Source organism: Lederbergia galactosidilytica (assembly GCF_017873565.1).
GTDB lineage: Bacteria > Bacillota > Bacilli > Bacillales > Bacillaceae_C > Lederbergia > Lederbergia galactosidilytica.
On sequence record NZ_JAGGKH010000016.1, the window covers coordinates 57,672 to 115,342 of the forward strand.

At 36.7% G+C, this 57,671-nt stretch carries 57 protein-coding genes and 10 pseudogenes (2 of these 67 cut by a window edge); 16 read left to right on the top strand and 51 right to left on the bottom strand.

What is annotated here, in order from left to right; translation table 11 throughout:
- The 17 genes and pseudogenes from J2Z23_RS16095 to J2Z23_RS16165 form a co-directional block, all read right to left on the bottom strand.
- Nucleotides 1-79 carry the 5' end (the start) of a YfiT family bacillithiol transferase gene (locus J2Z23_RS16095; RefSeq protein WP_057994768.1) on the bottom strand. 431 nt of this gene lie to the left of the window's left edge, so 79 of the gene's 510 nt are visible here — the first part of the coding sequence; its start codon is at nt 77-79; its stop codon lies beyond the left edge, outside the window.
- A gap of 47 nt (nt 80-126) precedes the next feature.
- On the bottom strand, nt 127-363 hold the full coding sequence (locus J2Z23_RS16100) for a hypothetical protein (protein WP_209974604.1): 237 nt from the start codon (nt 361-363) through the stop codon (nt 127-129).
- Nucleotides 284-1,476, bottom strand: a pseudogene (tnpB, locus tag J2Z23_RS16105) (IS200/IS605 family element RNA-guided endonuclease TnpB). The gene J2Z23_RS16100 and the pseudogene tnpB overlap by 80 nt, the downstream one beginning before the upstream one ends.
- A 101-nt stretch (nt 1,477-1,577) precedes the next feature.
- Entirely contained in the window at nt 1,578-2,102 is a 525-nt protein-coding gene (locus J2Z23_RS16110; protein WP_209974542.1) for a DinB family protein, read from the bottom strand.
- Between the two features lie 84 nt (nt 2,103-2,186).
- The gene (locus J2Z23_RS16115) at nt 2,187-3,107 is read right to left on the bottom strand and encodes an aminoglycoside phosphotransferase family protein (protein ID WP_064468187.1); all 921 of its coding nucleotides are present in this window, start codon (nt 3,105-3,107) and stop codon (nt 2,187-2,189) included.
- A gap of 196 nt (nt 3,108-3,303) precedes the next feature.
- The gene (locus tag J2Z23_RS16120) at nt 3,304-3,813 is read right to left on the bottom strand and encodes a hypothetical protein (RefSeq protein ID WP_420795715.1); all 510 of its coding nucleotides are present in this window, start codon (nt 3,811-3,813) and stop codon (nt 3,304-3,306) included.
- A 774-nt stretch (nt 3,814-4,587) separates the two neighbouring features.
- On the bottom strand, nt 4,588-5,280 hold the full coding sequence (locus J2Z23_RS16125) for a hypothetical protein (RefSeq protein WP_064468185.1): 693 nt from the start codon (nt 5,278-5,280) through the stop codon (nt 4,588-4,590).
- Between the two features lie 175 nt (nt 5,281-5,455).
- Complete coding sequence (locus J2Z23_RS16130) at nt 5,456-5,704, bottom strand: copper ion binding protein (RefSeq protein ID WP_057994771.1); 249 nt, start codon at nt 5,702-5,704, stop codon at nt 5,456-5,458.
- Nucleotides 5,705-5,864: 160 nt separating this feature from the next.
- Nucleotides 5,865-6,155, bottom strand: a pseudogene (locus J2Z23_RS22365) (glutaredoxin family protein).
- A 15-nt stretch (nt 6,156-6,170) separates the two neighbouring features.
- Nucleotides 6,171-8,528: a heavy metal translocating P-type ATPase gene (locus tag J2Z23_RS16135; RefSeq protein ID WP_238482816.1), complete on the bottom strand. Its 2,358-nt coding sequence runs from the start codon at nt 8,526-8,528 to the stop codon at nt 6,171-6,173.
- Entirely contained in the window at nt 8,518-8,607 is a 90-nt protein-coding gene (locus J2Z23_RS22815) for a hypothetical protein (RefSeq protein ID WP_238482817.1), read from the bottom strand. The genes J2Z23_RS16135 and J2Z23_RS22815 overlap by 11 nt, the downstream gene beginning before the upstream one ends.
- Before the next feature lie 47 nt (nt 8,608-8,654).
- Nucleotides 8,655-8,870, bottom strand: coding sequence for a copper ion binding protein (locus tag J2Z23_RS16140; RefSeq protein WP_057994772.1), 216 nt, complete (start codon nt 8,868-8,870; stop codon nt 8,655-8,657).
- A gap of 106 nt (nt 8,871-8,976) precedes the next feature.
- Nucleotides 8,977-9,090 (bottom strand): annotated as a pseudogene (locus J2Z23_RS22375) (NUDIX hydrolase); the annotation flags it as partial.
- 76 nt (nt 9,091-9,166) lie between these two features.
- Nucleotides 9,167-9,631: a GNAT family N-acetyltransferase gene (locus tag J2Z23_RS16150; RefSeq protein WP_209974547.1), complete on the bottom strand. Its 465-nt coding sequence runs from the start codon at nt 9,629-9,631 to the stop codon at nt 9,167-9,169.
- 121 nt (nt 9,632-9,752) lie between these two features.
- On the bottom strand, nt 9,753-10,496 hold the full coding sequence (locus J2Z23_RS16155) for an amidohydrolase family protein (protein ID WP_057994776.1): 744 nt from the start codon (nt 10,494-10,496) through the stop codon (nt 9,753-9,755).
- 150 nt (nt 10,497-10,646) lie between these two features.
- Nucleotides 10,647-10,770, bottom strand: a pseudogene (locus tag J2Z23_RS16160) (sugar O-acetyltransferase); the annotation flags it as partial.
- 161 nt (nt 10,771-10,931) lie between these two features.
- Nucleotides 10,932-12,728, bottom strand: coding sequence for a M3 family oligoendopeptidase (locus tag J2Z23_RS16165; RefSeq protein ID WP_209974549.1), 1,797 nt, complete (start codon nt 12,726-12,728; stop codon nt 10,932-10,934).
- Between the two features lie 913 nt (nt 12,729-13,641).
- Between J2Z23_RS16165 and J2Z23_RS16170 the strand changes: the two genes are divergently transcribed.
- A complete protein-coding gene (locus J2Z23_RS16170) occupies nt 13,642-14,430 on the top strand; it encodes a hypothetical protein (protein WP_209974551.1) in 789 nt (262 codons plus the stop codon).
- A 227-nt stretch (nt 14,431-14,657) separates the two neighbouring features.
- On the opposite strand, the gene J2Z23_RS16175 is transcribed toward J2Z23_RS16170, so the two are convergent.
- Complete coding sequence (locus J2Z23_RS16175; RefSeq protein ID WP_205634414.1) at nt 14,658-14,999, bottom strand: avidin-fold protein; 342 nt, start codon at nt 14,997-14,999, stop codon at nt 14,658-14,660.
- A gap of 313 nt (nt 15,000-15,312) precedes the next feature.
- Between J2Z23_RS16175 and J2Z23_RS16180 the strand changes: the two genes are divergently transcribed.
- Together J2Z23_RS16180 and J2Z23_RS16185 are read left to right on the top strand one after the other, a co-directional pair.
- The gene (locus tag J2Z23_RS16180; RefSeq protein ID WP_209974553.1) at nt 15,313-15,972 is read left to right on the top strand and encodes a TetR/AcrR family transcriptional regulator; all 660 of its coding nucleotides are present in this window, start codon (nt 15,313-15,315) and stop codon (nt 15,970-15,972) included.
- 13 nt (nt 15,973-15,985) lie between these two features.
- Nucleotides 15,986-16,758: pseudogene (locus tag J2Z23_RS16185) on the top strand (lysostaphin resistance A-like protein).
- 471 nt (nt 16,759-17,229) lie between these two features.
- On the opposite strand, the gene J2Z23_RS16190 reads toward J2Z23_RS16185, so the two are convergent.
- The 6 genes from J2Z23_RS16190 to J2Z23_RS16215 all read right to left on the bottom strand — a co-directional run bounded on the left by J2Z23_RS16190 (nt 17,230) and on the right by J2Z23_RS16215 (nt 21,145).
- Nucleotides 17,230-17,682 (bottom strand): DinB family protein, encoded by a 453-nt coding sequence (locus J2Z23_RS16190; protein ID WP_064467693.1) that lies wholly within the window; start codon nt 17,680-17,682, stop codon nt 17,230-17,232.
- Nucleotides 17,683-18,220: 538 nt separating this feature from the next.
- Nucleotides 18,221-18,607: a hypothetical protein gene (locus tag J2Z23_RS16195; RefSeq protein WP_064467694.1), complete on the bottom strand. Its 387-nt coding sequence runs from the start codon at nt 18,605-18,607 to the stop codon at nt 18,221-18,223.
- 72 nt (nt 18,608-18,679) lie between these two features.
- Nucleotides 18,680-19,465 (bottom strand): ABC transporter permease, encoded by a 786-nt coding sequence (locus J2Z23_RS16200; RefSeq protein WP_064467695.1) that lies wholly within the window; start codon nt 19,463-19,465, stop codon nt 18,680-18,682.
- Nucleotides 19,462-20,367 carry an ABC transporter ATP-binding protein gene (locus J2Z23_RS16205; protein WP_057986365.1) on the bottom strand — a complete coding sequence of 302 codons (906 nt, stop codon included), beginning with the start codon at nt 20,365-20,367 and terminating at the stop codon, nt 19,462-19,464. The genes J2Z23_RS16200 and J2Z23_RS16205 overlap by 4 nt, the downstream gene beginning before the upstream one ends.
- The gene (locus J2Z23_RS16210; RefSeq protein ID WP_238456071.1) at nt 20,318-20,590 is read right to left on the bottom strand and encodes a PLDc N-terminal domain-containing protein; all 273 of its coding nucleotides are present in this window, start codon (nt 20,588-20,590) and stop codon (nt 20,318-20,320) included. The genes J2Z23_RS16205 and J2Z23_RS16210 overlap by 50 nt, the downstream gene beginning before the upstream one ends.
- Nucleotides 20,591-20,602: 12 nt before the next feature.
- Nucleotides 20,603-21,145, bottom strand: coding sequence for a helix-turn-helix domain-containing protein (locus J2Z23_RS16215; protein WP_064467696.1), 543 nt, complete (start codon nt 21,143-21,145; stop codon nt 20,603-20,605).
- Between the two features lie 381 nt (nt 21,146-21,526).
- On the opposite strand from J2Z23_RS16215, the gene J2Z23_RS16220 reads away from it, so the two are divergent.
- Entirely contained in the window at nt 21,527-22,066 is a 540-nt protein-coding gene (locus tag J2Z23_RS16220; protein WP_128747533.1) for an NmrA family NAD(P)-binding protein, read from the top strand.
- Nucleotides 22,050-22,424: an anthrone oxygenase family protein gene (locus J2Z23_RS16225; RefSeq protein ID WP_238456072.1), complete on the top strand. Its 375-nt coding sequence runs from the start codon at nt 22,050-22,052 to the stop codon at nt 22,422-22,424. The genes J2Z23_RS16220 and J2Z23_RS16225 overlap by 17 nt, the downstream gene beginning before the upstream one ends.
- A 647-nt stretch (nt 22,425-23,071) precedes the next feature.
- Here the strand turns inward: J2Z23_RS16225 and J2Z23_RS16230 are convergent.
- The 3 genes from J2Z23_RS16230 to J2Z23_RS16240 form a co-directional block, all read right to left on the bottom strand.
- A complete protein-coding gene (locus J2Z23_RS16230) occupies nt 23,072-23,611 on the bottom strand; it encodes a GNAT family N-acetyltransferase (RefSeq protein WP_057986358.1) in 540 nt (179 codons plus the stop codon).
- A 5-nt stretch (nt 23,612-23,616) separates the two neighbouring features.
- Complete coding sequence (locus J2Z23_RS16235) at nt 23,617-24,246, bottom strand: TetR/AcrR family transcriptional regulator (RefSeq protein ID WP_057986356.1); 630 nt, start codon at nt 24,244-24,246, stop codon at nt 23,617-23,619.
- A 447-nt stretch (nt 24,247-24,693) separates the two neighbouring features.
- Entirely contained in the window at nt 24,694-25,563 is an 870-nt protein-coding gene (locus J2Z23_RS16240) for a CPBP family intramembrane glutamic endopeptidase (protein WP_209974555.1), read from the bottom strand.
- A gap of 424 nt (nt 25,564-25,987) precedes the next feature.
- Between J2Z23_RS16240 and J2Z23_RS16245 the strand changes: the two genes are divergently transcribed.
- The 6 genes and pseudogenes from J2Z23_RS16245 to J2Z23_RS16265 all read left to right on the top strand — a co-directional run bounded on the left by J2Z23_RS16245 (nt 25,988) and on the right by J2Z23_RS16265 (nt 28,634).
- The gene (locus tag J2Z23_RS16245; RefSeq protein WP_209974557.1) at nt 25,988-26,764 is read left to right on the top strand and encodes a MerR family transcriptional regulator; all 777 of its coding nucleotides are present in this window, start codon (nt 25,988-25,990) and stop codon (nt 26,762-26,764) included.
- Between the two features lie 66 nt (nt 26,765-26,830).
- Complete coding sequence (locus J2Z23_RS16250; RefSeq protein WP_082881217.1) at nt 26,831-27,070, top strand: DMT family transporter; 240 nt, start codon at nt 26,831-26,833, stop codon at nt 27,068-27,070.
- Nucleotides 27,071-27,127: 57 nt separating this feature from the next.
- Nucleotides 27,128-27,443: pseudogene (locus J2Z23_RS16255) on the top strand (DMT family transporter).
- A 226-nt stretch (nt 27,444-27,669) separates the two neighbouring features.
- Nucleotides 27,670-27,939, top strand: a complete 270-nt coding sequence (locus J2Z23_RS22735; RefSeq protein ID WP_338018439.1) for a hypothetical protein — start codon at nt 27,670-27,672, stop codon at nt 27,937-27,939.
- Between the two features lie 41 nt (nt 27,940-27,980).
- Nucleotides 27,981-28,298, top strand: a complete 318-nt coding sequence (locus J2Z23_RS22740) for a GNAT family N-acetyltransferase (RefSeq protein WP_338018440.1) — start codon at nt 27,981-27,983, stop codon at nt 28,296-28,298.
- Between the two features lie 183 nt (nt 28,299-28,481).
- On the top strand, nt 28,482-28,634 hold the full coding sequence (locus tag J2Z23_RS16265; RefSeq protein ID WP_174517085.1) for a hypothetical protein: 153 nt from the start codon (nt 28,482-28,484) through the stop codon (nt 28,632-28,634).
- A gap of 588 nt (nt 28,635-29,222) precedes the next feature.
- Here J2Z23_RS16265 and J2Z23_RS16270 read toward each other — a convergent pair.
- The 8 genes and pseudogenes from J2Z23_RS16270 to J2Z23_RS16305 form a co-directional block, all read right to left on the bottom strand.
- Nucleotides 29,223-29,888, bottom strand: coding sequence for an HAD family hydrolase (locus J2Z23_RS16270; RefSeq protein WP_057986349.1), 666 nt, complete (start codon nt 29,886-29,888; stop codon nt 29,223-29,225).
- 42 nt (nt 29,889-29,930) lie between these two features.
- Nucleotides 29,931-30,568: pseudogene (locus tag J2Z23_RS16275) on the bottom strand (HD domain-containing protein).
- A 147-nt stretch (nt 30,569-30,715) separates the two neighbouring features.
- A complete protein-coding gene (locus J2Z23_RS16280; RefSeq protein ID WP_209974559.1) occupies nt 30,716-31,270 on the bottom strand; it encodes a CPBP family intramembrane glutamic endopeptidase in 555 nt (184 codons plus the stop codon).
- Nucleotides 31,271-31,577: 307 nt separating this feature from the next.
- The gene (locus J2Z23_RS16285; RefSeq protein WP_064467699.1) at nt 31,578-32,336 is read right to left on the bottom strand and encodes an ABC transporter permease; all 759 of its coding nucleotides are present in this window, start codon (nt 32,334-32,336) and stop codon (nt 31,578-31,580) included.
- Entirely contained in the window at nt 32,333-33,082 is a 750-nt protein-coding gene (locus J2Z23_RS16290) for an ABC transporter permease (RefSeq protein ID WP_057986344.1), read from the bottom strand. Before J2Z23_RS16290 ends, J2Z23_RS16285 begins: the two co-directional genes overlap by 4 nt.
- Nucleotides 33,079-33,783: an ABC transporter ATP-binding protein gene (locus J2Z23_RS16295; RefSeq protein WP_476629905.1), complete on the bottom strand. Its 705-nt coding sequence runs from the start codon at nt 33,781-33,783 to the stop codon at nt 33,079-33,081. The genes J2Z23_RS16290 and J2Z23_RS16295 overlap by 4 nt, the downstream gene beginning before the upstream one ends.
- A gap of 101 nt (nt 33,784-33,884) precedes the next feature.
- The gene (locus tag J2Z23_RS16300; RefSeq protein ID WP_057986342.1) at nt 33,885-34,895 is read right to left on the bottom strand and encodes a sensor histidine kinase; all 1,011 of its coding nucleotides are present in this window, start codon (nt 34,893-34,895) and stop codon (nt 33,885-33,887) included.
- On the bottom strand, nt 34,892-35,569 hold the full coding sequence (locus tag J2Z23_RS16305; RefSeq protein WP_057986341.1) for a response regulator transcription factor: 678 nt from the start codon (nt 35,567-35,569) through the stop codon (nt 34,892-34,894). Before J2Z23_RS16305 ends, J2Z23_RS16300 begins: the two co-directional genes overlap by 4 nt.
- 893 nt (nt 35,570-36,462) lie before the next feature.
- Between J2Z23_RS16305 and J2Z23_RS16310 the strand changes: the two are divergent.
- Nucleotides 36,463-36,564: pseudogene (locus J2Z23_RS16310) on the top strand (DMT family transporter); the annotation flags it as partial.
- Nucleotides 36,565-36,575: 11 nt separating this feature from the next.
- Nucleotides 36,576-36,665 (top strand): annotated as a pseudogene (locus J2Z23_RS16315) (DMT family transporter); the annotation flags it as partial.
- 85 nt (nt 36,666-36,750) lie between these two features.
- Here the strand turns inward: J2Z23_RS16315 and J2Z23_RS22820 are convergent.
- Nucleotides 36,751-38,310 (bottom strand): annotated as a pseudogene (locus tag J2Z23_RS22820) (IS3 family transposase).
- Nucleotides 38,311-38,584: 274 nt separating this feature from the next.
- On the bottom strand, nt 38,585-40,387 hold the full coding sequence (gene glmS / locus J2Z23_RS16335; protein WP_057985002.1) for a glutamine--fructose-6-phosphate transaminase (isomerizing): 1,803 nt from the start codon (nt 40,385-40,387) through the stop codon (nt 38,585-38,587).
- A 462-nt stretch (nt 40,388-40,849) separates the two neighbouring features.
- Here glmS and J2Z23_RS16340 point away from each other — a divergent pair, with 462 nt between their 5' ends.
- Nucleotides 40,850-41,224, top strand: coding sequence for a hypothetical protein (locus J2Z23_RS16340; protein ID WP_209974572.1), 375 nt, complete (start codon nt 40,850-40,852; stop codon nt 41,222-41,224).
- Nucleotides 41,225-41,503: 279 nt separating this feature from the next.
- Here J2Z23_RS16340 and J2Z23_RS16345 read toward each other — a convergent pair whose 3' ends face one another.
- From J2Z23_RS16345 to J2Z23_RS16365, 5 genes are all read right to left on the bottom strand, one after another.
- Entirely contained in the window at nt 41,504-42,109 is a 606-nt protein-coding gene (locus J2Z23_RS16345; protein WP_057984998.1) for a class I SAM-dependent methyltransferase, read from the bottom strand.
- A gap of 129 nt (nt 42,110-42,238) precedes the next feature.
- Nucleotides 42,239-42,973 carry a twin-arginine translocase subunit TatC gene (gene tatC / locus J2Z23_RS16350; protein ID WP_057984996.1) on the bottom strand — a complete coding sequence of 245 codons (735 nt, stop codon included), beginning with the start codon at nt 42,971-42,973 and terminating at the stop codon, nt 42,239-42,241.
- 12 nt (nt 42,974-42,985) lie between these two features.
- Nucleotides 42,986-43,207 carry a twin-arginine translocase TatA/TatE family subunit gene (tatA, locus tag J2Z23_RS16355; RefSeq protein ID WP_057984994.1) on the bottom strand — a complete coding sequence of 74 codons (222 nt, stop codon included), beginning with the start codon at nt 43,205-43,207 and terminating at the stop codon, nt 42,986-42,988.
- 170 nt (nt 43,208-43,377) lie between these two features.
- Complete coding sequence (locus J2Z23_RS16360) at nt 43,378-45,093, bottom strand: GMC family oxidoreductase (protein ID WP_209974574.1); 1,716 nt, start codon at nt 45,091-45,093, stop codon at nt 43,378-43,380.
- 15 nt (nt 45,094-45,108) lie between these two features.
- Complete coding sequence (locus tag J2Z23_RS16365) at nt 45,109-45,897, bottom strand: gluconate 2-dehydrogenase subunit 3 family protein (protein ID WP_174517079.1); 789 nt, start codon at nt 45,895-45,897, stop codon at nt 45,109-45,111.
- Between the two features lie 216 nt (nt 45,898-46,113).
- Here J2Z23_RS16365 and J2Z23_RS16370 point away from each other — a divergent pair, with 216 nt between their 5' ends.
- Nucleotides 46,114-46,473, top strand: coding sequence for a DoxX family protein (locus tag J2Z23_RS16370; RefSeq protein WP_057995848.1), 360 nt, complete (start codon nt 46,114-46,116; stop codon nt 46,471-46,473).
- A gap of 68 nt (nt 46,474-46,541) precedes the next feature.
- Complete coding sequence (locus J2Z23_RS16375; protein ID WP_057984988.1) at nt 46,542-46,733, top strand: YbxH family protein; 192 nt, start codon at nt 46,542-46,544, stop codon at nt 46,731-46,733.
- A gap of 178 nt (nt 46,734-46,911) precedes the next feature.
- Here J2Z23_RS16375 and J2Z23_RS16380 read toward each other — a convergent pair whose 3' ends face one another.
- The 9 genes from J2Z23_RS16380 to J2Z23_RS16420 all read right to left on the bottom strand — a co-directional run.
- A complete protein-coding gene (locus J2Z23_RS16380; RefSeq protein ID WP_064468163.1) occupies nt 46,912-48,267 on the bottom strand; it encodes an MATE family efflux transporter in 1,356 nt (451 codons plus the stop codon).
- A gap of 52 nt (nt 48,268-48,319) precedes the next feature.
- The gene (locus J2Z23_RS16385; protein WP_209974576.1) at nt 48,320-49,093 is read right to left on the bottom strand and encodes an alpha/beta fold hydrolase; all 774 of its coding nucleotides are present in this window, start codon (nt 49,091-49,093) and stop codon (nt 48,320-48,322) included.
- A 168-nt stretch (nt 49,094-49,261) separates the two neighbouring features.
- The gene (locus J2Z23_RS16390) at nt 49,262-49,879 is read right to left on the bottom strand and encodes a sugar O-acetyltransferase (RefSeq protein ID WP_209974578.1); all 618 of its coding nucleotides are present in this window, start codon (nt 49,877-49,879) and stop codon (nt 49,262-49,264) included.
- Nucleotides 49,880-49,936: 57 nt separating this feature from the next.
- Nucleotides 49,937-51,346: an MDR family MFS transporter gene (locus J2Z23_RS16395; protein ID WP_209974580.1), complete on the bottom strand. Its 1,410-nt coding sequence runs from the start codon at nt 51,344-51,346 to the stop codon at nt 49,937-49,939.
- Nucleotides 51,347-51,589: 243 nt separating this feature from the next.
- Nucleotides 51,590-52,582 (bottom strand): LLM class flavin-dependent oxidoreductase, encoded by a 993-nt coding sequence (locus J2Z23_RS16400; protein ID WP_057984984.1) that lies wholly within the window; start codon nt 52,580-52,582, stop codon nt 51,590-51,592.
- The gene (locus J2Z23_RS16405) at nt 52,582-52,884 is read right to left on the bottom strand and encodes a DUF3219 family protein (RefSeq protein ID WP_209974582.1); all 303 of its coding nucleotides are present in this window, start codon (nt 52,882-52,884) and stop codon (nt 52,582-52,584) included. The genes J2Z23_RS16400 and J2Z23_RS16405 overlap by 1 nt, the downstream gene beginning before the upstream one ends.
- Nucleotides 52,885-53,130: 246 nt before the next feature.
- Nucleotides 53,131-54,177, bottom strand: coding sequence for a flavin-containing monooxygenase (locus J2Z23_RS16410; RefSeq protein ID WP_209974584.1), 1,047 nt, complete (start codon nt 54,175-54,177; stop codon nt 53,131-53,133).
- A gap of 487 nt (nt 54,178-54,664) precedes the next feature.
- Nucleotides 54,665-56,248: a PTS sugar transporter gene (locus J2Z23_RS16415; RefSeq protein ID WP_209974586.1), complete on the bottom strand. Its 1,584-nt coding sequence runs from the start codon at nt 56,246-56,248 to the stop codon at nt 54,665-54,667.
- A 377-nt stretch (nt 56,249-56,625) separates the two neighbouring features.
- Nucleotides 56,626-57,671 carry the 3' portion of a catalase gene (locus tag J2Z23_RS16420; RefSeq protein ID WP_064468157.1) on the bottom strand. 1,003 nt of this gene lie beyond the right edge of the window, so 1,046 of the gene's 2,049 nt are visible here — the last part of the coding sequence; the start codon falls outside the window, past its right edge; it ends in the stop codon at nt 56,626-56,628.

Consider the following 57,671-nt stretch of genomic DNA (forward strand, 5'->3'; position numbering starts at 1 on the left):
CATTTAGCCATTCTTGAATATTTTCTAAACTTACTTTTTCAGGAACTTGTAGTTTTCCAATTGGGTACTTTACATCCATTTTTAATCCCCTTCCTAAAGATATTGGTCGATCCTATTATAGATGATTCATCGTATTAGTAGTTTTTTGACGCTCACAATAAAGAAGTTAAACATCCATTCATTCATTGTTTGCCTTTCTTGAACCTCTCGCCACTTACCGCCCTTTCGGGCTGGTTGAAGTGGGAGATTCCTAAGAACACCGGCGTAACCGCCAGTTACTTTATTAGGCGATCCCCACAGTTCCTGCGGTTCGTCGTATTGCTTCTTGACAAAGATTCCTACTAGCGTTGAGATCCCGATCATGATGTACGTAACATTTTTTGCAAACCCAGTTACGTACGGCGAGATTCTTCACCTCTTTGTTTTGGTGCCCACAATTGGAACATAGCTGACTAGACGGGAAATTCCTTGCAACAATCACCAATTATTTTCCATACCACTTGGCTTTGTATTCAAGCAGGGAACGAAATTGTGACTAGCTCACTTCACTAATGGCCTTTGCTAATCTTTCATTCTTCAACATATTTGTCACCTGCAAATCTTCTATACCGATGATATCATGGTTTAGGCCAACAGGATGTTGGTCATACAAGCGTTGCCACACGATGTGGCGCTCTTAGCTTGTGTTCCTTTATGTAGGTAGTCATGACGTGCATTGACCATTTTTTCATAGATTCGTGATACCTTTTTTCGTTGCTTTTGGTAGTTTTTAGCCTCAGTTAGTTTGCATTTTCTTTTAACAGCTAGTTCCTTTCGGCGGGAAAGTTTCTTCTGTTCTTTCGCTAATTTCTTTTCCAAGGTCCTGAAAAATTTAGGATTGGGAAATCTTAGTCCGTTGGAAAGAACGGCAAAATCGTGTAGACCGACATCCACCCCAACAGCGGAGTCTGTTTTGCGGAAAGGCTGCACTTCCGTTTCCGCCAGAATGGAAACATAATATTTCCCACTTGGAGTTTTCCTAATTGTAGCGCTTACAATTTGGCCGTGTATTGTACGACTTCTAGCAAACTTGACGAGTCCTAATTTAGGTAATTTTAACTCATTTCCTATAACAGTAATATTATCGTTGGTCTGTTTCGTGATGTATGATTGAATTTGATTCATTTTCGTTTTGAATCGTGGGGCTTTATTTTGCTTTTGGAAGAAACGTGAGTAAGCATCTGCGAGGTTTTTCAAAGATGATTGAAGAGCGATACTATCGACTTCTTTTAGCCAGGTAAGCCCTCTTTTTAATTGGGTTAATTGAGTTGAACAAGAACCGTATGTTAATCCTTTTCCTGTTTCCCTGTAGGCTGTATTCCATTGATCCAAGAAATAATTGAAGACAAAACGGCTGCATCCGATCGTTTTCGCAATCATAATTTTCTGTCCTTTATTTGGATAAAGACGGAATTTATACGCTTTATGAACAAGCATGACATTCACCTCACTCAATTAGGAATATACGCTCGTTCTTTTAGCTACCGCCAACCGCCATTCATCCCCCACCTACTCATTGAGCTGTGCTCTTCACATTCCTAGAGGTGGGGGTTTTCTGTCGGGAGATGATAAAGATAAAAAATATAATCCGTCGGTACGCTAGGATAACCTTGTTGCCGAAGCATTGCGGTAAGATTCCCACGGTGGTAGGTACCGTGATTGACAACATGCTGGATAATTTCTGATAGTTGGGTTTCAAGTCGTCCGTATGCCGGATGTTCCGGAGCTATAGGCTTGTTCATATCTTCTTGACTATTGAAAAAAGCTTTATACTGCTCAGCAAGTTCTGTATACAAGGCTCCCATTTCTTCGGGTCCCTTCCCCTTTATTTTTTCTTGCGCCTGTATAATGGAAGCTTGAATCTCGTCCATATTCTTCTCTCGGATTACACCAAGGTATATGGTATCGGTCGTATACATGTGAACAATTGTCTCTGCCATTGAGGGAAAAACACTTTGGATTTCCTGAGTATAAACACTATAAGGCAACTCTTTTAACCTTTCGAAAAATCGATTGTTAGCCCAAATGTGGTAGTCATACAACTGTATGGCATGGTGGTTCATATAGAACGCCTCCTATTTTTCATCTTTTTGTGGCTTTATCCTTTCACATACACTCGTTCAGGGGTTCACACAAATACTACGTAATTACTGATTTACTCGTTTTGATAAGGATTTTTTTGAAAATTTTTCTTCTTTATAGTCATGTTCGATTGTTTTAATAATTTTATATGATTCTTCTGCTATCATGTTGTTAAAATTTCTATTCCCATTATAAGTAATTAAAGCCTTCCATAATGCCCATCCTCTTGCACGATTCCATGTCCCATCGTCTATATTCAATATGTTCTTAAAGACTTTTCTACTTGTTTCATCAAAAAACGTCCAAGCCATAGCTAGATCACAGGAAGGATCGCCAATACCTAAAATGCCAAAATCGATAATAGCATAAAGCTTCCTAGCTTTTACTAGAATATTACCTGGTGCAATATCACCATGAACCCAAACTGGCTTTTCTGCCCACTTTGAATTTAATCCAAGCTCCCAAATTTCATTGATTAATGAAACGTTCAGGATGTCTTTATTCTGTTCAATTGCCTGTCTAGTCTCTTGATCATATACGGCAATATCGCCACCCCTATAAAAATTATGTTTCCCCGCTAAAGGACCACCATTTGTATCAATCGATTGCAATTCAATTAAAAATAATCCTAAGTCTTTTGCAAATTGGCTGAGATCATTGATATTCTTTAAATTCAATGTCTCTCCCTCTAACCACTTGTTGACGGACCATGGAAACGGATATTCCTTACTAGGATTCCCTCTTGCTAAAGGGATTGGTATTGGTAAAGAAAGTTCCTTTGATAATCTTAATAACCACTTTTGTTCCTTCTCCACCTGCGGAGCATATGCTTCAGCACTTGGTAACCTTACACTCATATTTTCGCCCAAGTGAAATGTCCTATTGTCATTTCCACCATTTTTAACTGGTCTAATGTCTAATTTTGACCATTCAGGAAATTGCTCATTTATCAATCTCTTAACTAAACTTGCATCAATATTAATCAACCGTTACACCCCTGCCAGCTTACTTTAATGGATCCGACTTTTTTGATTGACTGTTTATCTCTTATAAATAGATTCGATTTTATCATTGCTCTCTCCTCCATCTAAACGGAGATTTTTGAATTTTTCCTAAAACTGTTACACTTGCGGCATAATCACTTGAAGTTGGTTATTTCCTTTAATTCTTTTTTTAGAGAGGCTATTTATTTTTAATTCGCTGTTGAAATGATAGAGTCGCCATAAATACAGTTACTCCCCACAAGAACAATCCTCCATACGTTATTCCATATACCCAAATGGCTAACCCTTCGTTGTATCCTTTGGGTAGCACTCCAAAAAATTGTAGTATGGTTAGGAAACTAATTAGAACAGTCAATATTCCAATTGACCATCCTGATATGATTAATAACCATTTTGGTAGCTTTTCTCCCCAAGAAGTTACAAAAGCCAAAGCAAATAAAGACGCCAGTATCGCCATAACAGCTGTTATATCTATTCCGATGGTATGTAATGTATATAAAAAAGCTGGTCCTTCCTTTAAAGCATTACCAAATCCCGCGACATCTTGTACGGCTTGTTTTGTTGTAATTCCTATCGTTAATCCCCATGCCCAAAGCGATTTTAAAAGCGCATACGGCAACAATGCAAGTGCTGCAGTATAGCCCCACTTTTTATTCAAAAAGGTTTTATTAGCTATTTCTGAACTCATATCTTGCTTTTGTTTTAAGCCCAAAAGACATTCTCCCTTCTCAGTTAAGAAGTGCAATAGTCATTTTTAAATACATTAAAGAACTTAAATAAATTCTGCTCTGTTATTCTTATTCAAAATTAGTGCCATTTTATTCTTTATATCTTTTAAGTAAATCAATTTCATAATAAAGATTTTAGCATTCAAATCCGAACAACGTTGATTTACGCTTCAGGTGGACGCTTTCCGGGAGGCGTGCAGTGAGCTTCCTCGTCGCTATGCTCCTGTGGGATCTCACCTGTCACGCTAATCCCCCTGGAGTCGCCACCTTCCGCTCCAATCAACTAAGTTAAAGAAATACATTTACTAACAATTTAATCTTTTTTTAACAATAACGTTCGTGTATTGATCGTTAATATGCAATTATGAAATTGACTCAAGTAATTTGCATAATTGGCATGCACTAGTTAGACTTTATATTTTTGAATAAGCTATAATTTCAAGCTTATCCATATAAATTCCTTCTCGATTCATCCATAAAGCATTTATCTACGGTATCAGAAAATCTGCTCTTTTTGAATAGATTTTAGGGTAACGTTACGATTATGGACCAATCCTTATTAGATAAGGGATTGGGATAAGAGTGAACAAAAAGAAAAGAGACGAAAACCTAGTGGATTCGTCCCGAAATTTTTATTGATATTTGATTATTTATGCAAAACTAGGTGGATTAAAAATATAACTTTTATAGTGTAAAAGGAAAACTTCAAAACATAATTTGTCTTTAAAGACAAATTAACTAACTTGAATTACAAAAGGGAATATTTGAACATTCTCTCCAAACTTGAACTCACTCCATACCTTATATATTCCCGGCTTAGTAAATTGAGTATGAAATATCGTTTTGTCATCTGCTACTGGATGAACATGGATAAATTGTTTTAGATCTTTATCAACGATAATCACATGACCTAATGCACCTAGATAAGGTTCAAGTTTACCTCCAGTAATATTATAAGTGAAGGTAGTCGGTTTATGAATCACTAGAGAGTCAATTTGGAGCTCAACAGTTATATTATCAACTGTCTTTTGAAAATGTGTATCTGGCTGGATAGCGACTTGTTTATCGTGGTGTGCATGTCCAACATGCAAATCTATTGGGCTAATTTGATAATCCAAATTCTTGGGATTAACATCCACAAATACTTTATATAAGTCCTCTTTTAGACTTATTTCTTGTTGAAAAATACCATTTCCTTTATCTACTGGATGTAAATGATAGTATTGCTGTAAGTCAGAGCTTACTATAATTAAGTGAAAGATTTTTTCATGATTAAGTTCAAATTCAGGGGTATTACCACTCTGATCCTTTAAGTCAATTGTAAGTAGATTTCCCTCATAGCTAATAAGAATATTTACTTCATTCTTCATGTTGTGGTGATCGATATGGTGGTTATGATGGGATGATTTATAGTCTTTATGTTCCATTTTACATTCTCCTTTATTTTAGTGATTTAAATTATTGTTTCCTCTTTTTAGCTCGATACCCACTACCCTGGCTGTTTTACAGTATCCAGCGAAATAAATAACAGCACTTTTAGCAATTTTTTTATAAATTTGTTGCATAAAGATCGTGCTAAAAATCAACACGATCTTTTTCTAATTAATGGCAGCATGAGCAACTAGAACTTTCTTCTGTTGGTTTCTCCAGCACCTCATACCCATTATCTTTAATAGCAGTCTTAATTTCTCTCAATTCAATTATATTTTCAATAAATATTACATCGACTTTTCCTTCAGAAAGTCGAACTTTGACTGATTCAACTCCATTTAGTTTCCCTATATTTTCCTCGATTTTATTAACGCAAGATCTACAAGACATTCCTTGGACATTCAGTGTAACTTGTTGCATATAACATTCCTCCTTGAAATTTCCAATTAATAACCTTACCCATGTAGGGTATTATGAACAAGTTTTAAAAAACACTATCTTACGTATAGTATTTTAAAGTGTAACTTCAACCACCTCCTTAAGGGTGGACATTCTCCCTTTGCGGCTAGGTATTTTTCAATTAATATATAAGATTCTTTTCTAACATGCTTATTATTTCATTCTTATTGTTTTCAAAACCAATAAAATATTTGACTAACTTACGTTACCAAATAATCCTTTCTTATAAAAAGCAAACATCGGAACGATTCGAGTACCAGATATCTTCTTCAAATCTTCCTCTAAGCTAAGATTTTTGCTGACATCTTTATCAACATAATGAATTTTTGTTGGAAGTTAGATACTTTTTTGCGTCCTGACAATCAGAACATGTTGGTCTTGTGTATAACTCAAGTTCCAGCTTTCCTTCCATGAAAATCTCTCCTTTTTACTTAATAGCAGATGGTTTAAATCGTTTTAAACGTAAAGCATTTACTAATACTGAAACAGAACTGAGACTCATTGCAGCTCCAGCAAGCATTGGATTTAATAATGGGCCGCCAAGGAGATAGAAAATTCCCATTGCAAACGGAATACCTAGTACATTATAGGCGAAAGCCCAGAATAAGTTTTGTTTAATATTACGAATAGTTGACTTACTTAATTCCACGGCTGTTGGAACATCCATTAAATCACTTCTCATTAAAACAATATCGGCAGATTCCATGGCAACATCTGTACCTGACCCAATAGCTATTCCTATATCTGCTTGTGCAAGGGCTGGTGCATCATTGATACCATCTCCCACCATGGCTACTTTCTTGCCCTCTGCTTGAAGTTTTTTCACTTCATTTGCTTTATCTTCTGGCAATACTTCACTTAGTACACGATCAATTCCAACTTGCTTAGCAATCGCCTCAGCAGTAGCTTTATTGTCCCCTGTAATCATCGCCACTTCGATTCCCATTTTATGAAGTTTTTCAATCGCTTTTAAGCTGTTTTCCTTAACTGTATCGGCAACCGCAATAATACCAGCAATTTGATGGTTAATCGCAATATACATAGGCGTTTTACCTTGACCAGCTAACTGATCCGATCTGCTTGCCAATTTACTTAGGGAAATATGACGATCATCCATTAATTTTCTGTTACCTGCTAGTAGCGTTTTGCCATCTACAATTACTTCAATTCCATGTCCAGGAATGGCATTAAAGTTTTCTAACTTGATTATATCTAGTCCTTTATCTTCTGCATCCTTAACAATGGCTTCACCTAATGGATGCTCAGAACCTTTTTCAGCAGAAGCTGTTAATTGTAATAACTCATCTTCTGTTATTCCCTTTGCAGTTACAATGTCTGTAACTTTTGGTTTACCTTCTGTAATTGTACCTGTTTTATCAAATACAATCGTGTGAACTTTATGAGTTGTTTGTAATGCTCCACCACTTTTAATCAATACCCCATTCTCTGCTCCTTTACCAGTACCAACCATAATTGCAGTTGGAGTCGCTAGACCCAGGGCACACGGGCATGCAATAACTAAAACAGAAATAGTGATGGTTAATGCAAAGATTCCTGTTTCTCCCCCTCCGAAATACCAGGCCAAACCAGAGATAATGGCAATCCCTATAACAATTGGCACAAAATATCCGGAAATAATATCCGCCATTTTAGCAATCGGTGCCTTCGACCCTTGGGCATCTTCTACCAATTTAATGATTTGGGATAAGGCTGTATCTTTTCCTACTTTGGTTGCTTGATAGCGGATTGTACCGTTCTTATTGATACTTGCACCGATAACATGATCACCTGTATTCTTTTCTACTGGAATACTTTCGCCCGTTAACATGGATTCATCAATAGATGTTATCCCTTCTACTATAACACCATCAACCGGTATTTTTTCACCTGGCTTAACGATTACGATATCACCTACAACTACTTCATCAACGGAAATTTCTTCTTCTTTTCCATTTCTTACGACTATAGCTTTTTTAGGAGCTAAGCCCATTAATTTTTCAATCGCCTCTGACGTTTTGCCCATAGAACGAACCTCAAGGTATTTCCCCAATGTAATGAGCGTAAGAATTACCGCTGCAGATTCATAATACAGATTTTGTACGTAACTGGCAGATCCTAACCAAACCGCAATTGTTGCACCTAAACTGTAGACAAATGCAGCACTGGTTCCCATGGCGACTAGAGAATCCATATTGGGATGGCCTCTAAACAACGTCTTATATCCTACCGAGAAGAATTTCCAACCAAAAATCATGACCGGTAACGTTAAGATGAATTGCAATAGTGAAAACCATTCAGGATTTACTGTCGGATCAAATATTTCTGGCAATGGTAAACCTACCATATGTCCCATTGATATATAGAGTAATGGAAGAGTGAAAACGGCTGAACCCCAAAATCGTCTCCACATCGATTTGATTTTCTTTTGTTTTTTATCTCTTTCTTCATTAGTTGAATCTGCTGTTTCCATATCTTCATGTGCCTCATACCCTGCATTTGCTACTGCTTGAGTGATGTCTGATACAGATAGGATTGTTGGATTATACGCGACTGTCATTTTTTCTGTAGCCAGGTTTACATTAGCGTTCATAACGCCGTCTAATTTCCTTGTTGCTTTTTCAATGCTTTGTACACAGGATGCACAAGTCATACCTGTTATAGCAAATGTTTTCTTCTCTGTATCTGCTGTCAAAGCTTTATACCCAGCCTTGTCTACAGCTGCTTGAATATCTTGTACGGATACTACATTTTCGTCAAAACTGATATTTAGTTTTTCAGTATCCAAGTTTACATTTGCTTCTTGTACACCAGCTAATTTTTTTTGTGGCTTTTTCAACAGTCTGCACACAGGATGCACAAGTCATGCCTTCTATATTGAATGTTTTTGTTGTCACTATCCTTCATCCTTTCATTATTTATTAGGCGCTGCCTCATACCCAGCTTCTTTGACAGTTGCGGTTAAATCTTCTAATGTTAGAGCTGATCCATCATATTTAACTTTGGCTATTTCTTTTTTCAAATTGACTTTTGCCACGACGACTCCATTTAAGTCTAGCAAGGCTGTTTCAATTTTTTTCACACAATGAGCACAGCTCATACCTTTAATTTTTAAAGTTGTTTTATTCATGCTCCCACTCCTTTTTTACATGTTAAATTTCTACAATATTTCAATGTCCTGCTGAACAGTTATGATCTTGACATTTACACTGACCAGGTATACAACTGCAAGGAACTTCTTCAACCGCACCACCAGGAAGGGACCAACCAGCACCCGTATTATTCACCATAAGGATTTTTTGCGCATCTTCCTTATAAATAAATGCATATGCTACGTCCACTCTAATCACTACTTAATCCTCCTAACTATTTCGGGGGTAAATTTTATAATAGATTGCTAACCTGTTTGTTCAATAACCACTACTTTTATAGGTGCATTTTTAACCCCTGATGCGATGCATTAAAACCTAACTTTTCATAGAAATGAAGAGCTTCAGGTCTGTTTTTATCTGTTGTTAGTTGAACCATATGACAGCCACGCTCTTTGGCACGTTGAATTGCCCATTGAATTAACATAGATCCTATACCTTTGCCTCGTTCTGAAGAAGCAGTACGAACACCTTCAATTGTTGCTCGCCATCCTCCTTGATAAGTAATGTATGGAGTAAATGTAATCTGTTGAACACCAACTATTTCTTTCCCATAACAGGCCACAATCAATTCATTGTTTGGATCAGAGTTAATAGATTGAAATGCTTTTATGTAACTTTCTAGCAAAGGTTGTTTATAAAGTTCCCTTTTGTTTCCTAATACGTCATCTGCGAGCATATACACAATCCTGTCAAGATCTTGTATTGTTGCTTCTCTAAATGTCACTTGATTTGTATTCATTAATTTCCTCTCCAATCTAACCACAATAAGTGTATTTCTATTAAATAACATCCGAGATATCAAGCAAAAAAAAACACTTTAGTCGATGTGTGCTCATAATCTAAATCTCATAGAAACCAAACTACTTAGAATACCATTTTAAAGCATTTGTATACAAAATTTTATCAGTAGCTTTTTCATCGAATAGATCTTGAATCAATGCAATATCCTCATAATCAAAAGGCCTTTTCGCTCTTGTTGATGGCAAATCTGTGCCAAACATAAGTGCATCTGGATTTGTTTCATATATGGATTTCAAAGTGTCTTCAAGATTTAATTCCACACGTCCAAAACCTGTTGCTTTTACGTGTATACCTTTATCAACTAATTTTAACAAATGCGGTAGTCCTTCTTCAGATATTCCTAAATGGTCAATGGAAATAGCAGGTAAATTTTCAATAGTCGATGCAATTGCAGGTAATTCTTTTGCATCGATATAAAGTTCACTATGCCACCCAACCAAATCATAAACTCTTCTTGCAAAGTAATCGAGCTTCGATAAATCCTCTGACCCGCCTCGTTTAATATTAAATCGTAATGCCCTTACCCCATTGTTATCTAAGCTAACAATTTCATCATCCGGCACCGTAAAGGGTAATTGTGTAACTCCGCAAAATGTTGGCCCCATCTGTTTAAGTGCTTTTAATAAATATTCTTGGTCAAATCCGTGAAAAGACCCAGACACAATCGCTCCACCTAATATATTCAAATCAGCAGTTTCATTTTGATAATCCGTTACAATATAGCTCGAAGGTGTATATCCTTGGTTTTCGAAGATCGGAAAATCAAAGTCAATAATATGAAAATGTGCATCAAAAATTCTCACTATATTCTCCCCATTTCCCCAATATACTAAGCGCAGAATATAAATAAAATTATGGCTACATAAGTTTGTCTTATGAAACTAAACTGCTCATTAGCTTAAATAAAGAAAGAACCTTATTCGATTAACGCATCCCTTGCATCGAAAATACTTCTAAATATTTTTCATTGTCTTTGCTGGATTTACTGCTACAATCATTAGCAGGAACATCTTTGGTAACAACAGAACCCGCAGCAACAACTGAATTATCACCAATAGTTACGCCAGCCAAAATCACATAGCCCCGCCTTTTTTAATTAATATGATAGTTCTAATTTAAGAACCTACTCGTTAACATTTTGATTAATATTCTTCCACTGAATAAATTCACAAGCACAATATCTACTACTCCATTCATAGGAATTAGAATTTTGTGAATCCACTAAAGCGCCCATTAGTTTAAGAAGAAATCAAATTAATAAATTGTTCAACATCTTTAACACATAATTTGATACCCTTTTCCCAAAAGTCTTCACATGTAATGTCCTCTCCTAAATGCTTCAGCACCAGAACTTCCGTAGACATACTGCCTGAATCACGAAGCAATTCTAAATACTCCCTTTCGAACGCTTTCCCTTTTTCTTTTGATTTTGCATAAAGACTTAATGAAAATAAGTATCCAAAGGTATATTGGAAGTTATAGAATGGCGATCTTGTAAGATAGTAATGTGGAGTCCAAACCCACGAGTGCGAAGAGGCATTCTCAAAAGACCCAACATAAGCCTCATCTATGGCGTCTTGCATAAGTTCATTTAAACGCGATGGAGAGACAAATCCTTGTTTTCTTTCCTCGTAAAAATTCTTTTCAAACAGAAACCTTGAATGAATATTCATGAAATTCATGACACTACGTTTTAATTTTTCATCAAGTAAAAATAGTTTTTCTTCAGTAGCATCCGTTTTTTCTATGGCCGCGTCCAATATGATTTGTTCTGAAAAAGTTGAAGCAGTTTCTGCAATACTCAGTGGATATTGTCTATTTATGCCATTAACATGTTTCATAGAATAATTATGAAATGCATGACCTAGTTCGTGTGCTAAGGTTAATACACTTGTCATTCGCTTTCCATATGTCATAAAGACCCTTGATTCCCCAGAAACGGGAAATCCTGCACAAAATGCAACAGTCGATTTGTTTGGGCGGTCTTCAGCCTCTATCCACTCACTATCAAATGCCTGGCGGGCAAAATTTTCTAACTCACTTCCAAAATGACTAAAATGTTCTAAAATAAAGTTTACAGCATCTTCATATTCTATCTTTTGCTTACTTTTTCCGATAGGTGCCCAGAAATTATATGACTGCATCTTTTTATCACCATTCATTTTTGCTTTCTCATTTAAATAATGAATAAATGGTTTTTTATATTTACTTACTACTACCCACATTGCATTTAGTGTTTCCTCTTTTAAACGGTTCTCTATTAAGGGCTCTCTTAAGACATTATCTATCCCTCTATGTTTGTAAACTTCTAAGCGAAAACCAGCAATGTGATTTAATATTTGTGAAAACAATTCTTCATTTTCTTTCCAAATTTCCTCCATTTCATAATGAGCTGTTTTACGAATGTCTTCATTTGGGTGAGAACGTAAATTAATGGTCTGGCCGACAGATAATTCTTTAGATTCTCCATTAATTTTTAATTTTACTTTTATACTGCCTAAAAGTGAATGATATAGCTGCCCCCAAGCATGATAACCATCAACCATTAGATCTGATACTAATCTTTCTTCTTCTTCTGAAAGAAGGATCTCTGCTTTTTTACGCCATTCATCAAGAATAAACTTATAGCGATTTAACTCATCAGTTTCGATTATATCTTCCCATAGTTGATGACTTGTATTTAAAATAATCCTTTGAAATCTTTTTAATGGCGACTCAAAACGAGCATTTGTTGAAAATGTAACTGCTCTTAGATTCATAGCATTTTGATCTTTAGGGTTCTGTGCTAGAAGACAGGTTACATACGAATTGGCTTGAGATAGATTAATTTGAATATCTGCTATTTGTTGAATTATAGATTCTACCTTAGACGATTCATTTATATTCGATATTTTATTAAAGGCTTTTAACTTTTCTTCTAATTTACTAACCTTACCCTCTAATTGTTGAATATGATCATGAAATTGACGTGAATTATGACCAAATGAGAACAACTTATCTAAGTTCCATACTTCTGTATATCCTGTTTTATTCATATTTTTCCCCCATTGTTTTCTTTCCTAATAAACCAAACGTATATTCCCATACTAACATATTATATAATAGTTAGGTGAACTATTTCTTATCTTTTTCGATTCTTAACTATACTCTAAAGATGCATAGGAAGAGGAGTTGAGCAGAAATCGGAGAAAACAAAAATACTGTATCACTAATGGACCCAGCCCTGAATTAATACAGGTTTTTAATAAAAAAACTAAATGAATACAAATCGAACTTCCCGCTTCCTTTACCATTTCGATACTATCTATTTAGCAGTATGTACCGACTTTTGAATACGTTAAAGAAGAGAGAAGTAGCTATACATAATAGTAGTAAAGAATAAACAAATGCCCCCAACTATTCCTTGCTTCAGTAAAGCCCCGTTATTAAGTCCAGGTTGAGACTACAAATCTGAATAAGCGGCAATTTTCTACCACAAAGCTAATGGCTCACTAATAGTTGGTTCTAGATAGACAGTATCTATTTTTACGAGATCCTCTTCTGTAAGCTTGGACTTGAGAATGGGGTTCAGGTTATTGATACAGTCAATAATAGACAGGACAAAAATCCATATAAAATAAATACTATTAGAATACTATTCAATTAATAGCACTAATGCTATATTAGGGGCTGGGACATAACTAAAATGCTAAGCCTCAAAAGCGAAGTATATTTCCGGAGCGGGTTATTTTCACGCTAGTAGTTCGGACTTGTCTTAAGTGAAAACATATTTGTCCCAGCCTCTAAGAAGTCTCTTCCTTATCCTTCTTGCTTCCCTTTTTATCTTACTAAAGTATCGATTATTATTCCTTTGTATTTGAATCATCCTCGACTGTTTGTATACCTTATGTTGAAACTTTTTCCGCAAAGTTACGTATATGTATTCAACAGGGAATGGAGGTACCAATCATGCTGTTCGTTATGGTTACAATACTTATTTTTTCGATTCCGTTTATTTGGGTTGTATGGACATTGATGGACGTTAAGTCAGGAAAAAGAAAAAAGATTGTTTGGAAATCCCCTGTTATCTTGCTCATTATCTTGGTGTTCGGTAGCATATTCATACATATTTATTTATTCAAAATGTATGGTTTTCCAATTTTCCTAACAAAACTAGAAACGATCATCGGCTTGGCCATTCCCGGTCTTGTCGCGGGGATTATGTTAATCATAAATCTATTTATCACGTTAACGATGGGTAAACAATTGTCGAAGTCATTTCATGATCCTAAAAAGGTGAATATTCTTGCATCATGTTTCGCTTTTTATTTACTGATCATATTGTTAATCGCGACGCCTATCGGGAAAAAAGTAGCTTTTGCAGAGTCAATCAATCAAGCGATGACCACCACTCAGAACGCCGACACAGAGGGAATCTCTATTGCGTTAGTAGGCTCCGAAAGAGAATGCTTGCGCAGTACAAGTTGTCGGAATACACCATATAGCAACCAATATTTTATCAAAAACAATTTAGACAAAACACAGGAAGTTCAAGTGAAAATACGTGCTTTGAACAGCAAGAACGAAGAAATGAAAGTGATCGATACCAAAATCATGACTTTGAAACCGAATGAACTTCGCTTACTCGAAACAGAGGAAACTATCGAGGATTCGAGTGTATGGAATCAGTATTCGTTCCAAACAGATGATAGGATTGCGACCTATCAGCATATGTTGCGGTTCCGGAATCCGGAATGATATCAAGCGGAAAGTCATAGTGGTAATTTTAATTAAATAATAACAGGCTGCAGACAAAGTATTTTTTACTTTGTCTGCAGCCATTTTATAAGTCAAGTAACGAACAAGTAGTCTGACTTTCTTACCTTGAAGCTGTGAAAGACAGTTTCATGACACTATCTCCTCAACAGTCACGCCAAACATAATTTGTTCCAGAACCATACTTTTTAACTAAATTGGCCACTTGCTTATATTACTTCTTCGACAATGGATTCACCTTCACTTTTGTCACTATCAGACCACTTCCAGCTTTCTAGCAATCTAATTCTGCCGTCAGATAGAATTTCAGGTGTAGAATAACATTGGCCACCTCTTATTTCATTTTTAATGTTTACATGGTTATATCTAAACTGTAAGCAACCATTTTCCTTCACTATTCCAAGCAGTGTTCCTTTTACAATTTCTCCTCCGCTATAGGTTGCTGTAAGTATATTTCCTTCTTGCTTATATTTAAAAAGGGTTTTTGAAGAAACTTCTCCATTCGCTGTATTTTCGAGTGATACAAATTTGCGTCCATCATAATTTATCACATATAATCCCCCTATTATTTTGGATTCTCAACTACACTCAAATTCAATATTAGCGCTAATCCTTATTAAAGAAAAGCTCCCGATTATAAAAGACTGGACTTCCATATTTTCGGCTTTCTTATACGTAAAGGAACTAAAAAAGGGCATACGCATTAACTTAAATGCATTGGTTGATCACTTTTAACCCCCGGAATTAAAGTTATAAAAAAGGAGGATTTTTATAATATTGTAATTTGAGTATTGACAATAAGTAGATCGTGACACACAATAAAAAATGACAATAGCGTCATTTTTATTGTGTGAGGAGGAAATTATGCCTAAAGTAAGTCATGAATATGTAATAAGGAAGAAAAATGCCATTTTAAAAGCAGCTTTATCGGTATGTACAGTAAAGCCACTCTATGAAATTACGATGAGAGATATCATTAAAGCGTCCGGAGTAAGTCAAGGGGGGATTTATCGCTATTATTCAGATTTAGATGAAATACTTGTTGAAATCATTAATCAAGCGAATGCAAATGCTGACTATAAGCATTTTGTAGATACGATTATTGAGAATAGCGATACACCTAAAAAGACGATAGAAAAGCTGTTTACCTTTCTCGGTGAGAATATTAAAGAAAACGTGTCAACGGTTGGCAAAATTCAATTTGAACTAACAATCTTATTTGCAAACAATCCTGAGAGACAAACGAAAATTTTACCTCATATTACTGAAAACGAAAGTGGACAATACTTGGTCGCGCAAATATTTAATAGCATTCATGAGGGAATTTCTTTAGGGAGTTTCCAGCCTGAAGTACCACTAGATGATTTGTTTACCTTTATTATGACCTCCATTGATGGAATTGTAAGCGATGTTGTTTTACAAAAATGTTATGGTATGTTCCAAAACAAACAGGCACTTTTTGACGAAATTCGACTCATGGAGACTCTATGCAAGTCTGTACAGTCATTGTTGGGATGTAAATAAGGGGGAAACTTAATTGGGGAAAGAGGCAGGAAGGTATCTATTTTATACATTTACTCTGTCGTGGATATTTTGGGGCGGTTTAGCAATTTTAACCCAATTCGATCTGCTTATGTTTGGAACTGCATTATCAATAATTTTGTTTATTCTTGGTGGTGTTGCACCTGGTATTACTGAGATTTGGCTTAAAAAGAAGTATAGTTCTAAAGAAGAATTCAACTCGTTTATTCGTAATATAAAAAATTATAAACATCCATTAGCATGGTATCTATTTACCGTTGGACTAGCGTTTGCAGCTTGTTTTTTGCCAACTCTTTGGGGTGGAGCATCTATGGAGAACCCCCTATATCTAGCATTCATTAATTTCCCAATCATGATTATCGGAGGTGGTTTGGAAGAAATCGGCTGGCGCGGATATTTACAGCCTGCGTTGCAAAAAAATGGTCGTCTTTCACAAGTACGCTCATTGTGGGTAGTATTTGGGCAATATGGCATCTACCATTGTGGTTCATAGTTGGTTCAAATCAAATGAGTATGAATTTCCTTTGGTTTACTATAATTGCTTTGGCATTATCCTTTTTAATGACCGTCATTTATTTAACCACTAAAAGTATCTTTCTATGTATTATTTTTCATGCCTTAATTAATTCATTCTGGGAAGTGTATATTCCAGATACAAATGTTATATCTGCGTTATTTACGCTTTTGTTTGCCCTGGTTATTTTTACTGCATTTGATTTCTATAGAAAGAAGAAGAATACGAAAGCGCAACATTTTTTTCATGGATAACAATGTTTTCGCTGCATAAATTCCTTTATATGAAAAAAACTGCTCGATTTTCTTACTAACATTGAAGGTTCAAACAATAAGCCTAATACTTTAGTATCTTTATAAAGATTTTTATTTAACGAAATGGCGCTCTTCCAAATTTATTCTAACTCTGCCATTGTAGCCTTGAATTAAAGTTTGATTAAATAATAACTCTATAGACCTTGTTAAAGAACAATTAGAAAAAGCGTGTTTTGAAAGCTTGATTCAAACACGCTTTGCATATATTCCATTGGATCATTCTTTTAAAAGGTTTGATTATTTCCGTGACCCTATTTCATTAAAGCTCGATTGTGGAAAATGTAAAACAAAAACAGAGGTCGCGAAACGAACATAATCCTACCTGATTTCCTCAAGTGGCACATCCTTTATATGTGTAGCAGTTCATTTTCAGCCTGACCGACCCCCTATAGTATTACAGGAGAATAATAATTAGCGAAAAAACGGGACTTCCTTCGCTCCTATCATACGTGCGTAAACAAAAAGTTGACCCTTATGGTGTATCTCGTGATCATACATTGCAGTAAGATATTTTTTCTTTGCCCCTTGAAGTTTTGGGTGTGATGAATTATTTTCTGCTTCCAAATCTGCATCAGTCAATGATTCATATGTAGCTTTTGTTTTTACCGTGAAGTCCTTTACAGCTTTGCGTACATCTTCCATCGTCCTGCATTCTGGAATGTCCGGTGAAACAAATTCTTCTGTTTTGACCATTGAAACGAATACATCATTCCACCCAGCAATATGCAACGCCAGTTCACCAAGTGCCATAGCATCTTCCCATGGTCTGAAATCAATATGTTCGTCATCAATGGATTCTAACAACTCCTCCAACACATTACGGTGTTGTAACCACTCATTCATCATTTGATTTGCCTGCCCCATAATAATTCCTCCCTTATTAGGTTTCCATCACACTAGAGAACACATTTTCATTATTCGTCACAGTACAACTTAATTCCTTCTGTTAAACCTGGTGTCACCACATAGAATGGCCCGTTTGATGAATTGTCACATAATACTTTTATCAAAAAATATTGGACCAAACTTTGTTTCAAAACCACTAAAACAGTGAATTCTTTGTATGTATTATCTACATATATCACCTCCGAAAGTAGAAAAACGAATTTTATGAAAACAGGCGTCCGGTATGGAACCGGACTCCTATTCCATGTCATAATTAGGTTTTGTTACTATGCACTTTTGTTTCATCTATTATAGAGTGATATTTGAAGTAACGGATAAGGCCCCCATTACGAGAAATGCAAAGTCCGCTCCTATAACTAATCTGCTGTCCAGGACAACAGCCTTACCGACTTAGGGCAATCCAATTTCCTTCAAAAGAGCATTCATGACAAGATTGCACCCCGCCATTCTCGATCTTCGTGATGCGTCCAAAATTAGAAAGCATGTGAATTTCTCATCATATTTTATCTTCCTCGTTTTCCCTAAGGTCGATTGAAGGACAATGCCTCATAATTTCATGAACCAATTGTTTGTCATTTTTACTTTCAAATACGATGTAATCAAACTCACCTCCCCTCAATTTCAGCATAACGACTTTATTTTCGTTATGATAGGCTAAAAAGTATTTCTTATCTTCAATCATGAATATTCCAGCTTTATAGCTAGATGTTGTAATACCCGTTCTCTTAATAGCTGCTGTCCATGGAAAATGAAATGTTCCCACGTGAATTTCTTCCATTGAGGTGTAAGGTATTTTGATCTCCCTCCTCAAAGTTAAAGCCGCCGTCCAACCCGATATATTCAGTCGTAAATCATGTTCATCTGCCACAACTTGAAAACTCATCTTGGATCCCCTCCAATTTATACAAGCAAACTTCCATGGATGATTTAACCAGTCACAACCTGATTAAAGAAATCACATAGAAGGAAGTTCCTTTCTAGATAAATACGATGTTGCACACAATAAACAGAAAACAATGAGCAATACAGATACCGTTATTGTGATGAAAAAATGCGGTAACACATTCCCTGATGTGATGATGCTTACAGCTTGGTTTGATAGATGTGCCGGATTTAGGATTTGAAATCCCCCCTCCAACAAAGTAACGGTTTTCAAAAATATTAGCACAAAAAATGACAACACTGCGATGGCCGGTGTTCTAGACAATAAAGCGCTAATTGTAATGACAAAGGTCAACATAAACAGACACCAGATATAATAGACCCCCAGCCCTGCTGCAATCCTAGCAACGGAAACAGATTGATATAAATAAAAAGTATAAAAGGCTGCTGACAAAAACCCGAGGAATATAGAACCTGCAATCAAGACTGCATGCCCCAATAACTTACTTAGCAAATATTCAACAAGAGTCGTATTGCGCGTCAGAACAAACGCTAACATGCCATTATTTTTATCTGATGCGATGATCCCCATCGTCGCCATTACAATCACAATTAAGCCCAATTGGTCAAATTGATCGGTTAAAGCACTAGCTAATACTTCACTAGCCGTTAACTCAGGTAATGTGATCGCCATTCCATCAGGTAGTCCACCAGCCATTTTTAAAATTTCTGGTAAATAAAAGGATGTTAAAGGTTGTAGAATGCCCAAAAACATAAAAACAACGGGCAACCATAATAATTTGTAACTTCTTTTTGCATCTAGCCACTCTTTCCGCAACAGAACTGTGAAGCGATTCAATATGACTTCACCATCCTTAAAAAGATTTCTTCCAAGCTTTCCTGTACCAATTCAAACTTTTGAATTGGTAGATGTAATTTTAAAATATTACTTAAAAGCCACTCTCTCCCTTGTTCAATACTTTTCACTCGCACTTTGGCAGCATTTCCTGTTAGCTCAATGGATTCAACAATGTCTTCATTCACAAGCTTGTGTGTCCAATCGCTTAATCGAGGCGCCTGGATGATGAAGATTGGTTTTTGAGTCTGTTCAATAATTTGGTTAATGGATCCATTAACCAGTAATCGTCCTTTATTGATGATCAGCATTTTATCGCAAAGTTCTTCAGCATCATGCAAAATATGTGTTGAAAAAAGGATCGTCGATTTCAGTTTGATCACTTTAAGTAATTCCAATATATCCCTACGTCCCAATGGGTCCAATGCCGAAACTGGTTCATCCATAATCAGTAATTTAGGTTGGTGGATAAGTGCTTGCGCAATTCCTAACCTCTGTTTCATCCCACCTGAGTAGGTAGCAATTAGTTGATTTCCCACCTGCCCCAATCCTACCAACTCCAGCAATTCGTTGATTCTTTGTTCCAAAGTCTTTTTCTCTATATTTGAAAGGCCACCCAAAAATGCAAGCAATTCTTTTCCCGTCATCCATGGATAAAAAGTAGGGTGTTGCGGTAAATAGCCAATAAATTTACGCATTTGGTGATGGCGTTTTCCATTAAGCAAGATTTGTCCACCGGTGAGTTTGTTTATATCTAAAATCATTTTAATAATCGTTGTTTTACCTGCTCCATTGGGACCGAGAAGAGCCACACATTCTCCTTGATTAATATGAAAGTCGATATTTTGAACGACTTCATGATCTCCGTACCTTTTTTGAAGTTGACTTACTTGAAGTAGGTGCATCTGAGCGTTGCCTCCTTCCTAAGACAAAATACAAAATGGGGCCGATTATGTTAATCAATATAATAATCGCACCCCAAAACCATTTATATTCTGCACTTTGATCTTTTTTTATTAAATCCCATAATGCTACAGAAAATAAGAGTAGATGTAAAATTAAGACGGGCAAAAGTAATGGTAACCAAGCTCCAATTTCATCCATTTCAATGTGATAACCATAATGCATCTGTTGTCCCCCTTACTCTTTTGGTGTTTTTTGTGGAATAAACATACTTCCAAAAATTCGCGTGGTTCGTTCAGGTGTTAATTTGTTGTTGAACACCTTCTCAATCTCCTGTTGAATGGACTGAGTAAGCTCCTGAAATTCCTCATCTGACAAATGCAAAGGTACGTACGCATAGCTAAATCCTTCTTGCTCATACTTTTCAGGAGATGTATTTGCCAAATAAGATGTCGCTAATTGCAGTAAATTACCGTGAAATACGGAAAAATGACGGATATGATCTTCCTGTGAGAGCACTTCAATTTCACTTTCAGGAATTTGCAAGTTATCCATTTTTACTGAGAATTTGCGTTCCTCTGTTCCTTTCACCTTTTGCGTTTCAATCACTTCAATCAGGTTTGCTTCGAGTAAAAGATTTATATGACGATATAACGTCGCTTGAGGAACATCTCCAAGTATCTCTACAAGTTGAGCGATCGTCAGTGGTTTGTTTAGCAACAATTGCTGTACAATTCGCATCCGCACAGGATGAAGAAGTAAATCGGCTTTCCCTTTCATTAAATTCTTCTCCAATCATTATCATTTTATAAAATGATAATACAATATCGAAACCATCTTGTCAATGCTGTTTTGGATTAAGGTTTAATCAAAATTTCCCACAAACATGCCCGATTAAGGAAAATCGTTTCCTATATGTGGGTGCCTTCATAGTAAAGGCAAGTCAAGAAATTCTTCCCCATTTGATAAAGAATGACTAGCCGAAGATGTTGTGAATGCTCCGCCGGTTCTTCAATGAAATTCCAAAGCTTGTTCCATTCTATTAACTTGATTGAATTAATTTATAAATCGCCGGCACTTGTACTACCTAATTACATGGCTTATCCCTCGCCTAGGTCTTATCAAATTCCTATTGTTTTCCCCACCCCAAATAAAAATTGTTTGGATCTAAAAATTAACACTCCAATCAATCCCCATGATTCCGGGGCAGATTGGACAATTTTACGGTCTAGCTGGTTTGCGCAAAACTTCAGTGAAAACTTTCTTCTAGAACCTGTGCTTAGTGGTTTAGTAGCTTTGCCAGTTGCAAACGTTAGAGAACCGTTTGTAGATGTTGAAGACATTGCCGATGTAGCCGTTGCAGCACTTACTGACAGTAAACATATAGAAAAGCTCTATGAACTATCTGGACCTAGAGCAATTAGTTTTGCAGAGGCGACAGAGGAAATTGGCAAAGCATGCGGTCGGGATGTCCGTTATAAGTTTATCTCCATGGAACAATTCATCTCTGAACTAGGACAAGTTGTTGTTCCTGAATATTTAATAACGATCATGACCGAATTATTTACTAAGGTGCTGGACGGCCGTAATTCTCATGTTACAGATGGTGTACAGCAAGCCCTCGGGCGAGTACCCAGGGATTTTAGAGATTATGCAAGAAGTGCTGCCAAGACAGGAGTGTGGAATGCAAAACATGATTGACAATCTCATTCCATATCTAACCTTTTTTGCAATTCTAGGATCTGCGTTAGTTGCCGGTGTGTTCTTTGCTTTTTCGGCATTTGTAATGAAAGCCCTCGCTCAACTTCCATCAGAGCAAGGAATGAGAGTCATGCAATCTATTAACGTAGTTGTGCTTAATCGTTTATTTCTAACAGTTTTTATTGTACTATTGGTCCTTTCAATATTGAATTGGAGAGATCCTAAATCCATGTGTTTACTTATCGGATGCATGTTTTATTTGCTTGGTAGTTTTCTCGTGACAAGTGTATACAACGTTCCACTTAACGATGCTTTAGCATCTTTGGACCCCAAAGATACAAAAAACGTAAGTTTATGAAAAGAGTATGTTTCAAAATGGACGGCTTGGAACCATGTATGGACTTTCGCTAGTATTGCTGCTTTAGCTTCACTCCTCTTCGCGCTTGAGTGAAAGTATCCTTTTCATAAGTGCTTTAATTCACGGCATGACGAAAAAGTATATAAATGCAGAATGCAATGTGTGAATAGAGAGATAAGATTCACTTAACCCATTTATTCCATAATAATTAATAATAAAAAGCCGATCATTCTTGGGTAGGGAAAATCGGCTATTTTCATGTCGAAACTTTCTTATACGTATGTTATCTGCATTTTGTTGGTGTTGAAGAAAGTATGAAAATCAGTTATTAGCGGGGTTGGTAAAGATAAAACTATTATTCGGTTTTCTGAATTAAAAGATGAAATTTCAAGTTATAGATAGATCATTCCCGAGGATATACGTGCCTTTCTCTCATCAAAAAATCAGATTCGCTCTCATACATATCAATAATTTTAAAACTTGGCAGGTTAAGCATATTTTTTGTCATTTTTTATTTTCCTTTTGCAACATTTTAGGCAATAAACAAAAAGCATTACTTGATGATTAGAGTAATGCCTTTTTCTGCTAAGTATTCAATTTTTCGATCGCTTTTCCTCACTATTATGGCGGACAATTTTATATACTTTTTACTTGTTTCTCAAGTATTCATTTTGTAGAATTCCCATATGAATGATGTCATGCCATTCACCATTTCTAAATAGACTTTGTCTACTATTTCCTTCCTTCTGGAAACCAATTTTAGTGTACAAACGAATAGCTCTATCATTAAATGAAAATACTTTAAGGCAAACTCGATGGAGGTTCATTTCGTAAAAAACATAATCCAACAGTAATTTCAACCCCTCTGAACCATAGCCCTTTCCCCAATATTCCTTTTCCCCGATATCAATAATACATTCAGCATTTCTATTTTTATAATCTATGTTGATTAATGAAACAATGCCAATTGGTATTTCCTTTCCTTTTTCAACCATGATATAGCTTTTGGCTGTAGGCGATCCCAAAATAACATGATCAACAAATTTTTTAGTTGCTTCCATCGGATAAACATCCAAAGATGGGTTGGTTGAATGCATAACTTCCAAATCATTTCGCCACTTGTTATAAAGTTCTGTATCTTCCTTTGTCATCTTTCTTAATCTAACTCTTGATGATTCAAACAACATAACAATCACTCCTCATTTGCAGATTTTGGATTAATTAATATTTCTAACGTGAAAAGTAAAACAGATAATTGCTCCTTTACTTTTGTTTGTTCATCACCCAGTTGAAACGTGTCTAACATCAAGCCGTCTATAAATGATATAAGATACCGTGCAATAGAACGAGTAGATTGTTGAGGTCTAAATTCTCCTTTACGTTTGCCTTCATTTAATACTTCTTCTATAGCTTCAATAATTCGATTGTAGCGTTCAGAAATGTAAGGAAAATTATCTTTATCATTTGCGTAATTAGATGACAAAAAGAATTCCGCCCTTGCATAGAGCAATGTTTGGTCAATTCTCTCAATATATAATCGCTGTTCTTCAACCCAGTTTTTTAATTGTAGCCATATTGAACCTTCATCAGACGACACAAAATATTGAATGTCTTTTTGGTCATCATATTTTAAGACTTCGAGAAAAACGTCCTCAATATTATCAAAGTAACTATATAATGCACCTCTTGAAATTCCAGCTTTATCCATAATGTCTTGCATAGATGTGTGAACAAACCCTTTCTTGATAAAAACCTTCTTGGCTATTTCTACTAATTCTTTTTTTCTCTCCTTTTTATATTCTTCGCTAACTTTAGGTGCCATAAAGCCACCTCCATAATAATTGATAAGAGACACACAACAAACTATACACTAATGTCATTTTACAGTATAAATTATAACGACATTAGTGTATAGTTTCAAAAGTTGTGAATATTATTTTGTAAATAAGGTGGGGAATTCATTCGTAATCGGCGTGTTAAAATGAGCAAAACAATTGGGTTGTTGTAATGTAAGTTAGTTGTTTTTTACTTTCAAAAATTCTATTGTGCTTCCACACGATAATCCGAAATAGCACTTAAATGGGCATTACTTAAATAAAATGGGTTTCCACACTAAAATCCGAATACCCCTTTATTTTAAATGTAATTAGATCCAACACTTTCTCTTTATGTTCAACCCGCAAACTGGATTGCCTTTGCGGGTGCTAGCAATACTGCTAATGATTCCAATCATTACTAACTTTTAATGTAATTTTAATGCTGGAATTTGCTATATAGTTTTGGTTTTTATAACTTTTTTTCGTTTTTCAATTAGCAACAAAACTGACAACACTACCACACTAAATACCACTATAAACAGAAAAGACAAGTATAGCGTCATAAATCCTCCAAAAGTCTCATCAAACTCTAAAAGAGCGACATCTGGGTCATTGATGCCTCCCATGGAAATATATCTAGCCACTTCAAGATAAACAATATGAAAGATTATACTCATCCATAGTGTTCCAGTAAACTTTCTATACAGCTGTAGAGCAATTCCAAAAGTGAAGAGTAATATAAAATAATCTATAGTTACTAAAAATGGTTCCCCAAAGAATATTGACGCCATGGCCATCACCATAATCGGCACACAGATGAAAATTAGCGGTTGTAAAATCAAAGGGATGATAAATCGATATTTCTTATGCAACTCTTCAAATATTAGTCCACGGATAAAAACTTCTTCTGGAAATGCCTCGTACATAAATGCTGTCACTGAATTGATTAAAATAGCAATAATAACATTTGTTGTTAAGTTCAAGCTGACATTTTCTATGCCACCAAATAAATAAGCTGTTAAAATTCCTGATACTAGTAAAATAAAAGGCAACGCAATTCCGACTATCAACTTATATGATGAATTCATACCCTTCAAACCAATATTTTTGAACATATCTGGATTTTTTCTTTTAAGTATAATAATGACAACAAGCGTTAACCCAGCAAAAATTACTCCTTGTATAAGCATGGCTATTTGTTTACCCATACCTTGGGTTTCTATCAAATATCGTCCGACGACATTACCCGATACAAAGAGAAATAGTGATACGAGGACAAAGTACAAAAGCAACTGGCTAATCCTGAATTTTGAAGAACTCATTTGAATCCCCCTTTTTATTAATGTGGTAATGTTATAAATTACGTACCAAGTATATTTATAGTTTCAATTTTCTTAATATCAACAATAATATTAACCCTACTAACTACATCTAATATTGGAAACGATTCACTAAACTTTATTCAATAAAAGGGGGCCCGATTGCAGGATAATATATTACAAGGGGATTATTTTGCATTGCTTTTATAGTACTCAATTGTTCTTATCCCCGTGCTTTAACTTTTCAATGGAAATTTTGAATACTTTGGCTTGTCCAAATTAGTTTAGGGAAAGATCCGATGACTGAGCAGTAAGAGAAGCCATCGTTCCGTTTTTTTTCAAATTCTATTAATATTCCCCTTGACCCTCCCCTATAATGGAGGGTTTATTATATGTATAACAGTTTTAAGAACGGAGGATCGACCATATGTACAATGTTGGCGACGTATCCGAAATGACTGGGCTTTCCATTAAAACACTTCATTATTATGAGAAATTGGGCCTGCTAAAACCAAAAAGAGAGCCAAGAAATGGATATCGTATTTATGAAGACCATGATCTCTTGAAACTTCAGGAGATTATGATACTTAAAAAAATGGGGTTTACTTTGACTGAAGTTAAACAATTTTATCAACAACAAGATATTGATAACACTGAAAATAGGAAAGAACAAGTATGGAGTACAGCAATAAAGCGGCAAATTGATACTTTATCTAGAGAGGAAGAAAGAATTAATAAGCTGAAATACCTCTTGCAATCAATGTTATACGCAATTGAGGCAACCGGTGAAGTAAATCACGACCATTTTGAAACGTTTATTAAAGAATTGACAAGGGTTAACAAGGACGATAAATATCATTATCGAAGCAAGACGTTCACCGATAAAGAAATATCCCAATTACCTTCAGGTGACCCTAATGACCCTTCTATTATGAAATGGGCCACTCTTCTCAGAGTAATCAGACAAAATATCGGTGAACATCCTAACTCTTCCAAATCACAGAAGCTTGCAAAACGAATAATCGACTATGCTAACAAAATGTTCCATGGAGATGAACAGCTTGCAGATAAATACTGGGATTCCATTCGTCCAACAACTGACGGAAAAGAAAAATTATACGGAATGGATGTAAAAGTGATGGAGTATATCGACAAAATCGTAACAAGATATCTCCAAGAGAAGGAGGAATCTTCCTATGACTAAGGGAAAAAACACAACATATAACAATAAAAATTCCCAAGAAAAAATGATCTCAAAAAAACGGGATGGATTTATCTAATCATTGCAGGTGCTTTAGAAATTATCTGGGCATCGAGTTTAAAACATGGTGGAATTCCAGTCATTATTGCTTTAATCACCAGCTTTGACCTCCTCATCAAAACCGTCAAAGTAGTCCCTATAGGCACTGCCTATGCCGTTTTTGCCGGAATAGGAACAATTGGAACGGTCATAGTAGAAATTGTCATGTTTGGAGGAGAAATAAGCCTTCTGAAAATAGGGATTATCTAATTGATGCTTGTGTTCATCCTTGGTCTCAAAGTGACAAGCGAGGGGGAGAATTAAAAAATGGAGTGGATTTTCTTAATTATTGCAAGTCTTATGGAGATCGTCGGCGTAATCGGCATAAAGAGAGTAGCGGAGAAAGATAACCTAAATTAATAATCTCATCTTAATTGGTGGATTTATCGTTAGCTTTTCCCTCTTATCAAGTGCCATGGAAACGATTGATCTTTCCGTTGCTTATTCTGTATGGACTGGAATTGGTACAATAGGAGCTGCTGCCGTCGGAGTCATCCTTTACAAGGAAAAGATGAACTTATTTCGTGTCTCATGTATTTTCGGAATTATTGCTTGTGTCTTGGCATTGAGACTTTTGGCATAATACGATAACAAGCTACCTAACCAAACATCCATATTGTGCTTAAAACAATGCGGATTTCATACGGTAATAGATGAAAGTAAGAAAGTTATTTCTTGTGGGTTATAAAGATCTACAACAATCGGACACAGTTCTGGAACAGGGAAACTGCGCATCATATTGAGAATCGGACCATTTGTGGAAGAATGTTTTATTTTGACAAGAAAGTACTCATTAAGGAGGACCAAAAATGCAATCAGGAGATGGAAAGCTTACTGTTGTAAAAGCGGATAAAGTTGTTGATATAGATTTAAGAAAGCAGATGTCTAAAATTTTTGCGGAAGGATTCTCACAGTGGCTTGACTATTTTTCCAAAGACAAAAATAAAATTGCAAGGGCCTTTGCGCACATGTTTGTTTTAGATCAATTTTATGTGGCTATAGCAAATGATAAAGTTGCTGGAATGGCTGCATGTACTGATGGTAAGGCGTTATCAATACAACTTAATAAAAAGAGCTGAGAAAGCATTTCGGATTTTTAAAAGGTACCATTGCAGGAATTATTTTAAAAAAAGATTGGGAAACTCCTTTTGAAAATCTACCTCCCAATTCGGGTTCGATTGAATTTGTCGGAACAGCTATTGAATTCAGAGGACAAGGGGTAGCATCGCAAATCATACGACATATCCTTGAAAATGATCAGTACAATGATTACGTCATTGCAGAAGTTGCCGATACGAATATTCCAGCCATAAAATTATATGAAAAATGGGTTTTGAAGAATATCAAAGAAAGCCTCTTCCAGAAAAGAGCGCCCAGAAAAGTGGAATCAATCATTACTTGTCATTTAAATCGGGGAAATAGCAAGGATGGATGGTAATAAAACTTTCTGAGAAAATAAGTCTAAACTTAAAATAGTAACAGCCTTTCTCATAAAAGGGGATTAATGGATTTTAATTAGAATTAATGTGGTATACCATTATTGGGCGCTATCCTTAAATATTATCTCCATTGCAAATCCTGTGATTCACAGTAAGATCAACCTATTGGGTGTGGGTTAATTATGAATCCTAATTGGATTGAAAAGGTCGCAAACGGACTAGAAGCTGAGGCCGCTACTGAGTTGGACGTATCGAAACTTGACCAACTAAATATTCCGGAAAAACTATGGGATGTCATTCAAGCAATGCCAGGTTGGTTTCCAATTAGTAAATAAAACAGCAGTACTACTGTAATGAGTTCCGTTTCTTATTGCAAAACGTGAATTTACAGCTACAAATTTATAGAATACATTTTATCAATTCGCACCGTATTTCGGTGCTTTTTTGTTTATAAAAAATAGCCCAAGCTCATATAAACTTAGGTTACATACATGAGTAAGGAAAAAACTGGAAAGGACACTGATTCAATAGTGTAAGGAAACCAACCAGAAGAGCCTAGAACCCTTACTGGAAAGGATTAAAACCGACTCGATTTTGAGTGAAATTGGTATTGATTAAAGATTGGATTTCCGCTGATCTTGGCATAAAAAACCGAGGTTCTGCCGGAAAATGTACCGAAAAAACCTCGGATTGGGAACATTAATTTTATATAGAGACACGGTAGTTTCGAATGGATAATTACATTAATAAAATTCATTCAAAAGTCTGTACTCTTTGAATAAATCACCTATGCTAATGAAAAAACCGATTGAATAACGATTGATTACATCAAGATCTACCCGCTGCTCTTTCTGCTTCCTTTGCCGTTTGGATACCAACTATTTAACATTGGGTACCAACTATAAAGCAAAGAGTTCATAATTTTATTTACTTTCACAACTGTTCATACTTATAGTTTGTAAGTGTTGTATGAATTCGTCTACGTTACTAAACATTTGGTCTGGTTGAACACTAAACTCTAGTGTCTGGTAATTTGGCAACCATTGAACTCCGATTGTATGGACATTGGCTTGAAAACCCGCCAGAATGTCAGCATCACTATCCCCTACAAAAATAGCTTCAGTGTCTTTTACGTTAAGATGTTCCAATGCTTTATTTACTCCCTCTGGATGAGGCTTTGGTGTATCTACATCATCACCAGTAATGATTACATCAAATAAGTCACTTATATTAAGGCATTCTAAAGAAATAAGCAGACTTCTCCTTGCTTTCCCTGTTACAATTCCTAATTTATAACCTTCGCTTTTTAATTGCAGAAGTAAGTCGTTAATTTTCTCATTATCCAAAACGAGTTCTCTGTGCTTTTCACTATATTTTTCATAATATAATTCGATTGCTTGATCATGATTTGAATCTATGAGATTTTCTCTGATGATTCCAGTCTCTGATGGACCGAACATCGCCTTAATCTCATCTGAAGTAATCTCCATGTTATCAAATTCCTTAAATACAGCTTGAAACGCATAAAAACAAATTGGTAAAGTATCAGCAAGAGTACCATCAAAATCAAAAATAATTGCTTTAATCATTACACACCCTCTATTAAAAATTTATAAAATCACTTTAAATCTTTAATAATCTACTTTAGTATAAAGTGAATCTTCTACTCCGGTAAGTAGCTTGTATATGCTCTTATCGAGTAATTCCTCTAACTCGTTTTTAATTATATAAAAACCTTTCCAATGAAGAGAAGTGTGTGCATTTGTCCCATGACGTAATCCAACAGATACCAATCTTCTTTCAAGTGTAGTGAAGCCTTGGGAATCAGCAAGAGCGTCGCATAGAGTGATTACTTTATTGTATATATCGTATGTCTTGTTCTTATCTAGGATTTCAACCAATTTCAATTTCATATGTTCAGGGACAAGGCTCCAATCAGTAGCTATATCTATATGTTTATTCTTGTTCGGAAATGAATGCGTAACACAAACAGTTGCGTTACCAGAGTAACCTAATTCCTCAAAATAAATGTAGCCATCATATGAAAGAATGACAGATTTAGTAAACCCTTTGTACCTACCTATATCGTGCAAAAGGGCAGCATTATACCCTAGATCAACATCAAGTGCATATCCATTTTTATTTCATTCCATGATGTTTTCAGTTGCTTTTTAACATTGATCGAATGTTGATACCAGGGTCCCGGATTTTGCGCATATGCCCATTTTATAAGCTCTTTTGCATAATCTCTATCCAATATATATTTCATGTAAGGTTCCTCCTTTCTAATGAATACTTAATGTAATTTACACTTATAGTTGATTGATCAAAATGGATTTTTCATTTGTGAAGTATTATACATTTTTTATAAAAAAGTTTGACCATTTTCTAAAGTGTTGCTTCACAATTGCGCCCATTAGTAGAATAGTGACACTAATAAATTATACAAAGAATGAATAATAATTACTGACCAAAGTGAGTTACTTTTCTTATATACAAATCCAAATAGAATTCCCAATACAAAAGCCGTTAATATGGAACCTAGAATATATGGGAATTCAAACAGACCTTTATAAAACCAAATAGGAAAATGAATCGACACAAAGAGTAGGGCTGTAATTGTATTTGCTATCCAAAACTTATAAGAATCCATTAGTTTTCTTAATAAAAAACCTCTAAAGACAATTTCCTCAGTGATTCCAACTAACAGAATTGTATTAAGCCACTCATTAAACCCTATTTGAAAACCAACATCATTTTTTAAAACAGTTAGATTGAAAATTAAACAGAATATGAAAACTAAAGACACCCTCCCCACCCATTTGAATCCCTTTTTAAAGTTGTGACGTAATCCTAAATAGGATAACGGATTACTTTTCTCCATAACTTTAACCAATAATATAACGGGAATGACCCAAATGGCTATTTTGATAACGGCTGATGTCATGGCCCTTGGTATGAAATCCATCATGTCTAAGTATTGGACTAACCATATTTCTCGCGCACACCAAAGAGCAAAAAAGATAATGAAATATACCTAAATATAATTTTTATTTGTTTTTAATAAAATTTATGACTTCCCCTTTTTTTGTACAACAATCTGGCCGGTTAATTAAACTAGTAAATCAAGGTTTTCAAACAACTTTATTGTAATTGTTAAACAACTATAATTGTATTTAAAGAACTATATTATTACTCAACAACAGGTAATGAAGGAATGATTGTTTCTCCATCTCTACAAATCAACTTCTTTATTTTGTAAATGATAAAACCTAAATTTAGGCATCTCGTTTACGGTAAAATACAATTGCTACTGTAATAAAGATCAGTGTCCATAACATTGAGATACCTGTTCCTTGCATTGGTGTAAGGATATTTATTTCATTAGAGGAAGGCGGCATATACATATAATTTCCTGCCGTATCCGGAAAATAATTTTTAATACTAGGTAGAAAATCTCTCAATAATGGACCAACAATGAAATAATGACCAAGCAGCACCACTAATGCAGGAGTGGTTCGTCTGAGTAGAGCACCTATAGCTGCACTAAGAAGGGTGGTTAATGTTAGATAGCCTGTTGCACCTACTAAAGTTTTTATGATAGCGTCTATTTCAATCACTAATGCTGTGTCTCTCAACATAATAAAAGCATATAGTACACCTGATGCAGCAATAATAAACGCCATAGGAATGGTTACAATTGCCAGAGCTAAATGCTTCGTGGATAATTGAAAACCACGCCAAGGAATCGTAGTTAAAGTAGTTCGAATCTGTCCACCGGTATACTCCGAGCAAGTAACTAAGATACCAAGAATAATGAACCCTGCTTGAAGATATCCCATAGAAGCAAGTCCTAGATTCAGTATACTTTGCGTTCCGGCTGCCCCTTGTAGACCAGCAGAAGTAAAAGCTGCGGCTAAAACTAAATTAAAAACGAATGTGCCAATTAGAGTAAGCCATATCAATGGTAAAGTAACTATTTTATCCAGTTCAGCCCTAAGGATTGGTGTTATCATTCCACTAGAAGAGACACTCATGATGCAACATCCCTTCTATGGAATACGATGGCCGCTACAATGAAAAGAACAGCTACCCAAGCAAACATGATTAAACCACCTGTGAATGGGGTGTGAAATCTGTCGCTCGTAAACATAAACATATCAAGACCAGCCATATCTGGTAAGTAAAACGCTAATTTTGTAACCTTAGTAAGGAGGTAAGAGACTGTCACAACAGATGAATTTATCATGAGCACAGCAAGCGGGATAATGCCATTCTTAGTTAGAACCGTAATCCCAAATGCTAAAAGAGCAGTAAAAATCCAATAACAAACTGCACCGATCAGTCTTGATGCTTCAAATGCAGGGGCATATTTACCAAGAATAAGATTTGTTGCTGACACAGTTGTTAGAATCGCAACAATGGAAAGCAGTATACTTATCACTGTCACAGCACTTGCTTTTGCCAGTAAAAAGTGGAAACGGGATGAAACAACGGTTAAACTCGTTGTAATCTGATTCCCTCCACCAGATTCGCTGCTCTCTGTCAAATACTCACTGCTGACAGCAAGCACACCAAGAATAATGATCCCTTGCACACCAAGACCTAATCCAATATAGCCAACTTCTGATAGTCGTGTGCTAACTCCAGCTATAATCTCCTCTTTTTCTACTATACTGTCCAAGGCAGCAATGACCGCAGGAGCAAATGCTCCAATAAGAAAGGCAAGCCAAATGCCCGGCAGGGAGAACAATTTAGATAATTCCGCGTTGAATGCTTTCATACAACATCACCTGTATTTTCAGATGTCAGGGCAAAAAAAGCCTCCTCCAGAGTGGAATGGTTACCTATTACTTCTTCCAATGTTCCGTCTGCAACGACTTTTCCATGATGAATAATCACCACATCATCAACGGTCTCTGCAAGCTCGCCCATTAGATGACTGGATAGTAACACCGTTTTACCAGACACTGCACATTCACGTAAAAATCTTCGAATCCAACGAATTCCTTCTGGGTCGAGCCCGTTAACGGGTTCATCTAAAACCAATATTTTGGGATCACCAAGTAGTGCAGCTGCCATTCCAAGTCTTCTCCCCATACCAAGGGAATAATTTCCAACCCTTTTCCCAGCCGCATTCGTAAGACCTACTATTTCTAGAACCTCCTCGACACGTGAGCGAGACAATCCTGCTGCACAAGCAATCCAACGCAAATGTGCCCGTCCTGTCCGCATACGATGGGCTCCAAATCCATCAAGTGCAGCACCTACCGTTGCTAGAGGATTCTGTAATTCTGCGAATGGCACTCCATTTATTAGTGCACTCCCTGAGGTGGCACGATCTAGTCCAAGCAGGATGCGAAGTGTAGAACTTTTCCCTGCCCCATTTGGACCTAAAAAACCAGTTACTCTGCCGGGTCTAGCTTTAAAACTGATACCTGATAAGATTTCAAGCTTTCCTCGTTTTTTGACTAAGTTATTCATTGTAAGCAACCATAACACTTCCTTTCTGTTATGGTTCTCATTATAAAGAAGCAAAGTTACATCTTAGTTATCATGTTGTTTACTTCTGGGTTAACTTTAGGTTAAGCTCTGCCAATAACAACTCTTGTGCCATTTTCAGTTGATATAAAGTCAGCTTTCAGCTTCATTTTTTTCAACATATATTTTGAAGCCGATAATCCAATTCCCGCCCCACGCTCATAGGATGAGTGATCCATACCTGGACCTCTGTCTGCAACAATGATCTGTTCTTTTTCTACATCAACTACAATGTTTGCATACTTTCCTTTTGCTGCATGGCGGAGGATATTCTGAAATAAATTGTCCAGAACTCTTGTCATCCATTTGGGATCTGCTACCCAATAAAAAGTCGTCTCTGGCGGTAAATCAACATCGAACTGAATTTCTAATTCTTCAAATATAGGATACCACGCAGCAACTGATGCTCTTACTAAACGTACAATATCTGTTGAAGTGGGTTGAAAAGGATGTTTCCCTGATGTAAGCAATGTATAGGAAAGTAAATCATCCATTAGATCTCCGACTCTTGTAATCGTATGGTTCATCTCTATTAATGAGTTTTGTCCTTCTAAACTCATTGATTCTTTATTTAATCTGGTGACATGTCCCTTCAAAATGGTAAGTGGCGTTCGTAAATCGTGAGATACATTCGCAATGAGTCGATGTCGTAATAATTCCTCTTCAGATTCTCGCTTACGGCTGTCTTCAAGCTGCTGAATCATCCAATTAAAGGAACTTCCTAACTGGTCTATTTCATCCATAAGATCTGTTTGAACAGATACTGGTTTAGGAAATGAGTTATTATTAGCAGAAAATGACATGGTTTCCTGTAAGCGGGTGAGACGTTTACGAAGTCTCAAGAAGAAAAGCCAAGATATGACAACAAATGCGACAATAATAAAACCAAACAAAAGTAGTATAATGTAAAATAGATTTAACGTATTCAGACCTTCTTCATTGACACCCGAAAATCCAATGAACGCAGAAAAGAAAATTAGCACAATTGGAGGAAGAAAGATAAATAGAAAATGTCCCATTAGAAAACGATGAAATAATGATCTAGTCTGTTTCATCGTTTTACCCGATAGCCTATTCCCTTCAACGTTTCAATAATCTCCGGGGAATCTGGATACCGTTCCAACTTTTGACGTAGTCGATGGATATGCACCATTAATGTTTTATCACCAGTTATGTAAGTTTCCTTCCAAATCGCTTCATAAATTTGTTCTTTTGGTAACACTTGATTAGGATGGCGCAAGAAGTACATCAAAATTTGATGTTGCTTCCCTGTCAATATAATTTCTTCTCCAGTGCGTTTGTCATATACCATTTGGACTTTTGGATCCACTTCAATATGATCTCCTAATGTAATTCGTTCAGAATGTATACCACCACTTCGACGGATTAATACTTCTAATCTTGCAACTAATTCATCCGTATGGAAGGGTTTCGTTAAATAGTCATCAGCAAATTGTAAACCATCGACCTTATCATCTATTGAAGTTCGAGCAGATAAGAGCAATATTGGAACAGCAGGAGCTGCCTTTTTTAATCGTTTTCCTACAGTAAATCCGTCTAAACCAGGTAACATGATATCCAAGATAACTATTTCATGCTGATTTACTTCTTCTTCGGCACCTTCACCAGAAAGCAGCCAACGAACCGAAAACCCTCGCTGTTCCAATTCTTCTATTACCCAACTGCCTATTTTCTCACTATCTTCAATATATAACACGCTTCTTTTCAAGTAACATCCCCCTCCCCGAACATTTTTCTAAAAAATTCCTGAACCCTTGAACCCCATAATGTTTTATATCCATTAATACGCCCATACTTTCATTGAACAATCTCCCCAATATAAATATCCTTTTTCTTTTAGATTTGTTATTCCATTAAAAGACCGATTGTGAAAGAACACTAATTTTATAGAAATTTGTTAAATTAACTTGTTTAACACTATTTCGTTCCTATGACGAATACCTTTAGAACTATGCTTCGCCTTCATCACAATAACATCCTGATTTTCAATAATCTTTAATGATTTACTCGTCCAAGTGCCATTGTCATTAATAAGATTCACAAGTTATTTATTATAAATAGGATGCCAGTGATGAATAGTAGATGATGATAAAATGAGAATCGATAGAGAACGATTTTCACGTTCTACCTCAACAATATTGAATTGCTTGCCATCGATAATAAATAACGGAAAATTCAGTTAAATATAAATAGTTTTGTTCCAAATCTAATAAAACCTCATGTTGTCTGCCTATTTTTATACCTTTTAATTTTGTCGACCGACCTAAGGCTGATAATCTACCCCACTGCCAACTTCTCGCCCCTCTTTAATCCACTTATCAATTTTAGATGTTCTTTCTTTTCGACACAAAAACACCCCTTTTGATAATCATATCCAAAGGGGCAAAGCTTAGCAACTTTTTTATAAACGTCGCGACTTTATTTTAAATCAACAAAGATTGTTGCCTGAAAATAAAGTTTGATCAAAGATACCTCACAAACCTATATTTTACGTTAAATAAAATTAACCCATTTTGAAAATAGAATGATCAATACGGGTTAATTCTTTGTGAAACACTATGCAATTTATATAAAAAAGTTTGATCATTTTCTGGCTAGGTTATTGAACATTTTGGTTGGCTTGGTATGAAGCAAACCAGAATTAATAAAGAAAAAATATTTGCAGTTATTTCAATGATAATTGCCCTTATATTAATTTACTAGGAGGTCTAATAATGGATATATTAATGATTCTATTTACCTTATTAGCTGGTATCACATTAAGCGCACAATCATCCATCAATGGAACATTTAGTCGCAAAGCCTGAACAATTGAAACGACATTTTTAACCATGTTAACTGGTTTGAACTGCCCCCTGTCAAGTAGACAGTGGAAATAGTAAAAATTATTTAAGCGGCTTTAGCTCTATATTCCATAGGGCTGAAGCCGTTTAGTCGTTTTTGATATCTGTTGTAATTATAAAACGATATATACTCTTCTATTGCTTTAGACAATTCCTCAAATGTTTCATACTTTTGTAAATAATACTTCTCACATTTGAGTGTTCCCCAAAAAGATTCCATTGGTCCATTATCAATACACCTACCGACTCGTGACATACTTTGTGTCATCTCTGCTTTGTCTATTCTTCGTTTAAAACCATGAGAGGTGTACTGGAATCCGCGATCACTATGAATGAGTGGATGGTCCCCATTTAAAAACTCCGTTGCTTGGTCAAGCGTTTTGAACACAAGGTTATTATTATTGGAATGTCCTAAAACATAACTAATTATTGATCCATCATACAGATCGAGAATAGCGCTTAAATACGCCTTCTTTGAGGAACCATATTTGAATTCTGTGACATCCGTCACCCATTTTTCGTTTGGCTTTTCTGCTGTGAATTCACGATTCAACACATTCTCCGCCACATGTTGGGGGGTAGAGCGCTTATAAGTTTTTTTCTTTTTTCGAATGACAAATTGTATCCCAAAGACTTTCATCAATCTATAAATACGCTTATGATTAAAATTCCGGTCAAACTTACGGTTCATATTTAGTGTCATTCGACGGTACCCATATATGCCATCAACTTCCGCATGGAGAGCTTTTATCTCTTTTATGATTGCTTCATTCTGAAGTTCCCGAACAGAAGGCGTACGATTAAGCCATTTATAGTAAGCAGATCGTGAAATATCGGCAATTTCACAAAGTAGAAGGATGCTCAAATTCTCTTTCTCATGAAGCTCCTGAATAGCGATATACTTATCTTCAAATCGGATTTGGCTTATTTTCGCCTCCTTTCGATCTTCTCTAACTTTTTTAAGAATAAATTCTCCGCACGTAACCGTTCATTTTCTCTCTCCAACTTGGTCATCTGTAGTTTAATTTTCTCTTCTGGAGTTAGCTCTGATTCATCTTTTTTTCTTCCTCGATTATCTTTAAGAGCTTCATCTCCACCTTTTTCGTACTTCCTGACCCATTGATACACCTGTTGATAAGATACTTCATAATCCACAGCTGTTTTCTTATAATCTTTTCCGTTCCCTAAGCAATCCATTACAATTTGAATCCGTTCAATCCAAGTAGTATTTCTCCCTTTAGTCATAGAGCCGGTCCTTCCTTTTGACGTATCTTTTAACTCTCTATGACTATTATACTTGTTAATCCATCTCTGGAGGACAGATCTACTTGAAATTTCATACTTTCGAACAATCTCATATTGGGAGTACTCCCCTGATAAATAATCTCGCACAGCTGCTTCTTTTAACCCTTTAGGATATGATTTCCATGTACTAGAATTCTCAAATCCATTTACTCCATCTTTCTCAAATATCTCTATCCCATTTATATAAAGTAACTTTAGGTATTTGAAATCTTTCAGTTAATTCTTTAACAGAAAAGTCTTCGTTCTTATAAGCTGTCACAACCTCCTGCTTAAACTGACTGGAATAAACTTTGTTGGACATAAAAACTCCCCTTAAGGCAAAACAGATTTTTTTTAATCTGTCTACCATAGAGGGAGCATATCATATTGGATCCAGCCTGAATTTTTGTTGATTTTGTATTGGCAAAGCCGATTGATTTGTTATTGAAAAACCATCGGAATATTACGTGCTTCCGTTCTTCTCTCCGCCCATTTTTTCTACTCCGGATACCAATCGAGTTCCATCAGGGAAGAACAAAGTTACGTTGGGAACAAGGGAGTTACAGGGAGACAACAACCAACCTATCAAATCCTTGTTATTCCACCGTCACACTCTTAGCCAAGTTCCGCGGCTTGTCGATATCACAGCCTCTATGAAGGGAGGCGTAATAAGCAATGAGTTGCAGTGGTAGTACGGAGATGAATGGAGTCAGCCATTCATGTACTTCTGGGAGTACGTAGCGATCTTCAGAATTGTGATTTCCTTCCATGGCTATTAGACAAGTGTTGGCGCCACGGGCAGCCACTTCTTTTACATTGCCTCGAATATTTCCACTGACGTTTCTCTGTGTATCAATCGCAATAACTGGTGTGCCTTCTTCAATGAGAGCAATTGTTCCGTGTTTGAGTTCGCCCCCTGCAAAACCTTCAGCCTGAATATAGGAGATTTCTTTTAATTTTAGAGCTCCTTCTAGACAGACGAAATAATCTAAGCCTCGACCAATGAAAAAGCAGTTGCGCGTTGTTGCCAAAAATTCTATGGTGATTTTTTCAAATTCTTCTTTAGCATCACATAAAGCTTCCATCGCTGTGGCAACAATTCCTAGTTCTTGAACTAAATCGAACCTATGATGAATCTGCTTGTTTTGCGCTACGACATAAGAAATAATCGATAAGACGGCAAGCTGAGCAGTATAAGCTTTTGTCGATGCGACGGCAATTTCTGGTCCTGCGTGTAAAAGCAATGTATAGTCTGCCTCTCTAGAAAGAGTGGAACCTGGTACATTTGTGATCGTCAAAGAAGGGTAATTCCATTCCTTCAATTTTACAAGCACCGCACGACTATCCGCTGTCTCTCCACTTTGTGAGATAAAGATAAATAATGGTCTTTCAGAAAGCAGTGGAGGATTGTAGGCAAATTCACTGCCGAGATGGACTTCTACAGGGATTTCTGCCATTTTTTCTATTAGTTGTTTGCCAACAAGTCCAGCATGATAACTTGTGCCTGAAGCGATAATATAAAGTCGATCTGCTGCTCGCAAAGCCTCAATAATATCATCGTCTATAGTCAAGTCACCCTGTTCGTTTTGATACGCTTGGATAATTTTCCTCATAACCGCTGGCTGTTCATCGATCTCTTTTAACATATAGTGTGGATAGGTCCCTTTTTCAATATCACTTGCATCAAACGCTGCTTGATAAGGTTGCCGTGTCACTGTTGCTCCTGCAAGTGTTTGAATAGTATGTTGATCGTTTTTCACTATAACGATTTCTTGATCCATCAATTCAATAAAAGAATCGGTGACATGAAGCATCGCCATCGCATCACTTGCCACAACATGGAAGCCTTCCCCGACTCCTAATAAGAGCGGGCTTTTATTTTTCGCTACAAAAATGGTATCCGGTGTTGCTTGATCAAGCATAGCAATCGCATAAGAACCTTTTAATAATGTTAAGGTTTTTCGAAAAGCTTCTATTGTCTCAAGCCCTTCCTCAGAAAACATCGCTATAAGCTGAACAATCACTTCTGTATCTGTATCACTTAAGAAAGTTACATCTTGTAGGTATTGCTGTTGCAGTTCTGTATAATTTTCAATGACACCATTATGGACTAAAGTAAAGCGGCCTAAGGCACTTTGATGGGGATGGGCATTTTCCTGACTTGGTACTCCATGTGTCGCCCACCGCGTATGACCGATTCCCACTTGGGCTGTGATTTTTTCATCCACGACTTCACGTAACTTCGCCATTCGTCCCTTTTCTTTAAAAACTTGCACATCCGACTCGTTCATCACAGCAATTCCTGCAGAATCGTAACCGCGATATTCAAGTTTTTCCAACCCTTTTAATAAAATTTCTTTAGCATCTTCATGTCCAATATAACCTGTAATTCCGCACATTTATTATTCCTCCCGTGAAAAGGAGGTAAGCAGCATGGGGGCATACTTACCCCCTTTCTTTAGATGTTTGTCTAATATGTGCACATCATCTTTCTTTTGTCCATCTGAGTCGCCTCGATGTTTTGAGAAAGACAATTCGACTGTGTGTCCCAGCCGGGAGGCATCCGCCGAAGATTCGATAACCTCCACCTCGTCAACTAATCTTAGATTCCGATCAGATTAGTTCTGGCGCTTTATTTAAAAAATCCTCTAGGCTCCTTTCAAATCTTGAGTGGAAAACAAAATCTATCATACTATATTACTTTTTAATTGGTCAAGATGTGAAGAAAAATGGCAGAAAATATTTTTCTGCTTATTTTTGTAAAAATCGTTTAGAAGAAGTGATGAAACCATCGATATATTAAGATCGTATATAATAAGGGGACAATCATATTCAACTATTAATTTTCGGGGCGAGATTGCATGGAACACAAAAGACATTTTGGAAGGCCGCTGCCGCTTACCTATTTCCTTCGCTCGTATGGCATAAGTCTTTTATTAACCGGGGGTTTTTTAATACTTTTTTATTTTACGGGGGATCTTGAAGAATATATTTTGTTGTTTGTTCTGATGGGGGTTCTATTTCCTTTTGCTAAAATTCCTTTTGATCTTCTAATCGGTTTTAAAATCATGGACAAAATAAAACACAGTCAGGCTTTAAGTTATTTAGATTATCAATTTCAATTCCTCTTCAGCTTACTTTTTTACATTTTCTCCGTTTTTCTCGCACCACTTGGGATTATCTATCAAATTATTACGTATAGCTATCAAGCCATCAAGAAGAAACATTCTACTTAATCTTCCCCAAACAAAAATTTCGCTATCATGATCTATAGCGAAATTTTTGGAAGACATTGATCGTGATCATCCCCCGCATAGATGCCCATTCTGATAAAAAGGAGATTGTCATAATTCGCCGCTATATTTGGCAATTGTACGACAAGCTTCGGTTGGATCGTCCCCTCTCCCGAATCTGATGCTCCACCAGCAGCAAAGCTCCCCAGTTCGTTATAACGTTTATAAACTGTAAGCTGACTTTCTTTGTATAGAACACTTCTAGAATTTTTGCATCCTTTTCTATTTTGGTTTCAAAGCCGTAACGCAAACTACTAATACTGGTGGGATCTCTTTATAGCGAACTTTGATTTGCTGGAAGCCACTCCATTTCAACTCAGTTCGGATTTGTTTTCCGAATTGCTTTGTCTTATGAAGCCGTGCATCTTCCTGCCGCGGTTGCATTGTAATCGCAATTTTTCCACCTGGTTTTACTGCCTGATAGATGTTTTCAAGGCCGGCTTGTCTATCTTTCCATAACGTATAAGTATTAACAGCCAGTACTCTGTGGTAGCTATTTGGTTGAAGTTTCGCGTCTGAAATATCAGAGGTCTCTAGTCGAATTTGCCCTTTCTCCACCTGCGATTTTAGCCGGTGAGTTGCCTCATCTTTCATCGCTTTCGAAATATCAATACCATCGACGCTCACATTCCGATAATGCTTCACTAAAAATTCCATACTATATCCTGGGCCATAGCCTACTTCAAGAATATGATCGCCGTGGCGGACTTTTAATTGTTCAATCGTCCATTCATTTAATGTTTTATTCTCTGCAGCCATTATTTTTCCAATCAGCTTACCAATTAAACCCTTCGGTTGTTTAAAATTTTGTTTGATTGTCTCCAACATCCATCTCACCCTCACTACATTATTATTTCCCTTATTCCCCAAATAAAGAATTCGTAAAATTACTTTCTAATATAATTTTTCACAAGAACAAATCCCTCATACAAAAGGATGAGGGATTCAGGTATAAACTTATGTTTGTGGCAAACGGTTTGCCTGCATTGCTGCTTCTTTTTGTCGTTTTTGAAATATGACTTTTGATAAGCCAATACCTATTTCATATAAGATAAACAGGGGGATTAGTACAATCAATTGGGAAACAAAATCAGGTGGTGTAATGATCGCCGATACGATCGCCAATACAACATATGCATATTTTCGTGATTTAGCTAATTGTTCGGGAGTTAAGATTTCCACAGCTGTTAAAAACATTAATATGAAAGGAACTTCAAACAAAAAACCCATTGGGATTGTCGTCATTAACAAAAAGGAAAAGTAACTTTGAGTTGTAATCATCATTTCAAAATTGGTTGTTCCTAAGTTCAGTAAAAATTGATAAGAGAATGGGAACACCACATAGAAACCAAATAAAATCCCCCCTGCAAAACTGACAAGCATTGCCGGGATAAATTTCAATGCTTTGCTACTCTCCAAATCTGTTAATGCGGGACGAATAAATTTCCAAATTAATAAGCCAATAAAGGGAGCAGACACCCCTAGACTGAGGCTGCCTGCAATCCCTGTGTAAAATCGAATAACATCTAATGGCCCTAACATAGTGAGTTTTTGTTCTTTTGTCACAATCGGAATCATTTTCTGTGTAAAGATTAGAAAAATAACAAAACACATACCAATAAATAGAACAGAATAAATGATCACCTTGCGAAGTTCTCCTAAGTGTTCTGTTAATGCTCTTTCTTCATCCATATAAGAAAACCCCTATTCCTTCGTTGGCTTGGATGCCGTAACTTCTACTGGAGGAAGATTATCCTGTTTTTCTGTTCCATCTGACCCCATAATTTCATTGGCTGATTTCTTAAATTCCGATAAAGTTTTTCCAAATGCGGCGCCAATTTCTGGCAATTTCTTTGGACCAAATACAATCAATGTGATAATAAGGATGATAATTAATCCTGGGACTCCAATCGATTGAAAAAACATAGTTGCACTCCTTTCTAGTTGTGTTCGAATCGGCGGAGCAAGAGGACCATGAAATGTTAAGATATAGTGTGCTAACCTCATGGTTCGACACAAAAGTATCGGTCTTAGTCAAGACTCCTCTAGTTCGCAGTGTTATTTCTTTTATCAAAATTTCTTCTATACATCTTCTTTTAGGCTAATTGCCCACCTTTTTTGCTGTACTGAATAATCCCTTCTGCAGCTCGATAAGCTAAGGCTCCCACAGTACCAGTTGGATTATATCCACTGTTGTGAGCAAAGGAAGATGCTCCAACAACAAATACATTATCAGCGTCCCACATTTGCGAGTAATTATTCACCGCGGAAATCGATGGATCATCCCCTATGATGACACCCCCAGTATTATGGGTAGTCTGATAAGGAACAATATCATAATCTGCTAATTTCCCTTGGCTCTGAATAGTATCTGCGCCCATTTCCTTCATCACTTTATCACTTTGTTTACCTAGATAATCATATAGATTCCGATCTTGGTCTGTGAAATTATACGTCATTCGGAGTAGCGGCACCCCATAAATATCCTTATACAACGGGTCTAAATCTAAGTAATTATATCGGTATGGCATGGATGCTCCTTCATAGCTCGCCGATATCGTTCTTGTATAATACTTAATTGATTTTTGTTTAAATTCTTTTCCCCATAAAGGCGTTCCTGCTGGTACAGGATTATTACCAATTGGTCGATATCCTGCCTGACTGACTACAAGTGCGCCCCCATGGATAAAATCAAGATCACTATGATCAAAATTATCGCCATTAAAATCATCAACAACTTCACCAAGGGAGCCGGCTCCCATATAAGAATTAAAACGTTCCTTCTCAAAAAACCCAGTTGTGCCTGGTACCATTTGGTAACAATAATTTTTCCCAATAACTCCTTTTCCTGTTTCAGGATTATATGGTTGACCTAGATTGGATACGAGTAAAAGCTTATTATTATTCATCACATAACTGGTTAGAACGACAACATCAGCAGGCTGAATATATTCCTCCCCTTTAAGAGTGTCGATATATTTAACGCCTGTCGCTTTTCCATTTTTATGAATAATTTCTACGACATTGGCATGTGTTCTAAGTTCAAAGTTTCCTGTTTTTTTAGCCGTTGGAATAACCGTTACATTCGGGCTTGATTTTGCCCCGTACTCACAACCAAATCGCTCACAAAAAGCACAATATTGACAAGCATTTATTTTTTCACCATCTGGATTCGTATAGTCCTCTGATAAATTGGCAGAAGGCAAAGAGAAAGGATGGAGTCCCATTTCCTTCGCCGCCTCCCTAAATTTTCTTGTTATAACGGTTTTTTTCATCGGTGGGGTAGGATAATCTGAACTTCGCTTTCCCCCTAAAGGGTTCGGCTCACCAGATAGTCCACATGTTTTTTCAAATTTATCATAATAGGGTTCTAATTCATCATACGTTATCCCCCAATCCTGAATCTGATAGTCCTTTTTAATCTTATTCTTCCCATATTTTTCAATCGTTTTTGTCTTAATTTCAAAATCATAAGGCAAGAAACGAAAAGTATGTCCATTCCAGTGAACTCCTGAACCTCCAACACCTTCCCCAAGGAGGAACGATCCTAATTGACGCATCGGCAATGCCCGTTGGTCTCCCTTATTTCGGAAAGTAATGGTTTCCTTCGATACATCCTGCATAAGGTCATAACGGATGGCATATCGTAATTCATCATGTACCATTGAGAAATCTTCAGAGTTTCGTTTATCGCCGCCTCTTTCCAACCCAATCACCTTTAGTCCCGCTTTGGCACACTCAGCTGCGATAATTCCTCCCGTCCAGCCTACTCCAACAGTGACCACATCTGTTTTCGGTAAAGTTTTTGCCACATCCATCATCCTTTCTTAACCATTAGACTTTTTCTTTTGCGCCGGCATATGTGCTGTTAAGCTAACTGGCTCTATTTCTAAAAAATCAGTTGCCTCGATTTTATCTAAATAACTCATTTGATTACCTGGGAAGCCTTTCATTTTCCAAGCCGCCATATCACGGTTTCCACCATAAAGCGGATCAGCATATACACCTTCTAGAACAGCCATGCGAAATAAGGTAAAGAAATCTTTTGAGGTCACTCCATCCATTTTCACTTTGCCTTTTTCGAAATCCGTCAGAACTTTATCTTGTTCTTCCTCACTTAATTCCGTAAATTTTTTCTTGTATTTTTCTTGACTATGGGATTGGATTTTGGAAATTCCTTGATTAAAAATCTCATTTCTGCGCAAATGTGATTGAAATCCTTGCGTTTCTAACCCAGGATAAAAAGGCCCTAACATGTAATCACGTGCATTGTTTCCCCATGTACCAGCTAATTGATGGTCAATATAATAGGGGACATCTAGGTCAATCGCTCCTGGGCCAAGATCATCAGCTGGAAAAATTCGCTCTGCTGCCTGAGAAAGAACGGTAAATTCTTCCGGATTAGAGAAGTACATCATTGCACGTTGATAACTTACTTCCGCACCTTTTCCATTATCTTGCTGAGGGCTAGTTTCACCCTTTTTATTCGTTTTTAAAGTTTGTTGGGTAATAAGTCCACCTAAAACTCCACCCCCAACAACACCTCCAGCAACATATCCACCTTTACGAATAAACTCTCTTCGGGTCATACCCTTTTTATTTTCCTGCTCGCTCATTCTCATACTCCTTTCAGTGAATGTTAAAAAGTATTATTTACAATATCAGGGAAATTACGCATAAAAAGGGGAGATTTTTACAATGAAAGTGATTTCACTCCAATTTTGATTCATAAATGAGAGCTTCCTACGGCTCTCTCTAACCAAGTCCTGTTTGTCCAATTAGCTGCATATAGTGGAATAGACGAAAGAAATATTTATAAAGGGGGAGCTAGAATGACCCATTTTCCATTAAAATATCTGCGTTATGTGGTTGCCTATGTTTTTATCGTGTCAGGTTTAATGAAACTCATTAGTTCAGAGCTTGGAGACTTTTTTATCCAACTAGGATTACCTTTTCCAGAGATCACGCTTTATGTCGTCGCCTTTACAGAAATCATTGCCGGTATCTTGCTTTTATTCAATATTGCAACGAAACTTGCGACCATTCCTTTAATGGCAATTATGATTGCGGCCTTAATCATCACGAAAATTCCCATCCTCTCAACAGACTTCATACAATTTCTGTTTGAAGCACGACTAGACATCACAATGTTTGTTTTGTTGATTATCTTGTATAAGTGGGCAACGGAATAACGTTGTGTTTGAATACTGAAAGTTAGGGGATAGTATGCGGTAAAAGGTTTTAAGGGAGTGTTGCATTTATGGGAGCAATTGAACGGGGTGGATATATTTTTGAACCGGAACATAGTGTGATCGCCCAAAATGGTGCCATTCATGTTTATAAAGATGGAGAATTTGTAGAAGAAATTAATTTTTCCTTTTCCGGGAAATATCCAGAACTTGACCAAATTGAAAAGCTTGTAGAGGAATATTGTGAGGAAAAGGGATTGTAACTTTTGCATAGCTGACCTTGGGAGGGGATTGCAAACAGGCTAAGCGCCGGTAACCCACTTTTTGGATTTCTTCTATAGTTCAGGACTTCCGCAATAAGCCACTCTTAGTAATAAGGTAAAGGGGAACTGTGCCAAGCACACTCCCCCTTTTCCACTTTTTAAAATTTATCATCCATCTTTATGTTCCGACAATCCGATCTGCCAGGCGATGCCATCTTTTACGGTGATATTCGATGAAAGATGGGATTAATCCTAATGCCCAGCCAATCGGGCCTGCATACCAAACACCAAGATAGCCAAACATCATTCCTAAGATAAGCGAAAGTCCTATCTTGGATACTAACTCGACAATACTGGATATCAAGGGAATCGGAACCTCTCCCATCCCGCGCAATGTGTTGTTATAAAGCCAAATTAATCCTAAGAATGGAAAAAAGTAAGCACTGATCACTAAGAATTCAGTAGACATTTTAATAATTATATCTCGATAGGCATCATCATCTGCTATAAACCAGCTAACAATTGAATCGCCAAAGAAGAAGATCGCAATAGATGAGATAACACTTAAAATAATGGAAATAAACGCTACTTTTTTAAAAGCATCTTCAATTCTATCCGTTTTCTTCGCACCTAAATTCTGGGCAGCGAATGTGGCAAAGGCTTGAGCGATATTAAAATAGGCAAGTGTAGCAAACTGCTGTACTCTAAGTCCTGTTGTATAAGCCGCAACGGCATTGGTCCCAAAGGTATTAACAACACCACTTACAACCATTTCGCCAACAGAAATTAAGAGACTTTGCAATCCCATTGGTAAGCCAATTTTAGAAATCAACCCAATATTTCCCCAATGTGGTTGCCATTCTGATTTCGAAACACGAAAAATAAAAAACGTTTTATAAATATAGAGGATACAGAGAATAGCAGAGATGATTTGTGCGATCACGGTCGCAATTGCAACCCCAGTCACTCCCATTCCAAATACAATCACAAATAATAAATCCAATAACACATTTAGAACAGAAGATAGAATTAAGAAATATAATGGCGTTCGGCTGTCTCCAACCGCCCGCAGTACTGCAGCTGCCCCATTATAAACAAATAATCCCACTCCCCCACCAATACAAATCTGTATGTAGATTGTGGCATCATCGATAATATCAGCAGGCGTTTTTAAAAGAATCATTAGTGGTCGTGCACCGAAAATCCCAAATAGAGATAGTATAATTGTGCAGACGATCGTAATATAGATGGAGCTTACTAAAGTTTTTCTTACCATTTGTTCATTCTTAGCACCAAAATATTGAGACATCACAATCGAAAAAGCATTCGTAAGCCCTAATGTAAGAGAAAGCATAAAAAATAAGGTAGACCCTGTCGCCCCGACAGCGGCTAAAGCTCGCGAGCCAACAAAGTTTCCTACAATTAAACTGTCCGTTACATTATAAAACTGCTGAAACAAACCACCTATAAGCATAGGCACCGTAAAGGCAAAAATTAGCTTTAACGGGTGCCCCTCTGTCATATCTTTAATCACCGCTGCGGCTCCTCTCTAGATGTCAAGCATCTGTTAAAACATCTTGCAAACCTTATAGAAGGTATTTCAACTGATCTGGGAGTGGCTGCTTATTCACCCATGCATCCAAGGTTTGATTAAATAAATCGGGAGCTGCAAGGGGGATGCCATGCCCCACATCTGGAAAAATAATTCCTTTACTATTAGGATGTGCATGCACAAGATCCTCAGCAGATTTCCGCATCATTTTCTTTTCTTTTTCACCGACAGTTACTAAGATTTCCGCCCTTGCCTTGTGATAATCCTTCGGTAGTGCATAACTCATATTTTCTTGCAGTACTTGAATCAGCGTTTCTGTCTTCATTTGTTTACTTTCTTGAAAATAAACCGTAAAATCCTTCTCATTTATGTATAACTCTTTGGACTGAATCCTTGCAAAAGTTTGATTTTTCACCAGAAATGCAGTTGATTTTACCATGGGGCGAATAAAACGATGTAAAAGCGCATTTGGTCTAACAAGCGCACTATTTATAACTGCGTAGTCAATCAGCTCTGGTTCCTGATGTAATATTTCCACTAATATTTGTGCTCCTAGTGAAAAGCCAACAACAATCAGCTTTTTATCAGCAGCTTTTTCTTTTATCCATTTGCTTAAATCATTGGCCGTCTGTTTAATGGAAAAGTCACTCTCATCTCTGCTTTGTCCATGCCCCGGTAAATCAGGGATAAAAAGATGATAGCGATTAAAATATTCTAGCTGTTGATTCCACATCCAGCCACTTACTCCACCACCATGTAAAAAAACAAGTAGTGACCCAGTCTTACCCCCTGCTTCCTTTATAAACATACATATCCCCTGTCTTTTTCTTCTTATATACAACTACTATAAATATACTACAAATTTATTAGAACTAGCATATGTAGATTAGAAGGGATCGATAAAATTGCTTAAGATAGGAACATAAAAAAAATGCAGTGAACGAGAGGAATGCTCCCTCTCTATCTCACAACAAATTTAAAACTCTTTTAGATCTTCAGCTTCTATTTTTCTAGTTTTATGATAAAAATTTAAATCATGGTCATTAATTTCTCGCATTACTTTGCAAGGACTTCCTACTGCAATGACGTTAGCTGGGATATCTTTTGTAACAACACTTCCTGCACCAATGACTGTATTTTCCCCAACTCGAACACCAGGTAGGATAATGGCACCTGCGCCTATCCAAACATTGTCCTCAATAATGACTGGCAAATTATACTGTGCCGCCTTCCGTCGTAATTCCGGATGAATCGGATGTGTCCCAGCATCAATCGTCACATTTGGCCCAATCAAGACATTATGGCCGATATGAATATCTGTATCATCCACCAATGTTAAGTTAAAATTAGCATACACATCATTCCCAATATGAGTAAATTTTCCCCAGTTTGCATGAAGAGGTGGCTCGATATGCACATTGTCCCCTACTTCAGCAAACAATTTCTGTAAAATTTCTTTTCTTTTTTCTCCCTCAGATGGTCTAGTTTGGTTAAAATCGTAGAGCATCTCTAAACATTGCATTTGCTCACTTAATATTTCTTCATCATTACAGCAATAAATTTTACCATTATTCATTTTTTCTCTAATATCCATCCAATCTCTCCCCTTATTCATCATTTTTATTCGGTCACTGATTTAATCTGTTTAATATTAAGCTTTCTCCTGTTGCTTGATTTCCGTGTACTGTGGTTTTTTAATAAAAAATGCTAGTACAAGAGCGATAACAGCAAAAATACCGGCTACTATAAATGACATATTCACCCCATGAATAGCGCCATTTACTCCTTCATTTGGGCGAGCTGTTGTAGACATGATCGTAACAAGTAAAGCTGTTCCAACTGCACCTGCCACCTGTCGCATAGTATTGTTCATCGCTGTGCCGTGAGGAATTAATTGTTTAGGCAATTGATTGAGTCCTGCGGTTGTAACTGGCATCATCACCATCGCAATCCCCGCCATTCGAAAAGCATTCACAATTGCTAAATATGCAAACGTTGTGTGTTCATCAAACACGGTAAACATAAAGGTCGTAATAATAAGAATCGTAAGACCGATAATAGCTAAATACCTTGCACCAAATCTATCAAACAATCGGCCTGTAATGGGATTGGCGATTCCCATAATTATCGCTCCTGGTAACAACATTAAACCAGAATAGAGCGCAGTAAAACCTAACATATCCTGCATAAAAAGTGGAAGAACGACTGCTGCACCAATCATCGAAAGAAATGTCACCATTCCTAGTGCAGTCGTGAGTGCAAATGTTTTATTTTTAAAAACTCGGAATTCCAGCATAGGTTGCTCTAGCTTCAATTGTCTTAAAATAAACCACACTAACGTGATCGAGCCAATCACCATCGAAAGGATCACATGCATACTTGCCCATCCACCACTACCAGCGGAACTGAATCCATATAATAAACCACCAAAACCAAGGGTTGATAAGATAATAGAAATGGGGTCTACCTTCGGAAATGTTTGCTTCGTTACATTTTTCAAAACTAGATAGGCAATCGCAATATCGACTAGTGCAATCGGAAGAACGACGTAAAATAAACTTCTCCACGGAAATTGTTCAACCAACCAGCCTGATAAAGTTGGGCCAATTGCGGGGGCAAATGCAATCACCATACCAAACATTCCCATAGCGGAACCCCGTTTTTCTATTGGATAAATTAAAAATAGAATCGTCTGCATTAAAGGCATAATAATTCCTGCCCCAGATGCCTGTAAAATCCTCCCTGTTAATAATATGGGAAAGTTCGTTGCTATCGCACAGACTGCAGTCCCTAAAGCAAATAGTCCCATAGCGGTAAGAAACAATTTTCTCGTTGTAAAACGGCCAATTAAAAAGGCTGTAATCGGAATCATAATCCCATTCACCAGCATAAATGCGGACTGCAGCCATTGAACCGTACTATATTCAATCTGCAAATCTAATGCAATATGTGGCAAAGCCGTAGCCAATAATGTCTGATTTAAAATCGCAACAAAAGCGCCAGATATAAGTACGATCATAATCGGTAATTTGTTTATCTGTGTTGGTTGTTCAGATGGCATATTTCCCCTTCTTTCATCCATTAAATTATTTCGTGTCTCTAAAAGATATATATGATGCTATTTTAACAGAGTTCACTATTGCTTCCCACCACTTCACCTGGAAAATCACAATATTGCTAAAAACCAACCATATAAAAAAATCCAGAACTTAGTTGCAAATTCTGGATTAGGCATGGTATCAATGTTTATTGTTTTTAAGTGAGGTGAAAAATTTCCCTCTTCCTTCCTAAGCTAAAAACTAATTCAAAGAACTTCTTCGGCTATTAAACGATAGGAATTTATCCGCTCTTGGGGTGAGTGAGTAATAGTGAGTATCATCAATTCCTCTGTTTCGTATTTTGTTCGTAAACGATGAAGGGCGGCACCAACCTCTTGTGGATTTCCAATAATCATATTTTGCTTCAAGATATGCAGTTTTTCTTTCTCTTGATCCGTAAGTTCGTATTTTTTCGCCTCCTCAATTGATGGTACCAATTGGCGTTTTCCCTTTTCTGCCTGCAATTGCCAAATCAGCCAACTCAAGGCTACTTCTTCTGCTTTTTCGCTTGTTTCAGCACAAACCGTTGAAACAGTTAAAAGAGCTTGTGGCAATTGGCCAGTCTTTTTAGATTCAAATGCATCCATGTACTGTTGAATGATCTCCGCGCCATTTTCTTCACTCATAAATTGACCAAATGCGTAGGCCAAGCCATTTTTTGCAGCAAGCGCAGCACTCTTTCGGCTTGTTCCAAGTAGCCATGTCTCCGGTGGTACAGGTGGTACGGGTGAAGCTGTCACCTTCTCAAACTCATGATTTTCAGGAAAATCATGATGGAGAAAATGAAGCAAATCATCAAGCAGATCTGGCATTTTATAAACCTGTTGCAAAAAGTTATCAGATAATGCATTCGTAGCCTCAGCTGATCCACCCGGAGCACGTCCTATCCCAATATCAATACGATTTGGAAATAAGGTGGCTAGTAAGTTAAATGTTTCTGCAACTTTATAAGGTTTATAATGAGGTAATAAAGTAGCACCAGAACCAATCCGAATTTTGCTCGTATGGGCTCCAATAAAACCTAACATTATTTCTGGAGCAGGACAGGCAAGACCAGGAAGATCATGGTGTTCAGCAATCCAATAGCGTGTGTAACCAAACTTTTCTCCTGCCTGAGCTAAATTCATTGATTCATACAATGCATCCTGTGCAGATTGATTGGACGAGATCGGTGACTGGTCTAATATGCTTATCCTCATCAAGACAGCCTCATTTCTTCATTTTTAACCTCTAGTAAGCTGATATGATAGTCGCCAACTTCACCTTCTTTATAAAGATTGGTAACCGAAGTATAGTACGACTGAATCGCTCCCCTAAATGCAATGCCTTTTTCAGGTACTTCCACATCAAAAATACCTGCATATAACAATGTAGCAATATCATGATAATTTTCGCTCGTAACTTTAAAATCAACTATAATGTTCAACAAACCATCCTGCTCATTTTCCTTATAATGATCCACAGGAATGACAGTTTGATTTAAAAGAATATTCGAAACCAAAACATTCGCCCCTTTCATAAATGAAGATAAAAGAATATTTAATGGTTAATTTAAGTGTGCCCATTCATAATGCTAATACAAAAACTTATTGTGCATATGAAAAAGTCTAACAAACTTTATATGATTTTGTTACTTTTTCGCATCTAGGTTGTAAGCTATGATGGCTGGCCAAACAGATATTTTCAATACTAGCTAGTGTCCTTCAAACTTGTTAGGTAAATCATACGGAAAGTGGCTCGTCTCTTGCTAGTAATAAGCATCCCGAATAAAGGATAGTAGGTACTCTGCATCTCTGCCAACTCCACAAAGCAATGCCGAACCTCGCTGGTATTGCCAAGGCAACCCGAGAAAGTATAATCCCTGAATTGGGGTAACACCCCTTTGGTGATTTAATTTGCCTTCTGGAGTCAAACGATCCTCCACTTTGACCCAATGATAATCTGATTTAAAACCGGTCGCCCAAATAATTGTATTAAAATATTGTTTACTTCCACCTTGAAAATGCACTTTATTGTTTTTGACTTGCAAGACCTTCTGCTTAATTCTTACAATATTCTTGGAAATTAGTTTTTTGAGCTCATAGCCGAAAATAGGATCGGCCCGCTTTTTAAACCAGCTTCCTTGCTTCGTATCTATGCCTGCATATAATAATCTCGCCCATTCTAACCATTGAAAAATACTTATACCCAAGAGTCGTAACGGCAAAAAATGTAATGGATGACTGATTGCAATTGTAACTTCTCTATCCCTGGATAATTCAGTAGCGATTTGTGCTCCGGAATTCCCACCACCTACTATAAGGACAGACCCTTTAGCTGTTTGACCTGGTGAAAAATATTGGGTAGAGTGCATTTGTTCAATATTTTCATTTCTTCCCTTTATAACATCTGGGATAAAAGGGTCTTGTAATGCCCCTGCTGCAATCACGACTTGTTTCGCTTCCATTGTTCCTTGACTAGTAAGCAGTTCAAACTTATGTTCTTTTTTATTTACTTCAAAAACCTTTGTATCATGCTTAATTGGCAATTCAAAGTGTGTGGCATATGTAAATAGATAATCTGCCAACTCATCCTTTGTTGGGTAACCTGCAGAAGGTCCGTTCATTGGATAACCAGATAACGAACAATAACTTCTCGGGGTGAATAAAATTAATGAGTCATACCGCTTTCGCCAAAAATCACCTATCTGTAAACAATCATCCAAAATGATAAAAGGAATATTTTCCTTTTTTAAATAATATCCCATACTTAAACCAGCCTGGCCCCCACCTACAACTACCACATCAAAGTTCATTCTACTCTCCTCCTTATATGTATATATGACCACTAATTCATATTACGAGTATAAATGATTACAATATATTTTCAAGTGCTGGTAATTAGGGTACTGTCTCATTTATAAATAAAGCAATATAAGATATAAGTTCAAACAGCCTTATTCACATTTTCAGAGCCTACATCTGGGCAATTACAACGATGTTTTAGGTAAATAAGAATCTATAAGTTTTTTACTCTAAAAATTGCTCATACTTACCAGTCTGGAGAAGAGAAAAAATGATAAACAAAACAGCAAAAAAGGTGCGAATCTCCTGGGAAATAATAGAGATTTATGTTTCGCACCTGTTCAATTAATCTGATGAAACTGATTTAATTTTTCTATTATTTTAGTTATACGATGAAATATAAAAATTCGGACTCTTCCGGTTGTTTGTAGGTATTTCTCTAGTTGTCCTTATCGAAACAACTTATATTTTTCGCTTAAAATAGTAAATAAACCCGTATCACTTTACTCCAACACTATCACTATTTTCGATAATCTCCTGTTTCTTTTTCTTCACCACTTTATTCGCAAATATGGTAATAAGAAAAGAACATGTAAAGGCGACTATCATAGCAATAATAAAACCAATGATATTATCTGAGGCAAATGGTGCGACAAAAGAAGGTAAGTAAGCCGTTCCTCTTACATTAAAGATCCCAACTAAAGTTCCACCAATTCCAGCTGAAAAAAGTGCTCCCCCAAAAACAAGTTTATTGGAAAACATAAAAGGATAGGCGGATTCTACAAAAGTGCCGAAACCTAGATTGATCATAAAGCCTGGGGTGGCTATAGCCGCTTCGCCTTTATCACGTGGTGCGATAATGTTTGCCAGGTTAATTCCTGCTGCCACGATAACTAATGAAACCATATCAACAGCACCCAGGAAGCTATTTCCGCTCTTTTCCATTTCAAGTAAGACAATTGGTAGAATCGCTGCATGATAGATCCCACCAAGAATCGCCGGCCAAATTAATAACCCCGCAACTGCGCCAGCCAGAATAGGACTGAATGTAACGGCCTGTTCAATAACCAGTTTTATGTAATCTCCCAACACTAAAGCGAGTGGTCCAATTAGGTAGAATACAAGCAAGCCAGCAATAATACCAGAGAAACCTCCCGCAACGATATTCACGGTTGTCATCGGAAAGCGCCATTGGACACATTTCAGGAATAAAAATTGAACGAGTAAACCTGCGCCAATGCCCCCAATCATACCTCCAATAATGCCCCCATCAATCGATAATACCCCAGCAATAATTCCGGCAACAATGGAAACTTCATCTAAGTCAGAAACTTGCTTTGCGGCAATCGCGGCAATTACAACAGGCAAGGCTTGCAATAAAAGATCAAAAATATCTCCGAGACCTGATAATCCTGGAATCTTACTTAATGCTAGAATTAAGGCTAGAGCGATAAAGGCAGGCAATGCAGCCATCATAATCCCTCTAATATTAATTTTTTTCAAGGGGTTTTCTCCCTTTGTCTCAGAAGGACCACCAATAACTGGTTGATACTTAACGCCCCAAAATTTACTTAAAGATGAAACAAAAGATACAGCCCTTGTGCGATTTGTTGTTCCCGTTGTACCAGATGTTGAAATTACATTGGCTCCTTTTGAGGCTGTGATGGCCATTGACGTACCGCCCGTCCCAACAACAGGGATTCTTTTTTCAGCAGCGGCTAAAATAGCTTCCTTATTACTTCCTGCTGGATCAATACTCATCGTAATCAAACCATCAATCTTTCCATTACGAATGTCTTGAGCGATCTCGGAATCTATTAACTTCGCTTCCTCATTTACTTCTGGCAGGGTACCTGTATATACTCTAGCTGGCTTTTTTTCTTTAAGAATATATAAGCCAGCTTTAGTGTGTTTCTTCGCTATATCCATCGAAACTTCAGCCCCAATAAATTGGACTGCCTTTATATGGATACCAGCTGAGTCACACTGTGTAAAAATTTCCGATAAAAGTTTTTCCGGATCCTTTCCACCTAAATTATATAAATTCCCACCACTGCTGCCTAAAATAGCTATATTTTTCACATTGCTCCTCCTCTGTAAAAATGAATCCAGTTAGAGATTTATACTTTACTTTATTAGCAAGATAAAGTAATAAAGCGATAAAGTATAGCTACAGTATAAACCTGAATAGTAAAAATTTAAAGGAGAAAATATCAATTTTGACTTTTCTCATAGAACTTTATATAGTCTAATCTTTGTCATAGGAGACTTGGGCAATCGCTCCTTCTACTGAATATTTCACAAAAAGGAGACAAAAAATCCTTTCCTTGTCTAGTAAATTGAAAGGAAAGGAAGCACAGGCAAATTGTGAAGAGGATCGCAAAAAGTTTTTTCGTATTTTTATATACAAATATCTGTTGCCATTTTCTAAAAGTTCCTTCTTTTAACCTTTCCACGCGTTAAACAACCGTACGATTCCAAAAGCGATGGACCGCAATCGCCTCTCCGAACTCCTCAATAAATCTTTTCATATCATCTGATAATATTACCCCGACACTCTGCCCCATTTCATCTGTCTCCAGCCACCTCTTTCCATCATGTGTGGCACCAATCGGTTTATAATGGGAGTATGCCTCATACACAAATTGACCTGCTTCTTTGTTAAATTCAACGCTTTTACTACTCCCTCTAACCATATAAACTGCATCAAAAACAACGGAATCAGTTGTTAAGAACGTATGGTCAGCTTTAAAAGTAATGCCATCTGTCCCTCTTACTGTTCCTAGGGTTTCACTAATAATTTCAGGCTGTACCCCACTGGCTTTTAATCCTTCCAAGACAAATTGCACTTCTTTGCCGTTAAAGCCATCTGTTAAAATGACTGCAAGTTTTCTTGTTTCTGCACTATATTTCGTATTTAATTGACTAAGAGCTGGAGAGGACTTCGTTATGTTGGTTCCTCCACTTTTAGGTGGCTTTGTCCCAATGTATTCAGCAATTGCTAAAGCTAAGTCCAAATTTACGTTCGCAAACATATCAACTATTTGCTGCCTTACCGATTGGCTTTTCACCTTCCCAAGTTCAAAGCGATAGGCATCAATAATATGTTTCTTTTCAGGCTTGCTCATGCTATTCCAAAATAGTGATGCCTGTGAAAAGTGATCTCTGAAACTTTCGCTTCTCTCCCGTACTTTACGCCCTTCCACTTTTTCCTGATAATGAACATACCCACCTTCTTCTGCACTCGCCGGGGCAGGTGTATTGCCTGCTAATGAACTTTTATGATAGCTTACCTTGCCAACATTAATTGTTTGACGATGATAGCCATCTCGTTGGTTATTATGAAATGGACACACGGAACGATTAATTGGGATTTCATGAAAGTTTGGCCCGCCAAGACGGATAAGCTGTGTATCTGTATAGGAAAATAAACGTCCCTGTAATAAAGGATCATTAGTAAAATCAATTCCTGGCACAACATGACCGGGATGAAAAGCCACTTGCT

What these genes read in the sequence shown, in the direction of transcription:
- J2Z23_RS16290 (WP_057986344.1), bottom strand. Translation starts at nt 33,082, where the DNA reads ATGAAAGCATTCAACGCGGAATTATCTAAATTGTTCTCCCTGCCGGGC.
- J2Z23_RS16230 (WP_057986358.1), bottom strand. Translation starts at nt 23,611, where the DNA reads ATGTTGTTTGAATCATCAAGAGTTAGATTAAGAAAGATGACAAAGGAA.
- J2Z23_RS16165 (WP_209974549.1), bottom strand. Translation starts at nt 12,728, where the DNA reads ATGAATAAAACAGGATATACAGAAGTATGGAACTTAGATAAGTTGTTC.
- J2Z23_RS16180 (WP_209974553.1), top strand. Translation starts at nt 15,313, where the DNA reads ATGCCTAAAGTAAGTCATGAATATGTAATAAGGAAGAAAAATGCCATT.
- J2Z23_RS16295 (WP_476629905.1), bottom strand. Translation starts at nt 33,783, where the DNA reads ATGAATAACTTAGTCAAAAAACGAGGAAAGCTTGAAATCTTATCAGGT.
- tatC (WP_057984996.1), bottom strand. Translation starts at nt 42,973, where the DNA reads ATGGATGAAGAAAGAGCATTAACAGAACACTTAGGAGAACTTCGCAAG.
- J2Z23_RS16240 (WP_209974555.1), bottom strand. Translation starts at nt 25,563, where the DNA reads ATGAGTTCTTCAAAATTCAGGATTAGCCAGTTGCTTTTGTACTTTGTC.
- J2Z23_RS16245 (WP_209974557.1), top strand. Translation starts at nt 25,988, where the DNA reads ATGTACAATGTTGGCGACGTATCCGAAATGACTGGGCTTTCCATTAAA.
- J2Z23_RS16195 (WP_064467694.1), bottom strand. Translation starts at nt 18,607, where the DNA reads ATGAGTTTTCAAGTTGTGGCAGATGAACATGATTTACGACTGAATATA.
- J2Z23_RS16410 (WP_209974584.1), bottom strand. Translation starts at nt 54,177, where the DNA reads ATGAACTTTGATGTGGTAGTTGTAGGTGGGGGCCAGGCTGGTTTAAGT.
- J2Z23_RS16210 (WP_238456071.1), bottom strand. Translation starts at nt 20,590, where the DNA reads ATGCATTATGGTTATCACATTGAAATGGATGAAATTGGAGCTTGGTTA.
- J2Z23_RS16370 (WP_057995848.1), top strand. Translation starts at nt 46,114, where the DNA reads ATGACCCATTTTCCATTAAAATATCTGCGTTATGTGGTTGCCTATGTT.
- J2Z23_RS16390 (WP_209974578.1), bottom strand. Translation starts at nt 49,879, where the DNA reads ATGGATATTAGAGAAAAAATGAATAATGGTAAAATTTATTGCTGTAAT.
- J2Z23_RS16150 (WP_209974547.1), bottom strand. Translation starts at nt 9,631, where the DNA reads ATGAATACAAATCAAGTGACATTTAGAGAAGCAACAATACAAGATCTT.
- glmS (WP_057985002.1), bottom strand. Translation starts at nt 40,387, where the DNA reads ATGTGCGGAATTACAGGTTATATTGGACATGAAGATGCTAAAGAAATT.
- J2Z23_RS16400 (WP_057984984.1), bottom strand. Translation starts at nt 52,582, where the DNA reads ATGAGGATAAGCATATTAGACCAGTCACCGATCTCGTCCAATCAATCT.
- J2Z23_RS16110 (WP_209974542.1), bottom strand. Translation starts at nt 2,102, where the DNA reads ATGAACCACCATGCCATACAGTTGTATGACTACCACATTTGGGCTAAC.
- J2Z23_RS16215 (WP_064467696.1), bottom strand. Translation starts at nt 21,145, where the DNA reads ATGAAAGGGAAAGCCGATTTACTTCTTCATCCTGTGCGGATGCGAATT.
- J2Z23_RS16280 (WP_209974559.1), bottom strand. Translation starts at nt 31,270, where the DNA reads ATGATGGATTTCATACCAAGGGCCATGACATCAGCCGTTATCAAAATA.
- tatA (WP_057984994.1), bottom strand. Translation starts at nt 43,207, where the DNA reads ATGTTTTTTCAATCGATTGGAGTCCCAGGATTAATTATCATCCTTATT.
- J2Z23_RS16120 (WP_420795715.1), bottom strand. Translation starts at nt 3,813, where the DNA reads ATGAGTTCAGAAATAGCTAATAAAACCTTTTTGAATAAAAAGTGGGGC.
- J2Z23_RS16395 (WP_209974580.1), bottom strand. Translation starts at nt 51,346, where the DNA reads ATGCCATCTGAACAACCAACACAGATAAACAAATTACCGATTATGATC.
- J2Z23_RS16385 (WP_209974576.1), bottom strand. Translation starts at nt 49,093, where the DNA reads ATGTTTATAAAGGAAGCAGGGGGTAAGACTGGGTCACTACTTGTTTTT.
- J2Z23_RS16140 (WP_057994772.1), bottom strand. Translation starts at nt 8,870, where the DNA reads ATGAATAAAACAACTTTAAAAATTAAAGGTATGAGCTGTGCTCATTGT.
- J2Z23_RS16340 (WP_209974572.1), top strand. Translation starts at nt 40,850, where the DNA reads ATGGAACACAAAAGACATTTTGGAAGGCCGCTGCCGCTTACCTATTTC.
- J2Z23_RS16235 (WP_057986356.1), bottom strand. Translation starts at nt 24,246, where the DNA reads ATGGCACCTAAAGTTAGCGAAGAATATAAAAAGGAGAGAAAAAAAGAA.
- J2Z23_RS16130 (WP_057994771.1), bottom strand. Translation starts at nt 5,704, where the DNA reads ATGCAACAAGTTACACTGAATGTCCAAGGAATGTCTTGTAGATCTTGC.
- J2Z23_RS16285 (WP_064467699.1), bottom strand. Translation starts at nt 32,336, where the DNA reads ATGAGTGTCTCTTCTAGTGGAATGATAACACCAATCCTTAGGGCTGAA.
- J2Z23_RS16190 (WP_064467693.1), bottom strand. Translation starts at nt 17,682, where the DNA reads ATGGGGCAGGCAAATCAAATGATGAATGAGTGGTTACAACACCGTAAT.
- J2Z23_RS16205 (WP_057986365.1), bottom strand. Translation starts at nt 20,367, where the DNA reads ATGCACCTACTTCAAGTAAGTCAACTTCAAAAAAGGTACGGAGATCAT.
- J2Z23_RS16225 (WP_238456072.1), top strand. Translation starts at nt 22,050, where the DNA reads ATGCAAAACATGATTGACAATCTCATTCCATATCTAACCTTTTTTGCA.
- J2Z23_RS22735 (WP_338018439.1), top strand. Translation starts at nt 27,670, where the DNA reads ATGCAATCAGGAGATGGAAAGCTTACTGTTGTAAAAGCGGATAAAGTT.
- J2Z23_RS16375 (WP_057984988.1), top strand. Translation starts at nt 46,542, where the DNA reads ATGGGAGCAATTGAACGGGGTGGATATATTTTTGAACCGGAACATAGT.
- J2Z23_RS16265 (WP_174517085.1), top strand. Translation starts at nt 28,482, where the DNA reads ATGAATCCTAATTGGATTGAAAAGGTCGCAAACGGACTAGAAGCTGAG.
- J2Z23_RS16125 (WP_064468185.1), bottom strand. Translation starts at nt 5,280, where the DNA reads ATGGAACATAAAGACTATAAATCATCCCATCATAACCACCATATCGAT.
- J2Z23_RS16170 (WP_209974551.1), top strand. Translation starts at nt 13,642, where the DNA reads ATGCTGTTCGTTATGGTTACAATACTTATTTTTTCGATTCCGTTTATT.
- J2Z23_RS16270 (WP_057986349.1), bottom strand. Translation starts at nt 29,888, where the DNA reads ATGATTAAAGCAATTATTTTTGATTTTGATGGTACTCTTGCTGATACT.
- J2Z23_RS16365 (WP_174517079.1), bottom strand. Translation starts at nt 45,897, where the DNA reads ATGAGCGAGCAGGAAAATAAAAAGGGTATGACCCGAAGAGAGTTTATT.
- J2Z23_RS22815 (WP_238482817.1), bottom strand. Translation starts at nt 8,607, where the DNA reads ATGACTTGTGCATCCTGTGTGCAGACTGTTGAAAAAGCCACAAAAAAA.
- J2Z23_RS16100 (WP_209974604.1), bottom strand. Translation starts at nt 363, where the DNA reads ATGATCGGGATCTCAACGCTAGTAGGAATCTTTGTCAAGAAGCAATAC.
- J2Z23_RS16345 (WP_057984998.1), bottom strand. Translation starts at nt 42,109, where the DNA reads ATGTTGGAGACAATCAAACAAAATTTTAAACAACCGAAGGGTTTAATT.
- J2Z23_RS16300 (WP_057986342.1), bottom strand. Translation starts at nt 34,895, where the DNA reads ATGAAACAGACTAGATCATTATTTCATCGTTTTCTAATGGGACATTTT.